This is a genomic window from Pseudoalteromonas 'SMAR', from assembly GCF_048515945.1.
Classification (GTDB): domain Bacteria; phylum Pseudomonadota; class Gammaproteobacteria; order Enterobacterales; family Alteromonadaceae; genus Pseudoalteromonas.
In genome coordinates, this window is sequence record NZ_JBLWMW010000016.1 from 1 (window position 1) to 57,671 (window position 57,671).

The window sequence follows — 57,671 nt, forward strand, 5'->3', positions numbered from 1 at the left end:
GGTACTTGGATATTTAGGCGTTATTATCTGACACAGAATTTTGAACGCCCTCGCACTCGCCCCAAGACTTAGGAATAGTCCATTACACTTGCTCTTTAATGGTAAAGCTGGAATATTTGTTTTCACAGCGCACCTCAAGGTTGTGCAGCTCCCCGTTTATTTCAGAAAGCGTGAATGCGTTACGGATCAACTGATGCGTCCAGCTGGCACGTTCATTTACTTTCGCATCAGTAACAAGTAGTCTTTCAGGATCGGCAACGACAGCTTCTATCTTTTCCACCGTCGGGGCGGTAGCGTCAATAAACTTTTGCTGTTCAGTCATTTGTTTAAGCGAGTCAAAATCGTTAAGGGCGCCCTTAAATTTTTGCAACTGTGCCTGAAGGACAATACTTTTTGCTAAGCTTTGAGCGTAAGCCTCATCACCAATCACTTCTTGGCCATGCCAAATGATCCCTTAAAGGGCTCTGAGCTGCTGCTCTGGCTGCTTTGTCAGTTGGTAATAACGAGACTGTAATAAGTTAAAATAGGTTTCCTCATATAAATTCAAACGCTTTCGCTCAATTAACTTATCAATTTTTTCTTTAGCTGCTTTCAGCTTGCCTTCATCTAAAAACTCAGAAGCCTTGCGATAGCTATAAATGAAAGGTTTTGATGCGCCTTGAGGAGAATCATCAAGCCGAAAGCTCATCATCACTGAATTTTTACATTGCTTTATCGCTTTACCATTACTTACGGCGGGTTCATAACGCCAGCGTTTAACGGTACGTAAAGATTCTCGCTCAAATGCCCGCTGGCCTGATGAGTCTTCAACAATGGGCGAGCTGACAGAGCCATCTTCATTGACAATATAACTCAGTTTAACCCAGCCTTCGCCACCTTTTAAAGCCGCAGTTTTTGGGTAACGCGGCTTTACCCGATCTATTGGTGTTGCTTTGGTAACAGTAGCTAAGTGCAACTCTTGTTTAGGAGCTGCAGCTGATGGCATAGATAACCCTATAGAGATAGCTACAGGTAGTATAAATGATTTGGTATTCAAACGATTTTCCTTGTTATTGTTATACTCAACTCATCCTATCAGTAGTCTTTTTCGGATTCAATGTACCTTACAAAGGACAAACAAAAAGTGCTGTTTTTACTTTATCTTTTAGCGTCACCTGCTACTTTTAAAATACTGATTACCGTAGATAATAAAGGAATGTATGATTGCCAGCAGTTGCAAGTGTAAGCAAGCCTTAGACTTTGATATTAAAATGGCTTTCCAACCTATTGTTGATGTGTCCAAACGCAGTATTTTCTCTTACGAAGCATTAGTCAGAGGCGCCAATGGCGAAAGCGCCTTTGAAATATTGAGCCAAGTCAATGAGGACAATCAATACAGCTTCGATCAGCGTTGTCGCATCACGGCTATTGAAACCTTCGCCGAGCTCAGCAAAGAAGATAACCTCAATATCAACTTTATGCCGCAAGCTATTTACGAGCCATTGGCTTGCTTGGCAGCCACCATTAAAAGCGCTAGACGCTGTGGTTTCCCAACGAAACAGATAATTTTTGAGGTGACGGAACAAGAGCAAGTGATCAGCCGCAGCTACCTTACCCATATTTTCAAAACCTATCGCGCAAACGGATTCAAAACCGCCATTGATGACTTTGGTGAGGGTTATGCCGGACTTAGCTTACTCAGTGGCTTTCAACCTGACTTAATTAAGCTGGATATGTCGCTTATTACCGATATCGACAAAGACCCTGCCAAGCAAGCTATCGTTAAGGGCATGCTGCTTACCTGTAGTGAACTGGGAGTGTCATTATTGGCTGAGGGAGTCGAAACCCAAGCTGAGTTTCGCTATTTGCAGTCATTGGGCGTCAGCTTATTCCAAGGCTATTACTTTGCACGGCCTGCACTAGAGGCACTTCCTACCATCGACTGGCACAAACTCGACGAACAGGGCTAGCTCACATTAGCCTTTTCGCCAAAGTGAAGATGGCTTTCTCACTTTTTTGCTTCGCTTCAAATTGACTTAAGTTACTTTGTTCAATCAATACGTTGGCAACTTTGTTAACCTCTTCACTTAACAACGCATCCAATTTAGCTGGACTCACCGAGCCTTCATTCAGTTCTTTAATGATCGCTTGCAGGTTTGCTCTGCGCCTTGATATGGCTGCCACTAATACAGGCCGAATGGGTGAGGCACTATTGAGAACTTGTTGACAACTGTGTTCAACCTGAGACTTGAATTCCATTTTCATTCCATTTCATCGGGCTATTTCTTTTAAACGACTCTTAAGGTGCGGTATTACTGCCAGTTCATCTAATACGTTTTTATATTGTTGTGCGCGGGTGGCGAAATCTTTTTGAACTGGCTCCTTTACTTTTGCTGCAGCCGGTTTTGTATGCTCTGTGGTTGCCATAATCAAACTCCTAGGCTAAATCCATGGCAGTAAGATTATGCAATATTCTACATTAATGACATTACAGCTCATTACAGCTCATTACAGCACTTTAGTCTTAAGCCTTTGGCTAATGTGAATTTTAGTAGTAAAATCGAGCCAAGCAATTAAATAGAGAACCCCGTGGAAACCATTACCATAACGCCTGTTGGCTACATTAAGTCTCCTTACAAACAAAAATTTGCCATTCCCAGACAACCAAGGTTGGTGCCAGAAGCCAAAGCGCGACTGGAGTTTTGCCCCGACTTTAACCGCGAAGAGTTTGTTCGTGGATTAGATGCTTTCAGCCATGTTTGGCTTTTGTTCCGCTTTCATGAAACTGCTGAAAAAGGCTATTCCGCGCTGGTGCGCCCGCCTCGCCTTGGTGGCAATGAGCGCAAAGGCGTATTTGCAACCCGCGCCACCTTTCGCCCCAATGGCATTGGCATGAGTGCGGTAAAGCTGGATGGTATTGAATATCATCAAGGGCAGCTGAGTTTATTGCTGTCTGGGGTCGATTTACTTGATGGTACCCCCATCATCGATATTAAACCCTATTTACCCTATTCCGATGGCCAACTAGACGCCACGGCAGGGTTTGCAGATAGTCGACCAGAAACCGCCATGACGGTGAGCTTTAGTGACACAGCATTGGATTTCATTACCCAGCAATCTCACTACCCCGAGCTGCAAGCGTTTATTACCAATGTGCTGAAACAAGACCCAAGGCCCGCTTATAAAAAGAAGCGTAGTGAACAACAAGAGTATGGCATGAGTTTGTATCACTATAATATTCGCTGGCGTGTGGAAGGTGACCATAATCATGTCTTCGACATCACAACAGAACAACAGTTCAGCGAGTCGGACAAATAGCCCGCTGAATTGTGTTGGATTAAAGCTTTGTAAGCGCCTCTGGCACTGCTAGAATATGCGCCATACGAGAACAATAAGTAACTTATACTGGAATTACGATGCGTACGAGTGAATATATCTTGGCGACGTTAAAAGAAACGCCGTCAGACGCTGAAATAGTCAGCCACCAACTTATGCTTAGAGCTGGCATGATCCGTAAATTAGCCTCTGGCCTTTATACTTGGCTACCTTCTGGCCTGAAAGTATTTCGTAAAGTAGAGCGGATCGTGCGTGAAGAAATGGACAAAGCCGGCGCCATTGAACTGTCAATGCCGGTTATTCAGCCTGCTGAGCTGTGGCAAGAATCTGGCCGCTGGGAGCAATTCGGCCCAGAGCTAATGCGTATTAACGACCGCCACGGCCGTCCTTTTGCGCTGGGTCCAACACACGAAGAGGTCATCACCGACCTCGTTCGTCGTGAAATTAATAGTTATAAGCAACTGCCGTTAACACTGTACCAAATCAGTACCAAGGTAAGAGACGAGGTTCGCCCTCGCTTTGGGGTAATGCGCTCACGTGAGTTCACCATGAAAGACGCTTACTCATTCCACCTAACGGATGAGTGTTTAGAAAATACCTACCATAAGATGTTTAAGGCCTATTGTAATATCTTTGACCGTCTTGGTGTGGATTATCGCCCAGTAATTGCAGACAGTGGCTCCATCGGTGGTAACTTATCTCACGAATTCCATGTTCTGGCTGAATCCGGTGAAGACGCCATTGCCTTTAGTGATAGCAGCGACTATGCCGCCAATATTGAAAAAGCTGAAGCGCTCGCACCCACAGAGCCAAGACCTGCTCCAAGCAAAGAGCTAAACCGTTTTGCCACGCCTGAAGCCTTTACTATTGCTGACTTAAAAGCTAAACACGGCGTGAAGCCACACCGTGGTGTGAAAACCTTAATTGTCTATGGTGCCGAAGATGATAACGGTGAACGAGGTTTAGTGGCGTTGGTTTTACGTGGCGATCATGAACTTAACGAGCTTAAAGCTGAGAAACATGAGCTGGTTCATGCGCCTTTAGAAATGGCCAGTGAAGAAGACATTGTTAACGCCATTGGTGCTAAGCCCGGTTCATTAGGCCCAGTTGGTCTTACTATGCCGATCATCGTTGATCGCAGCGCAAATGTGATGGCTGATTTTGTTGCCGGTGCCAATAAAGATGGTGAACACTACAGCGGCATCAATTGGGACCGTGACGTTACTGACTACACCGTTGCCGATATTCGTAATGTGGTGGAAGGCGATCCAAGTCCATGTGGCAACGGCAAGGTGCAAATAAAGCGCGGCATTGAAGTGGGCCACGTATTCCAGCTTGGTAGCAAATATTCCGAAGCCATGAAAGCCGGAGTGTTAGGAGAAGACGGTAAAAACCAAACGCTGACCATGGGGTGTTATGGTATTGGTGTTTCTCGTATTGTTGCCGCTGCCATTGAGCAAAATAACGATAAATATGGGATCAAATGGCCACTCGCCATAGCGCCATTCGAAGTTGCGATTGTGCCAATGAATATGCATAAATCGCATCGCATTCCTGAAATCGCGGAAAACTTTTATGCTCAGTTGCAAGCTGCGGGCATCGATGTGTTATTTGATGACCGTAAAGAGCGCCCTGGTGTGATGTTTAACGACATGGAACTCGTTGGTATTCCTTACACCCTTGTAATTGGCGAGCGTAACCTAGATAACAATCAGGTGGAATTGAAAAATCGCCACACTGGCGAGAAGCAAATGCTCGACATAGACACAGCTGTGGCCACCATCACAGCAGCAGTTAAGGGCTAATACCACCACTGAAAAGAGCATACTCAGGTATGCTCTTTGTCATGTTACCTTCTTATAACTGCCCCACCCCTGTCACATTCGCTTTTTAGCATGGTCATTATTACGCTAAAGGCCAGCGCTATGAACAAAACCTACTACCCCAGCATTTGGATCTCTGACGTACACTTAGGCTATAAAGATTGCAAAGCCGACTACTTACTCGACTTTCTAAATAAAACGGACTGTGATGTACTTTATTTGGTGGGAGACATTATCGACTTGTGGTCAATGAAACGGCAGTTTTATTGGCATCCTTCTCACTATCAAGTATTAGAGTGCATCCAACAAAAAGCAGCAAACGGCACTCGGGTGATTTATATTCCCGGTAATCATGACGAAACCTTTCGCAATTACTGTGGCCAACATTTATTTAAAGTCGAAGTACACCATACTTATATTCATACCACATCGGCTGGAAAACGGTTTTTACTGCTGCACGGTGATGACTTTGACAGCGCTACCCGCTATAACAAACTGATCAGCATCATTGGTGATGCCGCTTATGACTTCTTACTGTTTTTAAACCGCTGGACTAACCGCTTTAGAAGGTTATATGGCGGTCACTACTGGTCATTGGCTTCTTGGTTAAAACAACGCGTTCATAAAGCCAGAGCCGCCATCGCCGCGTTTGAACATGCCGCCATTCATGAAGCTAAAAAACAAGGGGTTGATGGCATCATTTGTGGCCATATCCACCAGCCGGAGATCCGCGTAGTTGATGGCATTGTTTACTGTAATGATGGTGATTGGATAGAGAACTGCACGGCCCTGGTGGAAAACGCCGAAGGCCGTATCGAATTATTACATTGGTCTGATGTTCAAGCGGTGTTGAATGTGGTGGAAATAGATAAAGTGAATGAAATAAAAGCTGCGTAAACGAGCTCGGCTCGAGTCCTTGTGACTGCGAGCCGCAAACATTATCGAAATAGTACACTCTCTTTATTAAACCATTTAACGCAACAGAACAGTAACAGGGCAGCCAGCGTCGCTGAGGCAGCAAAAATCATCGCCACATCAGCATAATTTACCGTGCCTTTAATGATCTCTTTAATCGCTAATGCCACGTTGGTCAGCGGAATAAGCGCCGTTTTACTGGTGAGCTCCATATTAGGCAATAGCGACACTGCAATGGGAATAAAAATCCCCATACCCAGTGGTCCCATGTAGTTTTGTGCTTCTTTAAAGCTACGAGCATAGATGGATATGGCTAAGGTCAATGCAGAAAGCATCACAGCCACAGGCAGTAACAACGCAAAGATCAATAAGAAGTCCAATAATGCTACTGAAGAAAAAGCGCTTTTAACGATATCTAATGCCACAAATTGACTTGCTATTGCTATCCATAATGCCATGCTCGACACCGTTACCATGGCGCAAAAAATCGAGCTGCTTAAGACCGTTAAAAACTTCCCTAAAACCAGCTCGGTTCGAGAAATAGGCGTTAACAGCAGCGTTTCAAGTGTGCCGCGCTCTTTTTCACCGGCACCTAAATCAATAGCTGGATAGCTTGCTCCCATCAACACTAGTGGTATCAGCATATAGGGAATAAAGGCACCGAGCTTCTCCCCCAAGTTTTCACGGGTGTCTGCGGTATCGACCTTATTAATACTGATGGGCTCTAGGATCGCTTGTTGTAGCGCTTTAGAGAGCCCTAATTGATCTAACTTTGCCGCTCTCAACTGATTTGAAAAGTCTTTTGCCAGTTCTGACAAGCGATTGAAAATAAAGTTAATGGATTGCGCGTCATTAAACACAATTTGCCATTCACTTTTGACCCCGTCATTTAGGTTCGCAACCGGATCTGAAGGAATAAAAATGCCAACATCGATAATGCCATCTTTCACGGCCTGACGAAGCTCAGCCACTGTATTCAGAGTCCTGTCACCTTGGTACAGTTGAAAACTTTTATGGTAAAACACTTTTTCGGCAAAAGGTTCGGCATACTGAGAATTGACCAAGTAATAAGTGTGCACTTCTTGCTTGGCCTCGAGTGCGGCCTGAGAAGCCAAAAACCCCATTAACGCCATAATTACCGGAAAGATCAACATGGGTAAGGCGATAACAAAAAACAAGGTTTTGCGGTCACGCAGCAGTTCACGCACTTCTTTTAAAAAAACCTCAAACATCTGTGCCTCCCGTTAATAGGTTTAAAAAGGCTTGATTTAGCTCTTGGCTTTGCCCTTGCTCTTTAAACTGCGATAATGAACCATCAAAGCAGGTTACCCCTTCATTAATTACTGATACCCGGTCACACAATAAAGCAATTTCGTCGAGATGATGGGTTGAAAAAATAACCGGAGTACCTTGCGACTTTAGGTCGCGTATAAATTCAATCACGGTTTGTGTGGTCATAATATCCAAGCCAGTGGTGGGCTCATCCAGTACCACCACCTCAGGGTTGTGAACCACAGCTCGGGCAATATTGGTTTTTTGCTTCATCCCTGTGGATAAGTGCTCGGCCCTTTTATCCAAAAAACTGGTCATTTCTAAGCGCTGAAACAGCTCGTCACAGCGTTGTTTTAGCGATTTGCCCCGCATGCCATGAAGTCGAGCAAAGTATTCGACGTTTTCTTTCGCGGTAAGACGACCATAAAGCCCGGTTGAGCCCGAAAGAAAGCCAATCGCCTTTCTTGCCAATATTGGTTTTTTTACTACGTCTTTGCCTGCAATGTTAATGCTCCCAGCATCTGGTTTGAGTGCCGTAGATAACATCCGTAACGTGGTGGTTTTACCTGCGCCATTGGGGCCAAGTAGACCTAATACTTCCCCTGCGCCACAAAATAAACTGACGTCTTCCACGCTATGAAAGTAACCATCGCGCTCTCTGGGGTCGGCGGTGCTTTTGTTCTTTTTATGCTCTTTGGTCAGTACAAAGCGCTTTTTTAGTCCTGATATAGCTATCATGCTACTTCCTTCTCTTAGGACGAAAATAATCCGTATTTTGGTAAAAGGTTAAGTCTTGAGCCTGCGTATGCCAAGTTGGGATCCCTAGCAGCGGCAGCGGCGACAATTGACTGTTATCGTCCAGCAAACCATCATTGATCCACGCCACCAATTGCTCATCTAAATACTGATACTGCTGCGCCAAGCTCAATGTGTTGAACTCAGGAGGAACGACAATACACAACAATTTAGCGGTTAAACCGATAAAGGGGTTGGTCATCATTTCATAATTGGCATGGCCAAATACAAAAGGCTGAATACGACTAAACCAGGCTGCTCTGTTATCGTAAAACACGCTTTGCCATTGGTGTGCTTGCAGCTTGGTGCGCCACTTTTCATCATCAATTGCTAATACCATGCCGCACTCATCGAATAAGGTCAGGGCATTGCGTTTTTTGCTGCGCTGTTTCAAACCAAATTGTTCTATCTCTGCAATGTGCAAGGCATTAAGTAACGCTTTGGTTTTCGGAAACAAACACCATATTAAGGCACCAAATAAGTCATGCCAATTGTTACTACGGGTGGGCACTTGATGGCTTTGATAAATAATTTCTTCGTAATATTTATCGCCGAAATCAAGCTCATGATCAGCGACAAACACCGTATCATAGTGCTGTTTGCTCACTCGGTTAACTTGTGCCGTCAGCCACTGTGGTGATGGCCAGTCTGGTTGTTGGTGTAATTGAAATAAGTCATTGAGATGACTAAAAGCCGGGTTGTTAAGGCACTTAACCTGCCAAGTTTCTGGTGCGGTAAATTTTTTCATTAATACAAGCGCGATATTAGAGCATTAACCAGCATTTTACTTGAGCCTCTGCACAGAGGCAAAACTCAATTGTAAATAAGCGTAAGCCACCAGCGGTTCTACCTACTTGCCTTATCTCGCTCGAATTTATCGCGCTTTTATGGTACTACTTAGGGGTTCCTAACAAGTAAAAGAAAGGCAATTATGAAACGTAAACTGACGCTCACGGCGCTGTCAATGGCAGTCCTTGCTGGTTGTATGACGACGGCTAACACCACTGATGATTTAGACACGGCATATAACAGCATTAACGATGCTCAGCTAAGAGCCCATATAAAAACTCTTGCTTCAGATGAATTTGGTGGCCGTGCCCCTTCAACTAAAGGCGAAGAACTCACGCTCGCTTATCTTACTAAACACTTCAAAGCGCTTGGTTATGAACCAGGCAACGGCAATAGCTTTTTACAAGAAGTGCCGTTGGTGTCATTAGAAGCCGATCCCAATATGAGCTTAGAAATTGGTGGTAAAAGCTACCAATACAAAAAAGACATGGTAATGGGCTCTGCTCGGATCAGCGAGTTAGAAGCAATTAACGATTCAGAGCTGGTGTTCGTTGGCTATGGTGTTAATGCTCCTGAGTACAACTGGAATGACTATGAAGGCCTAGATGTAGAAGGTAAAACCGTGGTGATGCTGGTTAACGACCCAGGTTTCGCCAACCCAGATTCTGGCTTATTCACCGGTGAAGCCATGACCTATTATGGTCGTTGGACTTACAAATACGAAGAAGCATCTCGTCAAGGCGCTGCGGGCGCTATCATTATTCATGAAACGGCTCCGGCTTCCTATCCATGGAGTGTTGTAGAGAACTCTTGGAGTGGTCCACAGTTTGGTTTTGATAAAGAAAATAACAACATGGACCGTGTCGCGGTGGAAGGCTGGATTACCGTGGATGTTGCCAAAGAGCTGTTTGAAAAAGCCGGCCTTGACTTTGAAACTGCGAAGCAAAAGGCTGCACAAGGTGCTTATCATGTCGACATGGGCGACTTAACAGCCTCTGTTACAGTTAAAAACACCATTAAAAAGTCCACCTCTTATAACTTTATTGCCACCTTGCCTGGTAGTGAAAAGCCTGATGAGCACATTATCTATTCTGCCCACTGGGATCACCTTGGCATTGACCCCAATCGTAAAGGCGATCAAATTTACAATGGTGCTCATGATAATGCCAGTGGCACAGGGGGCATGATTGAGGTGGCAGAGGCCTTTACTAAATTACCAAACCGCCCAGACCGCTCAATGACCTTCCTTGCAGTGACTGCTGAAGAGCAAGGTTTATTAGGGGCAAAATATTATGCCGCTAATCCCGTTATTCCAGCGGATAAAACAGTGGCCAACATTAATATGGACAGCCTAAACCTGTTAGGTAAAGTAAAAGACATTAGCGTTGTTGGTATTGGTAAATCTGAGCTCGATGGCATTTTAGCTGCGGCGGCCAAACAGCAAGACCGTGACGTTTCTGGCGATCCTCGTCCGGCAGCTGGTGGCTACTATCGCTCAGATCACTTTGCCTTTGCCAACATGGGCGTGCCAGCCATGTATGCTGGCGGCGGTACAGAGGCTCGTGACGAGGCCACGGCAACGTACCGTAAACGCATGGGCTTGGTACTTAGAGGCTGTTACCATCAACCTTGTGACCGTTACCGTGAAGAGTGGGACTTAAGCGGCGCGGTACAAGATCTACAGCTGTTTTTCAAAGTGGGCTACGACGTGTCACAACAAGAAGCCTGGCCAAAATGGAACAAAACGGCTGAGTTCCAAAGAAAACAGACTAATTGATATTGATTATCATTTAGATTAAAGCTAAAGTGCAACCTAGTTATCAATGCCGGTTGCACTTTATGTTTTCGTCCCTACTTCAACACTACCCTTATCATACAGCGGTTAATACGTTAGGAGCGCTATTGAATAAACGCTTGCTGTTACCTGCTTTAATTGCTCTGTTGCTGTTTATGGACAGTACCCGCAGTGTCGTTATTGGCGCTCTGAGCGATGCCTTTTATCAAGTTACTGTGTTTGTTGCAGCAACCTTGCTTATTTACTACTACCTTGTCGACAAACTACCGCAGCTAAACCTCAGCTACCTAAGTCAACAATCCGCCACCTTGGAAATTATCATGGCGTCCTTCATGGGAGCGTTGCCAGGCTGTGGTGGCGCAATTATTGTGGTTACCCAATTTACCAAAGGCCAAGCCAGCTTTGCGGCGGTGGTCGCTGTGCTTACCGCCACCATGGGCGATGCGGCTTTTTTATTAATGGCCAAAGCTCCTACCACCGCGCTGCAAATTATCTCTTTGGGTATTCTCGTTGGTTGCCTTAGTGGCTTCGTGGTTCGCCTTTTTCACGCGCCCAATTTCTGTGCCCCTGCGGGGGATGTTGAACATCAGGCACACACACAAGCTATTCCTAAAGCCGTAGTACTCAGCCGCTCGGTCTGGAAGTTGTTTTTAGCGCCAAGCGTGGTCATTGCCCTTGCCATTGCCTTTAATAGCGATTTTGGCCGCTTTCAAAACGCCATAACTTGGTCTGGCGCCGCACTGGGTTTGTTTGCCGTGTGTATTTGGGCACTTAGCTCAAAAGGGATGACGTATAAAGACATTACCTCAGAAGATGAGCAGCACAATGAGCCCGGAAAATTAACTCGCGTTTTGCAAGACACCCACTTTGTTACCGCTTGGGTGGTGGCCAGCTTTTTACTGTATGAACTAGCGACGGTGTTGTTTGGGTTAGATCTGGGGCTTTGGTTTAACCAGTTTGCCATTTACGCTCCCTTAGTGGCCATTACTATTGGCTTACTGCCCGGCTGTGGTCCACAAATTGTTGTAACAACGCTTTATTTGCAAGGCATAGTGCCGTTCAGCGCCTTAGCCGCGAACGCCGTTGCTAACGACGGTGATGCCCTATTTCCCGCCATTGCACTGGCGCCCAAAGCGGCTTTAGTGGCCACCTTGTACTCCGCCATTCCGGCCTTTATGGTCGGATACGGGCTTTATTTTTGGCACGGGTGATAGTGGCGAATTCCACTGTCATCCACCATCACATAACAGGGCTGATGGTCATGAAATGCGTGATAAAACACCTCATCAAACAACAGCTGTTCGCTTTTTTGCTCACCACTGGCTAATTGGTAACTTACCAACATATGGCTTTCATGGCATATTAGCGGGTTAATCATCCGCTTGTCGGCGGCTTTCACCACCGCCAATACCTCATATACCTTGCCATGTTCCTTATTGTTGAACCAGGTCATAGACTAATTTTGCTCCAATTAGATCACTCAAGGCGGTGCCAACCGATTTAAACAAGGTGATCTCTTGTTCAGTTTCTCGGCCCCCTTGATCCTTGGTCATTTCACTGAGCTCTGCAACCACATCCGTAGGCGAAAAGACCCCTTCTTTGATGGGCAGCAGTAACTCACCCGCTTCGTTTAATACATTAGCACGACTGTCGACAAAAACGCGACTTTTAACCACAGTGTCGCTATCGCATTCACGGCCTTCACGGTGGTGGTTGCCGATGCAATCAATATGCGTGCCTGGAGTGAGCCACGTACCTTTAAACAGCGGTTGCTGGCTGCCAGTAGCACAGCTAATGACGTCGGCATTGGCAATCATGTTTTCACTGGCTTGCATAGCAAAGTTGAATTCAATCTCAGGATACTCAGCGCCAAGCGATTCAACCAGCGCTAAGCCTGCGTCTTGGTTGCGGGCAATCACACTCACCTGTTGATATTCTCGCACCGCTAAGTGGGCATTTATCATATAACGAGATAGATTTCCTGAACCAAAGAACACCAAGTGACGTACGTTTTTCGGCGCTAAATAGTCAGCTGCTAACGCCGCAACCGCAGCCGTTCGCCATAGCGTTACTTCGGTACCATCCACTAATGCTAATGGCTCGCCATGTTGGCGTTCAAATAGCATGATTTTGGAGTGTAAAGTGGCTTTTTGTTGCTGCTTATTGTCTGGGAAGTAGGTAAACGCTTTAACCCCAATTACCGTTTCATTCCAGGCAGGTAACACCGCAAAGGCATCGTGATTGTCTGGCTGTTGATTAAGCTCATAGACATGGCGAGTTGGCATGCCTGCTTGCTGTGCAAATCCCTCGCGCAATGCCGTAATCAAGCGCGTAAAATTTAACTGACTGGCCACTTGCTGCGCCGATATGATCTTCATGTTTGCCTCCTAGCCTAGTTGAAATTGTTGTGGTGCATGAGTCAAGCGTTGATAGCCAGATTCGGTGATCAATACGTCTTCTTCCAGCCTGACACCGCCAAAATTAGGAATATAAATTCCCGGCTCAATGGTGATCACATTGCCCACTTGTAGCTGGTGATTGACTCCGGGTTTGATAAATGGGGTTTCGTGCAAAAATAATCCCAAGCCATGCCCCAGCCCCTCTCCTGCAAATTCACTAAATTCACTGTGGCTTAACACTTGGTGGGCGGCATCATTAAGCTGTTGGCAGTCGCAACCAGGTTTTAGCAATGCCAGAGCCTGTTGTTGTGCGCTCTGCACGGTATCGAATATGGCTTGTTGCCGCTTGCTTGGCGTACCTAACACATAACTTCTGGTCATATCGGAGCGGTAACCATTAACCACGGCACCAAAATCAAGCAAGATCATGTCACCTTCCTTCAGTTTGGTTTCTCCTGGGCTGCCATGTGGCAAAGAGCTGCGGGCGCCAAACAATAAGATTGTGGCAAATGACATGCCTTGTGAACCTAACCGCTGCATACGGTACTCCAGTTCCAGCGCGGCTTCTCGCTCTGTGATCCCAGCCTTTAGCAGTGGCAAGGTTTCTAGCAATGCTTGATCGGCAATGGCTGCGGCGCGCTTGATAGAGGCTATCTCATAGTCATCTTTTAGCTCTCTTAGCTGTTCCACCCAGTGTTGAGCCACTTGCAGCGACGTTGATGCTGGGCAGGCTTGGCATAACGCTAAATATTCATGGTGAGTGAGTTTATGTGCTTCAAAACAAATCTGCTTAGCTTCACCCAATAACCGAAACAAACACGCTGGTAGTGATTCTTTGTCGCGGTCTCGTAACACAACCTCAACGTCCTGTGTTTCCGCACAAGCACGTTCATAATAGCGATAGTCGGTGATAAGCACAGCTGCGCCATCCGTGTTAATCATTAAGGTCGCCGCATTACCACTAAAGCCAGTTAAATAGAGAATGTTTTCATAACCAAAAATCAGCATTGCCTGAAGATTATGTTGTTGTAACCGAGCGATTAGCTTTTGTTGTCTGGTTAAATAATCCACTTGCATTGAATGTTACTACTCCTATTGTTGGTAAATCGACAAGGTTAACCCTACTATTAAAATCAAGTTATCGTTGCAGACTTTTATCGACCTGTCAGAGAAATAAGCCGAGTCAAAGCTCGGCTTAGGGTACTTGCCTAGGGAAATTCCGTTGGCATGGTTTTATCACCGGGGGTTATAGTTCATAACATGAGTCTTGCTTTAAAAGGTAAAACGCGCGACTAATGACAGATACCTTTCTTTTTGGCGCATGCTGACCAGGCCATAATCTGGGTTTAGGATCAGACCATTATCACCATCTAATGAGCGTTGCTCACGAATATCGAGCGCTTTATCGGCATTCAAGAGGTTATAAACAGTGCCTTTAAGCAGTAAATCATGACCGGCGACGTCCACTTGATAGCTTAAGGATAAATCGATTGTGGTTGCCCAAGGTAAATTATCCACGCTGCCTCGAGGTGTTGGCTCACCATTCTCGTCATAGTGAGAAACGTGACCGTAATATTTACTGATACAGGCATCCCATGGACTGCCAGGAGCACAACTGTCTACTCCAACTGGGTGTTTCGAAAAGTAGTTGGTGGGACGACCTGCAACCGTCCGTGCAACCAAACCTAGGGTAAAGTTATCAGTGATGTCATAGGAGCCTGAGACCTTAAGCGAATGGCGGTGATCGTTAGGCAAATTTCCGTAACCATGATCCATTAAGTCGGCGTAATCATAAGAGGTGGTCCAACCGGGATCGGCTTGGTTGTTGTCGGTTTTAACTAACCCCTCAGTATTACCATAGCTATGGGACCAGGTATAAGAAGAATTAATTCGCAGTTTATCGGTAATATTGCCCTCTAAAGTGAACTCAAGGGCGAGATACTTTCTTACCGCTTGTTGTAGCGCTAATTCTTCAGCCGTGAGGGTAACGTCATCGACTTGGCCATCACCATCAAAGTCGTAGCTCATCGATATCGCTTCGCCTGGGTTGTTGAGCACGTAATACGACCCCTGCCCGACATTGTCGGCAATACCAAGCTCGGCGAGTTTTTTCGCCAGTACCGGGCCAACATCGGTGTCTTCAACACTGCGGCCTAAGTCACGATAAATGGCACGTACGCCAAACGCCATGTCATCAAATACCTCGGTTTGATAACCCAGCGTAAACTCGTCTGAATACATGGGGTTTAGTGAAGAAGAAGCAATCAGACCAGGCTCAGTGATCCCCCGTTGACGCCAGCGTCGGTCTCTGAGCATCGCCCCGCGACTAGGGGAGCCATCAGATAACAGCACTGGAAAGCCATTGGCATCCACTTGGTCGAGGTCAAAATATTCAAACCATTCAATTGAAGCACTGCCCTGAGTGATGTTCATATTGGCCGACACCGGCTGGAAATAACGACCATAAGTGAAAAAGACCTTAGACTCACCGTCGCCATTGAGGTCGTAAATCGCCTGCAGCCTTGGTGCTAGTTGATTGTCCATATCAACATAAGCACGACCATCGGTGACGGTGTTTTCAAACTGGCTGTATCTTAGCCCTAAATTCACAACCAGCTCATCCGTCACCTGCCAAGAGTCATTAACATAGAAGGCCAATGAGTTTACTTCAGAGTCGACCGTACGGGTTCGAACCCGGCGTTCAACATAATCTTCACCAATGGCAGCGCCAGATATGCTGTTTTCACCAGCCGTTTTAATGCTCCACCAACCTTCTGCAGCGCCAAGACCATTTTGGCCTTCAAAATAATCCACCGATACTTTGGTGTAATCAACACCAAATAAAATAGAGTGATAATCCAAGTCGATATTAAAATCGATACGGGCTTGGTCACGAATAAACTCCTTTTCACTAATGCCTGCTGCTGTATGACTTGATAGCGTTACAAAGCTGCTACGCTCATCCCAAACACCAGGAAGTGTTGAAGCCACGATGTTCTCAACGTTTTCAGTAACTCGACCAATGACCGCTGATACCGAGAAGAAGTCGGTAAAGTAGCCGTTATAGTCGATGCTGTAGACTTTACCGCCATCTTCACCTGGTGCAGCTACGCCTTGTTTCTCGCCAATCTCGTTGCTCTGCCAATCGTAGGTATAACTTTGTCTGCTCCATTGTCGTTTATTATTCATGGCAGAAAAGCCCAATGAATGGTCCTCATCAATAAACCAATCCACTTTGGCAAACCAGCGGTCTTCCTCTCTTTCACGGTCATTAAAGATCGTTTGCTCAGCCCAGCGGTTGACCTCCTTTCGCGGTGCAAATAAGCCATAATAAAACAAGCTGTCTTCTATTAACGCGCCACTGGCCCACAGTTGTAGCTCACGAAACGAGTCATAATCTTGTTGCGTGTTGATGTTGATGGTGCCGTTATCTTGGTAGTTGGAGTCATGGTAATCATGGCTAAATGACGGGTCTAAGCGGACTTCTGCACCGAATTTAAATTCGTTATCACCGGATTTAGACACGGCATTGACAATACCGCCAAGTGCCCCACCAAACTCTGGACTGATCCCACCGGTTTTCACTTGCGTTTGCGAAATGGCTTCCCAAGGCAAGCGAATAGAACCTAAGCCAGTTTGAATACTGGTGACATTTAAACCATTAAAGTAATAGCCATTTTCTGCTGCAGAGGAGCCGCCAAAACTCGACGCTCCTTTGAAATTGCTACCACCAGGCTGGGCTGTGCCAGGTGCTAATAGGGCAATACTTTCAAAGCCAGTATTGACTGGCATGACTTTTAAATCGCTGTCGGTAAAGGTGACTCCAGCTGTTGATGACGCCATATCGACACGACGAATTGCCGTACCAGTGACTGCGATCCTTTCAATATCTTGCCCTGCGCGCAGGAGCTGGGCATCGAGGATCATGGCTTGACCAATATTAAGGGCAATATCCTGCTCTATCACGGTTTCAAACCCCTGTTTGTTAATCGCCACCGAGTAGCGACCTACCGGCAGGTTTCGCAAAAGATACTCACCCTTACTATTGGTTTGCACAGTAAAAACCAGGCCTTTGCTTTTATGGGTAAAGACCAGCTGAGCATTATTAAGGTCCGCGCCTTGGCTGTTGACTATGTTGCCTTTAACCGTACTATTGCCATCTGCCGCAAACGCACTGCTGCTGCCAAGGGCAATCATCAAGGCCGAGGCGGTGAGTGTTTTGTTAAATAGTTGCGTGATTTTTTTGTTATTACGCATTGTTTTTCCTTTTGTTCCCATTGATGTGAGTGTGTGTTGGTAACGACTAAACAATACACAATTGATATATTGTATACAATATTTATTATCCACAAAATACAGATTTATTCTCAACTCGTTGTTTTAAATGAACTTAAAATTAAAGCGATATCTGTAGGATAGTGCTAATTGCGGATAAAAAGGCGTGGGTTCGCCAGCGTACAAGTTAAAATCGAGTCAAGCCGTAAACAATAACAGAGCACGGTGTCATTACACAGGTTGATCAAGGCCTGTTTTCACTGCTATAAAGGAATACAGACATATTAGGAACACAAACCAGCTTATGATAGCAAAAACCCCAGCACCCCCCTATTACGCGGTCATTTTTACCAATATTAAAAACAGTGACGATGAAGGGTATGCGCAAACCGCAGCAAGAATGGTAGAGCTGGCGCAATTGCAACCTGGTTTTTTAGGCATAGAATCAGCGCGAGAAGACGTTGGCATCACCGTATCTTATTGGCAAGACCTAGAATCAATTAAAGCATGGAAAGCCAATGCCGAGCACGTTGAAGCACAAAAGCACGGCCAGCAAAAGTGGTATACCAGTTACACCACACGCATTGCCAAAGTCGAGCGCGAGTATAGTGTCTAGTAGTATCATACGCCGGCATAAAACCCCGGTTTATTTTTTTGCCAACGCTGGCCATTGTCGTATTAAGCCCAGTCCGTAAAAGCATGCTAAAAGTAAACAGATTAATGAGCTCCAGAGCCAAAATGCTGGCGTGCGCCCCAAGGGTTGAAAAATAAAATAAAAACCAGCGACCGCTCGCAGCAGAAGTAAAAGCGTGATGCTCGACAATACCCAGCGCATAAAGGGAAGTTTGGCCAACAACCCGGCCCCAGCAGCAGCGTAAGCAGACCATATCAGCAGCACAAACGTGATGACACTAGTGATCAGTGTTGGATAATGACTACCCTGCTCAGCAAGTCGTGCCATGTGCTCGCCGGCACCAAAAAACCGATACCAAGAAGCGCCAAAATAAATACAACCGAGATGCAACAGCGCTGCAATCAAAGTCAATATCCCTGCTACGAGTAAATAAAGATTCACTTTCCTTACTTCCTTAAGATTAAATAAACACTGGCTTAATTATACCAATCCGCATTAATACCTGCTCAATTTGAGGGAGCTAATTCGACGCTAACTGCGTTAAAAATTTCTCATTTAGAACAACTAAATAGCAAAATTTTTGCCTTGCCTACACGGATGTAGGTACCTTGGCGGTAGCAGGACGCGAGAGCGGTGTTATCGACAGAATTTTCTTGCCTCAAATAGACCACTTAATTAAGCGAATTGGTATTAGTTTGCTCATTGTCTGCGCTAATAGTTAGCCACAAAAAAGGCCCCTTAAGGAGCCTTTTTAGCGTCAATTGATTGTTAAATCAATTACCAGCCTGCTTTCTCTTTTAGTGCAGAACCGATTTCTGCAAGAGAGCGTACTGTTTTAACGCCTGCTTCTTCAAGGGCTGCGAATTTCTCATCAGCTGTGCCTTTACCGCCTGCGATAATTGCACCAGCGTGACCCATACGCTTACCTGGAGGAGCTGTAACACCAGCAATGTAAGAAACCACTGGTTTAGTTACGTTGTGCTTGATGTATTCAGCCGCTTCTTCTTCAGCAGTACCGCCGATCTCACCGATCATCACGATTGCTTCAGTTTGGTCGTCTTTCTCGAACATTTCTAGCACGTCGATGAAGTTAGTACCTGGGATTGGGTCACCACCGATACCAACACACGTAGACTGACCAAAGCCTGCGTCAGTAGTTTGCTTAACCGCTTCGTAAGTAAGTGTACCAGAACGTGATACGATACCTACTTTACCTGGCTTGTGGATGTGGCCTGGCATGATACCAATCTTAGTTTCACCTGGAGTGATAACACCTGGGCAGTTAGGACCAATCATACGAACGCCCGTTTCATCCAACTTCACTTTAACATCAACCATGTCAAGTGTTGGGATACCTTCAGTGATACAAACGATTAGCTCGATGCCTGCGTCGATCGCTTCAAGGATAGCGTCTTTACAAAAAGCAGCTGGTACATAGATAACAGATGCCGTTGCACCTGTAGACTCTACCGCTTCGCGTACTGTGTTAAATACAGGTAGGCCTAGGTGAGTTGTGCCGCCTTTACCAGGAGAAACACCACCAACCATTTGTGTACCGTACTGGATAGCTTGCTCAGAGTGGAAAGTACCCTGACCACCAGTGAAACCTTGACAGATTACTTTAGTATCTTTGTTAATTAATACAGACATTATTTGCCCTCCGCAGCAGCAACTACTTTCTCAGCAGCGTCAGTTAGAGACTCAGCTGCAATGATGTCAAGGCCTGAGTTAGCTAGTACTTCACGACCAGCTTCCGCGTTAGTACCTTCAAGACGTACAACTACTGGTACGTTTACGCCAACTTCTTTAACCGCACCGATAATACCTTCTGCGATCATGTCACAACGTACGATACCACCGAAGATGTTAACTAGTACTGCTTTCACGTTGTCATCAGAAAGGATGATCTTGAATGCTTCTGATACACGCTCTTTGGTTGCGCCGCCACCAACGTCTAGGAAGTTAGCTGGCTTGCCACCATGTAGGTTTACGATGTCCATAGTACCCATCGCAAGGCCTGCACCGTTAACCATACAACCAACGTTACCGTCTAATGCAACGTAGTTAAGCTCAAAGCTTGCCGCGTGTGCTTCACGAGCATCTTCTTGCGAAGGATCGTGGAATTCACGGATTTTAGGCTGGCGGAATAACGCGTTGCCATCAACACCGATTTTGCCGTCTAGACAGTGAAGGTTGCCTTCATCAGTGATTACTAATGGGTTGATTTCAAGTAGCGCGAAGTCATGGTTAATGAACATTTGCGCAAGACCCATAAAGATCTTAGTGAACTGCTTAACTTGCGTTGGGTTCAAGCCAAGTTTGAACGCCAGCTCACGACCTTGATAAGCTTGAGGACCAACTAGTGGATCGATCTCAGCTTTGTGAATTAGTTCAGGCGTTTCTTCTGCAACTTGTTCGATTTCTACACCGCCTTCAGTCGATGCCATGAACACAACTTTACGTGTTCCACGGTCAACTACGGCACCTAGGTATAGTTCATTTGCAATATCAGTGCAGCTTTCTACTAAAATTTTAGCAACTGGCTGACCTTTCTCGTCTGTTTGGTAAGTAACTAGGTTTTTGCCTAACCAGTTTTCAGCGAATGCGCGGATTTCGTCTTTGCTGTCTGCCAGTTTAACACCGCCCGCTTTACCACGGCCGCCAGCGTGTACTTGACATTTAACAACCCACTTGTCTCCACCGATTTTACCTGCAGCTTCAACTGCTTCTTGAGGTGTATCACAAGCAAAGCCTTCTGATACAGGTAGACCATATTCGGCAAAAAGTTGTTTTGCCTGATACTCATGCAAATTCATGATGCTTTATCCAATTTTTTATACTAAAAAAGCTGAATATTTATGCAAATAATCAGCTATCCCAAATTGCGCTCATAGTATAGATCCCAAGGCTTGCTATGAAAACCCCACTTAGACCAAAGGCGCAAAAAAAAAGCTGTATGCGTGCATACAGCTTATTCTTTAAACAAACGTTATACGTCGAGTAGTAGACGCGTTGGATCTTCAAGCAACTCTTTGATTGTTACTAAGAAGCCAACCGACTCTTTACCATCAATTTGACGGTGATCGTACGACAGTGCCAAGTACATCATCGGTAAGATTTCAACCTTGCCGTTTACTGCCATTGGACGCTCTTGGATTTTGTGCATGCCCAAGATAGAAGACTGAGGTAGGTTGATGATAGGCGTTGAAATCAACGAGCCAAATACACCACCATTGGTGATTGTAAAGTTACCACCAGTCATGTCATCAACGGTAAGTTTGCCGTCACGACCTTTTAGTGCCAATTCACGAATACCTTTCTCAATTTCAGCAACCGATAGCTTATCACAGTCACGTAGTACTGGAGTCACAAGACCACGTGGCGTAGATACCGCGATGCTGATGTCGAAGTAGTTGTGATAAACGATATCATCACCGTCGATTGACGCATTCACTTCCGGGAAGCGCTTAAGTGCTTCAGTTACGGCTTTCACGTAGAAAGACATAAAGCCTAAGCGAATACCGTGACGCTCTTCAAATACGTCTTTGTATTGCTTACGAAGATCCATGATTGGCTTCATGTTTACTTCGTTGAATGTGGTCAACATTGCAGTTGAATTCTTCGCTTCAAGTAGGCGGTTAGCAATGGTCTTACGAAGACGCGTCATTGGAACGCGTTTTTGCGTACGCTCACCTACTGGTGCCGTAGTGGTGCTAGAAGCTGTTGGCTTTGATTCAGACTTAGCGCCTGACTTCAAGAAGTTGTCCACGTCTTCTTTGGTGATACGACCACCTTTACCTGAACCTTTGATCTTAGACGCATCTAGGCCTTTCTCAGCAATCATACGACGTACTGACGGCGTTAACACATCTGAGTTTTCGTCAGAGTCAGAAGACGTTGATTCTTGCTTCGCTTCTGCAGGCGCTGATGCCGGTGCAGAACCGCTGCCCGCTACCACTTTACCAATCACTTGATCAGCAAGAACGGTTTCACCTTCGCCATGGATTTGTTCGCCCATCACACCATCATCTGGTGCAACTACTTCAAGAACCACTTTGTCGGTTTCAATATCAACCAAGTTTTGGTCACGGCTAACAGATTCGCCTGGCTGTACGTGCCAAGTCGCAATGGTAGCGTCTGCTACTGATTCAGGAAGTACAGGTACTTTAATGTCCACTTCTTTACCTTCTGATGCTTGCGTCGGGTCTGACGCGGCTGATTCTTCTTTGTTTTGCTCTGGTTCTGATTTCGATGAGTCTGATGAGTCAGAAGCACCAGCAGCATCGGCCTCGCCCAGTTGCGCGATTACTTGATCTGAAAGAACCGTAGCTCCTTCAGTTTCGGAAATCTCAGTTATAACACCATCTTCTGGTGCTACAACTTCTAAAACCACTTTATCAGTTTCGATATCAACTAGATTTTGATCTCGAGTCACTTTATCGCCAACGCTTACATGCCAAGTGGCAACCGTTGCATCAGCAACAGACTCAGGAAGAACAGGCACCTTGATTTCGGTTGTCATCTCTTATTCCTTATTTCTTAATTGTTAAAGCGTCAGCAATTAACGCGTTTTGTTCTTTAGTATGGGTAGACATATAACCACAAGCAGGCGCTGCTGCCGCTTTACGACCAGCGTAAGATAAATTAGCACCTGATGGAATGGCTTCCCAGAAATGGTGTTGCGAGCAGTACCAAGCACCTTGGTTTTGCGGCTCTTCTTGACACCATACGAAATCTTTAACGTGTTGGTAGCGAGCCATGATCTCGTCCATCTCTTTATGAGGGAACGGATACAGTTGTTCAACACGGACAATAGCAACATTGTCTAGTTCTTGCTTACGACGCTCTTGCAGTAGTTCGTAGTACACCTTACCGCTACAGAATATAACACGTTCCACTTTCTCAGGGTTGATGTCATCAATTTCATCAATCATGTTGTGGAACACGCCATCGGCAAGCTCTTCAAGGCTAGATACAGCCAATGGATGACGTAGCAGTGATTTTGGTGTAAGTACAATCAGTGGACGACGTAATGGACGTACCGATTGACGGCGCAGCATAGCATATACTTGCGCTGGCGTCGTTGGCACACAGACTTGCATGTTGTGGTCTGCACACAATTGCAGATAACGCTCTAAGCGCGCTGAACTGTGTTCTGGACCTTGACCTTCATAGCCATGAGGTAACAACATGGTTAAGCCACATAAACGGCCCCACTTTTGCTCACCAGAGCTCAAGAATTGGTCAAATACAACCTGGGCACCATTGGCAAAGTCACCAAACTGCGCTTCCCATAATACCAATGACGTTGGTTCAGCCGTGGCGTAACCATACTCAAACGCCAGCACAGCTTCTTCAGATAACACTGAATCATAAACTTCAAACACACCTTGATTGTCACTGATGTGTTGCAGTGGCAAATAAGTTGATGCGTCTTCTTGGTTATGCACTACCGCATGACGGTGGAAGAAAGTACCACGACCTGAGTCTTGACCGGTAAGACGTATGTCTGTTCCCTCTTCTACTAAGGTTGCGTAGGCAAGAGTCTCAGCCATACCCCAGTCCAAAGGCTTATCGCCTTTAGCCATGGCCATACGGTCGTCATAAATTTTCTTAACCCGAGACTGAGCTTTATGACCTTCTGGGTAACTAGCAACCTTTTCACCAAGTTCTTTGAGTTTTGCAACATCAAGTTTTGGCTCGTAAGGCGTATCCCAATCATGGCCAACGTATTTAGACCAATCCGAAGAATGCTTAGTTTCTTTTTGGATTTCTTCTACAACGCACTGGCCTTTATCTAGACCATTACGGTAGTCATCGGAAATTTGTTTCGCTTCTGCTTCCGAAATCACCCCTTCTTTAATCAGCTGCTCAGAGTAAAGCTGACGCGGTACAGGGTGCTTCTTCACTTTTTGGTACATTAACGGTTGAGTAGCATTTGGCTCATCCGCTTCATTGTGACCATGACGACGGTAACAAACTAGGTCAATAACAACATCACGCTTAAATTTGTTACGGTAATCCAATGCCACTTGAGTAACAAAAGCAACGGCTTCTGGATCGTCAGAATTAACGTGGAAAATTGGCGCCTGAACCATTTTCGCAATGTCTGTACAGTACTCAGTTGAACGCGTGTCTTCACGTTTAGAAGTGGTGAAACCAACTTGGTTATTCACCACAATACGAACTGTACCACCAACGCCGTAAGCGCGGGTTTGCGATAAGTTAAATGTTTCTTGTACAACACCTTGACCAGCGATCGCTGAGTCACCATGGATCGTAATAGGTAATGCCTTGGAGCCGCTTTGGCAATTCAAACGGTCAAGACGAGCACGTACAGAACCCATGACCACTGGATTAACAATCTCTAAGTGAGACGGGTTAAAGGCCAAGGCCATATGAACGTTGCCGCCCTTAGTGCCAAAGTCAGAAGAATAACCCATGTGGTATTTCACGTCACCAGAACCGGCTTGTTCGCCGTATTTACCAGCAAACTCGTCAAATAGCTCCTGCGGGTTTTTACCTAAGACGTTAACTAACACGTTCAAACGACCACGGTGGGCCATGCCAATAACCGCTTCTTCTTGGCCGCTTTCACCAGCGCGGTGCATCAGCTCTTTCAGCATTGGCACTAGGGCATCACCACCCTCAAGTGAGAAACGCTTAGCACCTGGGAATTTCGCCCCTAGGTATTTCTCCAGACCGTCTGCTGCCGTCAGGCCTTTGTAAATTCGTAGTTTCATTTCTTTGTCAAACTGAGGCTTGGCGAAGGTGGACTCTAAACGTTGTTGGATCCAACGTTTTTCTTCCGTTGAGGTGATGTGCATGTACTCTGCGCCAATCGAACCACAATAGGTTTCTTTTAAGGCAGCATACAAATCTTTCAGTTTCATTGTCTCTTTGCCACAAGCAAAAGAGCCAACGTTAAATTCTTTATCTAGGTCTGCATCAGTTAAATCGTGAAAACTCGGGTCTAAATCACGAACGCGCTCTCTTTGCCAAATCCCAAGGGGATCGAGGTTTGCGTTTTGATGACCACGGAATCGAAATGCGTTAATTAACTGCAGAACTTTAACTTGTTTAGCGTCAGCAGCACCTTCTGCCGATACCACGACCTCTTTGTGTTTGTTTTTAGCAAGCTCAGCAAATTGCGCTCTTACTTCTGAATGTTTTGCATCAACATCCACCCCATCAACTTTTGGCAGTTGATCAAACACCTCTCGCCATTCTTCTGGCACTGAAGCTGCATCGTCTAGATACGCCTCATATAGATCTTCTACGTATGCGACGTTACCGCCGTACAAGTGCGAAGATTCTAGCCATGCCTTCATCACACCTTCGTGCATTTATTAGCCCTTTTATCTAGCGCAGAAACTTAAACGAAAACAAGATGGCAAGCTAATGCTTGCCATCTTAGCTAGTAGTATGTGTTATACCGAACGGTTTAACAACATTGATTTAATTTGTCCAATTGCCTTAGTCGGATTAAGGCCTTTAGGACATACGCTAACACAGTTCATGATACTGTGACAGCGGAAAACGCTGAATGCATCATCAAGGTCTGCAAGACGTTCTTCGGTTGCCGTATCACGGCTATCAGCCAAGAAACGGTAAGCGTGAAGTAGGCCAGCAGGACCGATGAACTTATCTGGGTTCCACCAGAAAGACGGACAAGACGTTGAACAACAAGCACAAAGAATACACTCGTACAGGCCGTCAAGCTTTTCACGGTCTTCAACTGACTGTAAACGCTCTTCACCACCGGTTGGCTTGTCATTAATTAGGTACGGCTTAACCTTCTCGTATTGCGTGTAGAATTGGCTCATGTCGATAACCAAGTCACGAATAACCGGAAGACCCGGTAATGGACGTACAACGATTTTGCCTTTGCCGCCTTTTTGCAATGCTGAAATAGGCGTAATGCAAGCAAGACCGTTTTTACCGTTCATGTTTACACCGTCAGAACCACACACACCTTCACGGCATGAGCGGCGGAATGATAAAGATGGATCTTGCTCTTTTAACTGCATCAGAGCATCTAGCACCATCATGTCACGACCTTCCTCTACCTCTAGAGTGTAGTCTTGCATGCGCGGTGCTGCATCTTCATCAGGATTATAACGATAAACAGATAATTCTAAAGTTGCCATCGCTTAGCTCCTAGTATGTACGTGCTTTAGGTGGGAACGCTTCGCGAGTCGTCGGCGCAAAGTTTACTTCGCGTTTACTCATCGCATCAGACTGCGGGTGATAAATTGAGTGGCATAGCCAGTTCTCATCATCACGCTCAGGGAAGTCAAAGCGCGAGTGCGCACCACGACTCTCAGTACGGAAGTTTGCAGCTACCGCAGTTGAGAAAGCCGTTTCCATCAGGTTATCTAGCTCTAAACACTCAATACGCTGAGTGTTGAACTCGCTTGACTTATCGTCCAAACGGGCATGCTTAAGACGCTCACGGATCTGTTTAAGATCTTTCAGGCCATCGGCCATAGCGTCGCCTTCACGGAATACCGAGAAGTTAAGTTGCATACACTCTTGCAAATCTTTCTTGATTTGCACCGGATCCTCGCCCTTACCTTTCTCAGAGCTTTCCCAGCGATTGAATCTCGCCAGTGCCTGGTCAACGTCGTCTGCCGTAGCATCGCCAGTTGACTCAAAGTCGCTTAGGTAAGTGCCTAAGAAGTTACCTGCAGCACGACCAAATACCACAAGGTCAAGCAGTGAGTTACCACCAAGACGGTTTGCACCGTGTACCGATACACAGGCAATTTCACCAACGGCGAACAGACCTTCAACAATACGCTCTTCGCCCGCTTCGTTGACATCCAGTACCTGACCATGAACGTTGGTCGGTACACCACCCATCATGTAGTGACATGTTGGGATAACTGGAATTGGCTCTTCTGCCGGATCTACGTGGGCAAACGTCTTAGATAAGTCACATACACCAGGTAGGCGTAAGTTCAGTGTTTCTGCACCTAGGTGATCTAACTTAAGTTTGATGTGCGTACCCCAAGGGCCTTCACAACCACGACCTTCACGGATTTCTGTCATCATAGCGCGGGCCACAACGTCACGACCTGCAAGGTCTTTAGCGTTAGGGGCATAACGCTCCATGAAGCGCTCACCGTCTTTGTTTAACAGGTAACCACCTTCACCACGACAGCCTTCAGTCACTAGTGTACCAGCGCCTGCGATACCGGTTGGGTGGAATTGCCACATTTCCATGTCTTGCATGCCAATGCCAGCGCGAACAGCCATACCAACACCGTCACCAGTGTTGATGTGCGCGTTGGTAGTAGATGCATAAATACGACCAGCACCGCCGGTTGCAAGTACTACCGCTTTTGATTTGAAGAAAACGACTTCACCGCTTTCAATATCAATCGCTGTAACACCAACCACATCGCCTTTGTCGTTTTTAACTAGGTCCAGTGCGTACCATTCAGAGAATACGTTTGTGTTATTTTTTACGTTCTGTTGGTACAAGCAGTGTAGCAATGCGTGACCAGTACGGTCCGCTGCAGCAGCAGTACGAGCGGCTTGTTCACCGCCAAAGTTTTTCGACTGACCACCGAAAGGACGTTGGTAAACACGACCATTTTCAAAACGCGAGAATGGTAACCCCATGTTCTCAAGCTCAGTGATTGCCTCTGGGCCAGTTTTAGTCATGTACTCGATAGCGTCTTGGTCACCGATGTAATCAGAACCTTTAACCGTATCGTACATGTGCCATTCCCAGTTATCCTCGTGCGAGTTACCTAACGCTACGGTGATACCACCCTGCGCCGATACCGTGTGCGAACGAGTTGGGAATACCTTAGAAATTAGTGCACAGGTTTTACCTGATTCTGAGATAGCTAGGGCCGCGCGCATACCAGCGCCACCAGCACCTACTACTACTGCGTCAAATTCGCGTACGTTATATTTCACTTAAACACCCCATAAAACAAAGAGACCAATAGCTACGTAAGCTAGTGCGATCAGGTTTAATACAAAGCTCAGTACTGAACGCATAGTGGCGCCTTTAACGTAGTCCGTTAGTACCTGCCACAAACCAATACGGGTATGAACCATAATGCACACCAAGGTGATCATGGTTGCTGCTTTCATAACTAGGTTAGAAAACAACCCGTTCCACGCTTCGTACGTTAGCTCAGGGGTAAGAAGAAGATAACCTACGATAAATACCGCATATGCAAGGATAATTAACGCAGTTGAGCGCAGTGAGACGTAGTCTTGTACGCCATCACGCTTAAGAGTCGCTTGATTTAAGACCATATCCACACTCCAGCTAGAATTGCTACGATAACCCAGATTGCCAATGCAATCTTAGCGCTGTTATTGCCCGATTCTAATTCTTCCCAGTGTCCCATATCCTGAATCATGTGACGGATACCACCGATAATGTGGTAAGACAATGCAGTTAGGGTACCCCACGCGATGAATTTCGCGATGAAGCCGGTCATCAGTTCGGTTACGAACGTGAAGCCTTCTGGTGAAGAGAGTGATTCAGCCCAAGCCCAAATCACAAAGGTCAAAGCGAAGAAGAATGCCACACCGGTGACACGGTGTAGAATCGACGCCTTAGCCGTTGGCGGCATAGATATAGTCGTAAGATCTAGATTTACAGGTCTTTGCTTTTTCACAGTTACTTGCCCATCTTTGCTCACAAAGGAGCTCATCTACTTGTTTTTATGAAACCCACCTACATAGTGCAATGTAGATGGCACACTCTAGATAAACCAATTAGGACACCAAAAAGTTCACTGGAGTGTAAAAAATTGATGTAAAAATAGGTTTACCCACAGACGATACGGTATAAAACCGTTGACAGTATATAAGGCTATCCGCCCTTTTACAATTCTTGTTTAGATTGAGAAGCTTGCGAATTAGCGAATGGTCTAATATTTAATCGCCATAGAATATTTATTATACATATATGCATAAATCTCAGAAAAATTGACTTCTTACCCGGTTTATAAGTTAGAATGATCTGAATTTGCTTAACATTAGTATCACAACATAACAATCAGAATGTTGTTATTAAATAGGAGACAAATAGATGGCAGATAAGAAAGCCACAGTCCACATTGATGGTCATGATCCGATTGAGTTACCAATTTACGAAGGTACTGCAGGTCAAGACGTAGTTGACGTTCGTTCGTTCGGTGCTCACGGCCTATTCACTTATGACCCAGGATTCATGTCGACTGCTTCTTGCGACTCGTCGATCACCTACATCGACGGTGCCAAGGGTGTGCTGCTTCATCGCGGTTATCCAATCGAACAACTAGCTGAAAACTCAAACTATATTGAGCTTTGTTACTTACTTCTAAACGGTGAGCTACCAAACAAAGAACAACTAGCCGAGTTCTCTGATGAAGTTACTCGCAATACCATGATGCACGAGAAAATCGCTGCCTTCTTCCAGGGCTTCCGTGTCGATGCTCACCCTATGGCTATGCTATGTGGTGTGGTTGGTGCATTGTCTTCGTTCTATCACTCAGATCTTGATATTTCGGATGAAGAACAGCGCATGCGTTGTGCAATTAAGTTGGTTGCTAAACTACCAACTATCGCGGCGATGGCATACAAGTACAACGTTGGCCAGCCTTTCGTATACCCTCGTAACGACTTAAGCTATGCAGAAAACTTCTTACACATGATGTTCTCTGTACCGGCTGAAGAATACCAAGTGAATCCTGTGCTAGCTAAAGCAATGGATAAAATCTTTATGCTTCACGCTGACCATGAACAAAATGCGTCAACGTCTACTGTTCGTTTAGCTGGCTCTTCAGGCGCTAACCCGTATGCGTGTATCTCTGCAGGTATCGCGTCACTGTGGGGCCCTGCACACGGCGGTGCTAACGAAGCATGTCTTAACATGTTGGAAGAAATCGGTTCTGTGGATCGCATTGACGAGTACATCGCTAAAGCGAAAGACAAGAACGACCCATTCCGCCTTATGGGCTTTGGCCACCGTGTTTACAAAAACTTCGACCCACGCGCCACGGTAATGCGTCAAACGTGTCACGAAGTACTTGAAGAGCTTAACATCCAAGATCCATTGCTAGACGTAGCGATGAAGCTTGAACAAATCGCTCTTGAAGACCCGTACTTCGTTGAGAAGAAGCTATATCCTAACGTTGATTTCTACTCAGGCATCATCCTGAAAGCTATCGGCATTCCTACTAGCATGTTCACGGTTATCTTCGCGATGTCTCGTACTGTTGGTTGGATCTCACACTGGAATGAAATGCTGTCGCAGCCTGGCCACAAAATTGGCCGTCCTCGTCAGCTTTACAAAGGCTACACAGCTCGCGACTACAAAGGTCAAGATCAGAGATAGTCTTAGTATCAAGATTAAAAAAGGCCGCTATTGCGGCCTTTTTTGTTTTATTCTCGCCTTGATTTCGCTAAAATCCCGCCGTCAAATCACCTCAGGTATGTTATGACTAGTATACAATCGCTGCGCCAAGACTTCGCTATTTTAGAGCAAAAGCTCGATGGCCAAAGGCTATGTTACTTCGACTCCGCCGCAACAACGCAAAAACCGGCTCAGGTTATCGATGTAATAAAAACTTTTTATGAGAATGAGAATTCAAATGTACATCGAGGTTTACATACCCTCAGTGAGCGTGCGACAACTAGGTACGAACATGCCCGCCAACTCACCGCCGATTTTTTTCATGTTGATGGCAAAGAAATCGTCTGGACCAGTGGTGCAACGGCTGCGATAAACTTGCTTGCCAGTGGCTTAAGTGCTGAATTTACTGAGCACAGCAAGGTGGTAATTAGCCCATTCGAACATCACGCTAATATAGTGCCATGGCAACAAGCCTGTGCCCGCAGCGGTGCTGAACTATTGGTGCTGCCCATGCTAGAGGAAGGCAAGTTGGACTTAGCGGGCTCGTTGGCATTACTGCAGCAACATCAGCCAGACGTTTTAGCTATCGGCCATGTGTCTAACGCCTTGGGCAATATTCAGCCCATAGACGCTCTAATACAATGCTGCCAACAATTAGGGATCACCACCGTGGTTGATGGTGCCCAATCGTTACTGCATTTGCGTCCTAATTTACGCGAGCTTGGTTGTGATTTTTATGTTTTCTCTGGCCACAAAGCGCTTGGCCCTACCGGTATTGGTGGGCTGTATGGTCGCTATGACAAACTCGATGCTTTACCGGTCTATCAAACTGGTGGGGAAATGATAGCAACGGTGACATTCGAGGAAACCACGTTCCGCTCGGCGCCCGCTAAATTTGAGCCGGGTACCCCAAACATCGCCGGTGTTATCGCGTTTGCTGCGGCACTTGAATACCTCAACCAGATAGATAGTGACGCGCTATTCCAATATGAGCAACAGCTGTATCGCAAGCTATTAGCAGAAATGGAACAAATTCCTGGCATCGCAATCTATGGTGATCGCCATCATAACGCCGGTGTGATTAGCTTTAATTACAAACACGAGCACCATTATGACATGGCGACCTTGCTTAATACCTATGGTGTTGCCGTACGCAGTGGCCATCACTGTACCCAGCCGTTGATGAAACAACTAAACCTCAACGGCACGGTAAGGGTAAGCCTGGCTTTTTATAATAACGAAGAGGATATTGCGCAATTTATTAGTGCGCTAAAATCAACAATAGAGCTGATAGATTAATCATGAACATCGCTACCATCACAGAAAAATTAACCGCCTGCAGCGGTTGGCAGGCAAAATATCGCGAAATTATGTTATTGGGCAAACAACTACCCGCCCTGCCGGATGAGTTGAAAGTGCCATCGGCATTAGTGTCTGGCTGTGATAGTAATGTCTGGTTGTATATTGAACTCGATGACAGCCAGCAGCAGATGGTGCTGATGGCCGATTCAGATACTCGTATAGTTCGGGGACTGTTAACCATCATTATTGCTGCTTTTGCTGGCAAATCTCCGCAACAAGCGGCTCAAGCCGATGTCTATGGCTTATTTCAATCGCTGGGTCTTATTGCTCACTTAAGCCCTTCTCGAGGTAATGGCATTAGGGCTATTGTCGAGCAGATACAATTGGCGGCTAAGCAGTACGATTAAACCCGCTACATATCAAGCCAGCAAGGTACATTACAGGCTTGTTGTAGACACTTATCACTGAAATAAAAACGGGCCCCAAACGTTGGTGCCCGTTTTTTATTACGCTCTAAATGTATTACTTAACGGATTTTATCAGGTATTTTTGGATAGCTCTGGCCGCTGCGTAAAAGCCAAAACTTCCCGTCACCATGGTGGCGGAGCCAAAACCTGTGGCACAGTCCATGTTCTTACCACCTTCGGCTTGCTGTTTCATTTTACACACAGTGCCATCGCTACTTGGGTACACCAACTGCTCGGTTGAATAGACACAGTCCACCGCAAACTTACGCTTAGGGTTTGTGGTAAAGTTATATTGCTTGCGTAACAGGTAACGTACTTTGGCCAACAAGGGATCGTGTGTGGTTTTGGCCACGTCACCGTATTGGATTTGACTGGGGTCGGTTTGGCCACCAGCGCCACCTGTGGTGATAATTGGTATTTTATTGCGTTTGCAATGTGCGATTAACGCCGCTTTTTCCTTCACCGCGTCAATGCAGTCAATAACATAATCAAAACCTTGGATATACTCCCTAATGTTGTCTAGCATTAAAAAGTCATCAATGAGAGTTACTTCACAATCAGGGTTTATGGCCAAACAACGGGCTTTCATGGCTTCAATTTTTTGTTGGCCAATGCTATGGCTGTCAGCATGGAGCTGGCGATTGACGTTAGTTACACAAATATCATCCATGTCGATTAAGGTGATTTTACCCACCCCAGTCCGAACTAGGGCCTCTGCCGCCCAACTTCCTACACCACCAATGCCAATAACGCAAAAGTGTGCTTGCTCTAGTGCTTGCAGTTCTTTGTTACCATATAAACGACCAATACCGCCAAATCGTAACGCTCTATTTGATTCAGTCATTTTACCACTCTAGCTTGTTTGGCTGCTGCCAACTGGAAAAAATTTCGTTTGCTGTTAATTGTGCAAAGTGTTCGCCTTTGTCTGGTAAGGCGTGATAACTGTGCTGCTGGCCTTGCCAAACAAACTCTAGGCAATAGGCGTGCAAATAAGTGCGATCGGCTTTATCGCCACCATAAGCAACATCACCTAATATTGGCGCGCCCAAACTTTTCATTGCTACCCTTATCTGGTGAGTTTTGCCGGAATATGGTTTGACAATGCAGGCTCTCAGATTTGGCGCAATGGCACAAGAATAAAACCGTGTTACCGCTGGGTTTAATTTGGTTTTAGTTAACTTATACGTACCACGGCGAGATTTGGCCATGTCGCCTTTTACCCAGCCCTGCTTCTTTTTCGGTTTAGCGGTGATCAAAGCCAGGTAGTATTTATCAATTTCTCGGGCACTGAACAATGCCGTAAACTGCCGAGCAGCGGCGCTGGATTTGGCCAACAAAATGAGCCCAGAGGTGACTTTATCCAGGCGGTGTACCGGAAATAACGGATAACCTAACTGTTCGGTCAGTAGCGCCACAAAACCACTTTGTTGCTCGCTGTGAAAGCTCACACCTGCCGGCTTATGGGCAACAACAAAATCACTGTGCTGGGCTATGATCGCAAACTCAGCCATGCCATATCTCTTGCACGCGTTGTAAATCTTCCGGTGTATCTACCCCGGCGTGGACTGGCTTTTGCGCTTTAGCCACTTTAATTTTATAGCCATGGTACAACACTCGCAGTTGCTCTAACGATTCTTGCTGCTCTAAAGGAGACGGAGAAAGATCTAAATAGGTTTTGATAAACCCTGCACGATAGGCATAAATGCCCACATGGCGCTGGAAATGAGCAACATTCAGCTGCGTTTTATCCTCTGTCATCATGCTGTCGCGCTGAAATGGGATGCTGGCACGGGAAAAATACAGCGCATTACCACCAATATCAGCCACTACTTTCACCGCATTGGGGTTCAGTACCTCTTCAACATCAGCAACGTCAACACTTAAGGTTGCCATCGGCGCCTCTGCATCATCAAGGAGTGCCGCCACCTGAGTAATGTTAGCGGGTTCCAGCAAAGGCTCGTCCCCTTGAACGTTCACCACTACCGTCTGTTCATCCAGAGCGAGTGTGTCGACCACCTCCGCTAATCGCTCTGTGCCTGACTGATGATCTTCACGTGTCATGATGACATCTTGAGTAAAGCCAAGGGCGGCTTGATAGACCGCATCATGATCGGTGGCGATGTAGACTTTTTTCGCGCCGCTTTGGCTTGCTTGCTCATAAACCCTTTGGATCATGGGTTTGCCCGCGATGTCGGCGAGCGGCTTACCAGGTAAACGACTTGAAGCAAAACGCGCAGGTATAACGACTACGAATTCCACTGCTCTACCTCATCGCTAGTCAGCTCTCTGGCTTCGTTTTCCAGTAACACCGGAATATCGTCTTTAATGGGGTAAGCCAGTTTTGCCGCCGTGCTGATTAGCTCTTGGTTTTCTTTGTCGTATCTTAATTTACCTTTACATACAGGACACGCGATAATTTCTAATAGTTTGCTGTCAAAGGCCATGTCTGATCTCTTTCTCTTTTAATAAGTTTACCACCGCATCATAAAGTGCCGGTGTGGGTTTGGCATCTACCTTTAGGTAATACCAGTTGTCTTTTGCAAATGATTTACACTTTACCGCATCTTTCTCGGTCATAAAAATGGCTTCTTGCCCCAGCGGCTCGAAGTCACCGGCTTGATAAGCATAGTGATCGGCAAAATGCAGCCTTTCAGTAAGGGTAATACCATTTTGCTCTAAGCTGCTCTCAAACCGAGCTGGGTTGCCAATGGCGCACACCGAGACTCCAGTCATTGCCACTTTGTCTGCAGGCTTGCCATCTTTGACGCGATAGAAACCTTGCCCTTCTAAACTATACGACAATGGCTCTGTGCCGCCATTATAAATGGCTAAATCAACCTGCTGTGTGCGTTTAATTGGCTCTCGCAGCGGTCCTGCTGGTAGCACCAGACCATTACCAAATTGTCGTTGATTATCGATGATACAAAATTCTATATCGCGGGCTAGCTGGTAATGCTGTAACCCATCATCACAAACAATGATATTGACGTCATGCTCTGCTAGCAGCTTTTTAATGCTGGCTTGACGGTCTGCGCCTATCATTACCGGGCAGCGCAAACGCTGCGCCAACAAACATGGTTCATCTCCCCCTTGTTCAGTGACGGTGTCAGCGGTCACTAGAAAAGGCGTAACAGGCGGGTTAGCACCATAGCCGCGACTGATCACAGCGACTTTAAATCCGAGCTGTTGCAACAATGGTACAAGCCACAATACGAAAGGTGTTTTGCCGTTACCACCAACACTGATGTTACCCACTACTAATACCGGCACGGGTGCTTGGTAGGCACGAAACACCTTAACACGATAAAGTTGCCTTCTCAGTGTACTGACCCCAAGAAACAGCAATGTCAGGGGCAATAACAGTAGGGTTAACAAATTCACCTTTTTAAACCAGTTTTGCTCCAGCCACTTTGCCATGTTATTGGCCACCATACTGCATTTTGCACAAAGCATGGTACATGCCCTGTTGGGCGAGCAGCTGCTGATGTTTGCCCTGCTCTATAATTTGGCCTTTATCCAAAACATAAATACAATCGCAATGCTCAATGGTAGATAAACGATGAGCAATCACAATGGTGGTTTTGTCACGCATTAACTCTTGCAATGCTTCTTGGATAAAACGCTCAGACTCAGTGTCTAGTGCTGAAGTTGCTTCATCTAGGATCAGGATTGGCGCGTCTTTCACGATTGCACGAGCAATGGCGATACGCTGACGTTGCCCGCCCGAGAGCATCATACCGTTTTCACCGATCATGGTGTTTAAGCCATCCGGTAAGTCTTTAACGAACTCCCAAACATGGGCTTGCTTAGCGACTTTCTCCAACGCTTCAGGGCTTAGCGGCTGCGTTAAGCCATACATAATGTTATTGGCAATCGTGTCGCTAAATAGCACCACTTGCTGCGAAACGATGGCAAATTGCGCACGTAAATCAGCTAAAGTGTAGTGCTGAATATCTACGCCATCTAACTCAATAACGCCGTGGTCAATATCGTAGTATCGCGGTAATAAATTCGACAGTGTCGACTTCCCCGAGCCACTGCGCCCGACGAGGGCAATACTTTGTCCTGCCGCGATATTTAGGCTCATATCTGCGATGACAGGCTCGTCTTTGCCTGGGTAGGTGAAAGTTAAGCCTTTGATGTCGATATTGCCCTTAGCGCGCTCGATGTTAAGCTCGCCTTGATCGTGCTCTTTGTCTAAGTCTAAAATACTGAACACACTGTTCGCAGCAGAAATCCCCCGTTGCAAATCACTGTTGACGTTGGCCAGTTGTTTTAATGGCCGTAACATCATCATCATCGAGGTTATTAAAGTCACAAAAGTGCCTGATGAAATTTTATCGATCATCGATGGCATGGCGACAATAGCTAAGATCACCGCCATGGCACTGGCGGCAATAATTTGGATCACAGAGACGCTTAATGCTTTGGTGGCATCCATTTTGACCCGTTGCTGGCGATTATGATTATTAACGCTGGCAAAATGGGCAATGGTTTTATCCTGACCGCCAAAGCCATGAATGACCTTATGCCCTGACATCATCTGCTCTGAGCCCTTGGTCACCTCGCCCATGGCATCTTGGATATTTTTTGAGATTTTTTTAAAGCGCTTTGAGACCACAGTCACAATTACCGCCACCACAGGCACAATCACCAAAAAGATCAAAGATAACTGCCAGCTGGCATAAAACATGGTGATCAACAAAAATAGTACAAAGGCCCCTTCTCGGATCAACACCTGCAGTGCACGGGTAACGGCCTGCTGAACTTGCTCAGTATCAAAGGTAATTTTTGAAATCAGTTCGCCATTCGAATGTTGATCGTGAAATGACACCGGTAAATACAGCATGTGTTCAAATAGTTGCTGACGAAGTGTTTTTACTACTTGTGAGCCAACATATGATAAACAGTAGGAGGCCATATAGTTGAATACACCCCGTCCTATCACCAACGCAATCACCACAAGTGGCGCAAGCTTCAAGACATCGCGATTGCCTGCGGTTAAGCCTTCGTCGATAAAGGGGTCCATCAAAGCAACAAAGGAGGCGTCCATCGCGGCATAGCCTATCATACCCACTACTGCAAAAATGGCTGCGAGCTTAAACTCTTTCACATAACTAAAAAGTCTAGCGTATATTTGTCTGTCGGTTGGTTGCATTGCCAGCCTCTGTTGTTCTGGTTAAGCGATATTGTAACTTTCAAATCAGCAAAACTGAATGAATTATCTGAGAAACCAGTGATTTTCCTTGTTTCTTGCTCGCTCTACCACCACTTTGTCGTTATAAATCGCCACACGGATATGGCCATGTTGGGCGGTATCATGAATTTTTATCTGCCTTTGCCTGTAGCGTTGCAATACTTCCTTTGCAGGTATCTCCCATGGCGAGTGAAAGGCGCTGGAAAAAATAACCTGAGTGGGAGAAACCGCATCAATAAAGGCAGCGGTTGACGAGCTTTTACTGCCATGATGTGGCGCTAGGAGAATATCCGCAGCTAACTTATGCTGTTGCCGCGCCACTAAATCTTGCTCAGCTGCGGCCTCGATGTCGCCTGGTAGTAACACAGTAAAGGTGCCGTCGCTAACCCGCAGCACACACGAATTGTTGTTGTCGTTGTTACTTTGCTGCGCTCGAAAGCTGCTAAGATGCAGAGTACCGAAGTGCAGCTGGGTTTGTTGACAAAGTGTTGGCTGTGGCTCATGACCATGAAAATAAGCGAGTGAGTTACCCTTATCGTACGCTTTGAGCTCTGTGATTCCACCGTTATGATCGCCGTCATCATGACTAATAATGGTGTGATGCAGTGCAATGTTATTGCGCACTAAATAGGGTTTAATGACAAACTCAAACATCGAATAAAAGCCAAAATATTTTGCGCCAATATCATACAAAATGCCATTTTGCTGCTGACTGATCAGTACTGCTGTGCCGTGACCGACATCAAAAAAATCAACCTGCCAACTTGGCTGGGGTCTCACCAGCGTAAAAATCATATAACAACTCAGTGGCAGCAAGGCGAAATAATGGCGAAACAGCCACAGCAACAGTAACGACAGATAACACAATGCCACCAATTGACCATCAATACCACGGCTCTCAAGCCAAGGATACGGAAACTCAGCTAAGCCGGTCAGCAACCAAGCAAGACCTTGGTCCAACCAACTAAGCGGCCAATGCAGTTGCAAGTAAAACCCCAGTATCAGCTGCAGTAACAGTGCCGGAAAGAGCAGCACAGAAACCAAAGGGATCACCAACAGGTTGGCAAACAGTGAAATCACGCTGAATCCAGCAAAATAAAAGAGGTTTAGCGGCATTAATAGAACAAATAGCATTGCTTGGCAAAGTAACAGCAAGCCCCACTTTTTGCCGCCATGTTGCCACATGGTTACCGTAGCCAGTAATACTGCAACCGCAATAAAGGAGTAATAGAGACCTGGGTTTAAGACAGCGAAAGGGTTAAAAAATAATACTGCAGTTAAGGCGTACAATAACACTTTCAGTGATGACATGGGCAAAGCAAAGGTGTAGATAACAACCCCACAAGCTGCCATAAATAACGCCCTTGTGGCTGAGACACTGTAACCACACACCACCACATAAGCTGCACTTAATAGTAACGCAAACAGTAAGCAAAACTGATGCAGGTTAACCCGCTGAGAAAGTACGGGTTGCACACAGTAGCTGACTAATTTAATGATGGAAAAAGCCAGCATAAAGACAATGCCAATGTGCAGCCCTGAAATGGCCAATAAGTGACTGAGCCCCAGCTCACGAAATTGCTGTTTGTCTTGGTAGTCAACTAAGGCAGTATCGCCGGTGAGTAATAAATAGTATAACCAGCCGTAGCGAAATGACGCCATGATATGGGCTACTTCGACACGATAGTCTTGTCGCCAGCTCCGGGTGTTAAGTACCCTAGTCACGCTAGTTATGCTGCCTTTAAATAACACCCTTTTGCGAAATGCATGTAATTCAGGATTAAAAAGTCCGATATTAATGCGACTGCGGAAGTGCCTTAATTTGGCTGTTACAGTGACGGTGTCACCCACATTAGCATTATGACGATGAGTTTGACTATAAAGCTTAGCCAGTGAGCTTCGCCACCAAGGCAGTGGCTTTTCAGCAATGGCGGCTACATCGACCAGCCATGTTTGTCCTGCTGGTGAGTTATCGACCTGAACTACAGTGCCGACCATTTCAGTGGTTGCTGAGTCTTCAATAGCCTTGAGATCTTGGTGATAAAAAATTACATAATGGGCCAATACCATCAAAATGCCTAAAATAAACCCTGCCAAAATGGTGTAAAAAAGCTTAGAATAACAGCCTAAGAGATATAGGCTTAGGCAGGCAAACGCTGTCCTCCAATTATCGAGGAAAAAAACGCCAAAACAGCACCCTAGGCATACCCCTAAGCAAATTAGAACTGACGTAGATGGCAGCTGCAAATGGCGAAAAAAACGATTCAACGCTTTTTACCCGATCACAACAAAATCAAGCAACAGAAATCACTAAAGATTTTTGGTAGTTTGTTGCACGATGCCAACTTGTGGCATTTAAATCGCCGCTCGGCACGTGGCGCTTTTTCGGTTGGGTTATTTTTTGCGTTCATCCCTGTCCCCTTTCAGATGGTATTAGCAGCGGCATTAGCGATTCCATTTCGCGTTAACCTACCGCTGTCGATTGCCTTAGTATGGATCACCAATCCACTGACCATGCCCCCGATATTTTATTGCTCTTACATTGTTGGTGTGTTTGCCCTAGGCCAAGAGCGCCAGCCGTTTCATTTTGAGGCCAGCTGGGAGTGGTTAGCGCAAAGCCTGTCCACCATTGGTCCGGCGTTTATTACTGGCTCCTTAATCTGTGCCAGCATTGCTGCCGTAATTGGCTTTTTTGGTATTGACTTGTTATGGCGTCGCTCGGTAAATAAAGCTTGGCAAGGCCGTGGTAAAAGTTAACCCTAATCCACTTTAGTAAGTGAACTATAAGCATAGTTCAGTATAACTAAAAACAAAAAAGCCCTGATGGGCTTTTTGTTTCTATCTCAACCGTGCTACTTGCGCCTGCGTCTTAACATAACCAATGGCAGAGCCAACAAGCTTAACCACGACCAACTCGCAGAATTACGCTCATAGGTTTCGGCCTCCGGTGGAGTACAGTCCTCTACTTCACCACTAATAGGGGTTAGAAGTACCGGTAAGGTGACCGATTCATATTCAATCTCACCATTACTGTCTTTTTCAACTTCACCTAAACTGTTACGTCTTTCCACGGTTTTGGTAGCTATTGCATACACTTTATTGTCATCGGTGATTTTAACCGCTTCTGCTATTGTGTATGGGAAGTCATCACTACGACAAGGTAATAGAGTATTCAGGTTAATGGCTGCTTCTGCACCGATCTCGTAAATAAAGGCTTCACGACGACGGTTGGAACCGCTTTTTTCAACTTCCGCCTGACCAATAACAAAGCCGTTGTTATTGATGTCGGTAATGTCGACTTCCGCTCCCTCAAAATAACTTGGGATGGTATTATACGTATCCGTTTGGGTATCGTAGTAAAAGCCTGTGGTATCGAAATTAGAAGTACGACCCTTACGGCCCACCACGCCAACTACAATGCCATTGTCATTTACATCAATAGCCTTACTATATTCACTGTAGTACTCAACTTCTTTAATTCTTTTATGCTCACCGTTTTGATAAATGACCGCTTGTTCATAAAGCAAAAGCTCATCATCACTTTGTCTGCGAGCACGCGAGTATCCAACCGCCATGCCACTATTATTAACTGCCATGGCTATACTGGAGTAGGCTCTTTCGTCATCATCATCTGGCGTAAAAGCTAAGCCTAAGTCCTGAGTGTCTATGATGGTAAAGTCACTGTCTAAAGTCCATTGGTAGGCCCGCTGATGGTATATGTTCCCGAGTAATTTGACACAAACTTCCATTGGCTCATCAACACCATCACAGTTATCCTCTATGGCTTCTTGGGAAGTTTGCGCTAATCCTATTGAACTTTGCCCCACAACCACATAACCACCGTCAGCTAATTGGCTAATATCTGTTGCTTTCGATGTTCCACCATATTGTGAAAACTCGGGTTCAAGTTCCACACGTTGATTTGATGGCGAGATCACCACACCACGCTCACGCCAGTCACGAACAAAGTAAGTTTCTTCCTCAGTTTCACCTTCTGGAGTGAAAGTGATTTTTTCATATGGCGCACTGCCCCAAGCACTAATCACACCATCTTCCGAAACGCTGGTAAGGTAATTCACAACCGAACGGGTTAAGCCTTCAAAGTCCGGCGACTGTTTATCAAATACCACAAACTCTTCAGCACTATTATTTGTAAAGCTTAGTGATACCGTTCTAATTACCTTTTGAAATTGTAAACTATTGCCTCTATTACTTAAATAGAGCAGCATAAATGTATGCGCCTGAGCATTTGTGTTTGCGGCATTATTGTTTTCAATATCATCAAGTGTAAAAGTAATCTCTTCGTCAATAGCCTCAAGCCTACTTTCATACGTGTCATACTCGCTTTGTATGGTACTGTCTTCAAAATCGATATACGACACATCAATTTTTACACCAAACAGGTTAGAAGCATGACCAATAATATCGCCGGCTTCGTTGGCGTCGGTTATATAACTGTATTTACTGTTATCGTGGCGAGGTAATTCAGTTAGCTGATACGTAGCAGCCGCTGCTTGTTGTGAAAGCGCAACAGCGACACTCGCGGCTAAAAGTTTAAATTTCATCTTAATCCTTACTGCTGATTTTGCAATGCTTCTAATTCTTCCCAGCGTTCAAACGCGGCTTCCAGCTTCGACTCGAGCTCTGCCAAATGGTTCAATGCACTGTGGGTAGTTTCTTGGTCTTGTTTAAAGAAGTCTGGATCGCTGACCAGTTCTTGTTGTTTGGTTACCGCCTCTTCAAGTTCCTCTACTTTACTTGGCAGAGACTCTAATTCAAGTTTTAATTTGTAACTGAGCTTATTAGAGCGCCCACTGGCAGGGCTTTTCTTGGCACTAACCGGTGTTTGTTTCTGCTGATGGACTTTTTCAGCTTCTTTGCGTTGCGCGTCACGTTTTTGTTGATAACGCTCAAAGTCACTGTACCCACCGATTATCTCTGTCACCTGACCATTGCCCTCAAACGCCCATACAGCGCCACAGGTATTATCAATAAACTCACGGTCGTGGCTGACAATCAATACGGTGCCCTGGTATTGGTTTAGGATCTCTTCTAATAGTTCCAAAGTTTCGATATCGAGATCATTGGTCGGCTCATCCAGTACAATAATATTGGAGGGCTTCAAAAACAGTTTTGCCAGCAGTAGACGGTTCTTTTCACCACCCGATAACGCTTTCACCGGAGTACGAGCTCGAGCAGGCGGAAATAAAAAGTCTTGCAAGTAGCCCAGAACATGACGCGAACGCCCGCCCATCATGACTTCTTGTTTGCCCTCAGCAACGTTGTCTTGTACCGTTGCCTCTTCATCCAACTTCTCACGGTACTGATCAAAATACGCCACTTCTAGATTAACGCCTTGCTTCACTTTGCCCGCATCGGCAGCAATATCGCCAAACATAAGCTTTAATAATGTGGTTTTGCCAGCCCCATTGGGCCCCACCAAACCAATTCTATCGCCGCGCATTACAATGGTCGAAAAATCTTTCACAATCTGCTTTTCGCCAAACGCTTTATTGAGCTGCTGCGCTTCAAACACTAACTTGCCAGAACGGTCGGCGGTTTCAATATTAAAATCGGTTTTACCTTGTTGTTCTATGCGCTGTTTGCGCTCGTTACGCAACGCTTTTAACGCCCTTACACGGCCCTCATTGCGCGTTCTCCGTGCTTTGATCCCTTGACGGATCCAAGCCTCTTCTTCGGCTAGCTTTTTATCGAACAAAGCATTTTGCTGCTCTTCCACTTTTAAGTCGTGGGCTTTTTGCTCAAGGTATTGGGCGTAGTTGCCTGGATAAGACACCAGTTTACCGCGGTCTAAGTCAAGAATACGCGTGGCCATGGCACGAATAAAGGCACGGTCGTGAGAAATAAACACGATGCCACCTTTAAATTCCTTAAGAAATTGCTCTAACCAAATAACACTTTGCATGTCCAAGTGGTTGGTGGGCTCATCAAGCAATAATAAATCCGGGTCGCTCACCAGTGCTTTGGCCAATGCCACCTTGCGCAGCCAGCCCCCAGAAAGCGATTCTAGGCGCATATTGGCTTCAAGCTGTAGTTGACTTAACACCTGTTTTATCCGCGACTCGAAGCGCCATGCGTCTTCCGCTTCAAGGCGTTGGGTTAAGCGCTCCAGTTGCGCCATTAGCTTATCCGACTGATTGTTTTGCAGCTGCTCACTAATATCATGAAATTCAATCAGTAATTCTGCCGCTTCTGGTAAACCATTGGCGACATAATCAAACACGGAGCCATGGGCTCCTTTTGGCGGGTCTTGTTCTAAGCGTGAGACTTTTAAGCTGCCAACTCGGTTGATTTCACCATCGTCCAACTGCACTTGACCATCTAATACTTTTAACAGGGTCGATTTGCCAGCACCATTGCGTCCGACAATACACACCCGCTCACCTGACTCAATCACAGCATCGGCGTTGTCCAAAATTGGATGGGAGCCAAATGCTAACTGAGCTTTCGCAATACGAATTAAGTCCATACTAATTTAAAAATTCTTGTAATTGTTGGGTTGAAAACGGCCATCCCAGCTCAGCATCATCGCGGCTTCTTTTTACTACTGGAATGCTAAATTGATATTTTTCCACATGCGCAGCGTCCTCAGTGATATCAATCAGTTCAATTTCTGCTTCTGGCAGTTGCTGAATAAGCATCGCAAGGGCTTCTTCGCACAAGTGACACCCTTCTGTGTGAAATAGCACGCATTTAGTCATGTTGTATCAACCAACTGTTGTGAATTTGTTTATTCCGTTTAAAGTCCGGCGAAAGGGTATGCTTGGAATATTCCTGTGCCTTAAGCCCTAACGCCGCTAAGCCCATTTCATCGATTTTAAAGCCACGCTTATTATTTGAAAACAGCAAGGTACCATTGGGCGCTAAAATTTTCTTCACCCAAGATAACAATTTTAAATGATCCCGCTGTACATCAAAGGCATCGGCCATGCGTTTTGAATTTGAAAACGTTGGTGGGTCGAGGAAAATAAGATCATACTGGCCATGGGCATGCTCTAACCATTTAAGACAGTCGGCTTGCTCAAAACGAAAACGTGGATTCTTAAGCTCATTCAAAGCAAAGTTTTCTTCTGCCCACTTTAGGTAGGTCTTTGACATATCCACCGTGGTGACGGATTTTGCACCACCAAGGGCAGCATGGACTGAAGCCGTACCAGTGTAGGCAAAAAGGTTTAAAACTCGCTTACCATTGGCGTGTTGCTGGATGTATTTGCGCGCTAGGCGGTGGTCTAAGAAAAGTCCTGTATCGAGGTAATCAAACAGGTTTACTTTGAACTTAGCACCATACTCTTCCACGATTTCGATGCGGTTCTGCTTGTCCAACGCTTTGTACTGCTCTTGTCCTTTTTGACGCTGACGAACCTTAACCGCAATATTCAGCGGATCAATGTCTAATTGCTCTGCGGTTAAGGTAATGACATCTTGCAGGCGCTTTTGCGCCACATCGTCGGCAATTTCTTTTGGTGCCTTGTATTCAAAAATTACCGCACTGTCGTTATAAACGTCTACCGCCACATTGTACTCTGGAATATCAGCATCATAGACTCGATAAGCGTTAAGGGCTTCTTTCTTAATCCATGATTTCAACGCTTGGTGATTCTTTTTCAAACGGTTCGCAAAGGCTTTTGACCCCTCGAAATTTAAGCCGTTATTTTGGGCGTTCTGCTGTACCTGCATTTCGTTCATTTCATACAAATTAAGCAAGACATCCAATGGCCCGTTTTTAAATTTGTATGACTTTTTGCGTGCCAGCTTAAGCACTTTCAGCAAGCTTTCCTCGCTGGCCAGAAGCGCCAAGTTCCAGTCTTTATAATGTTTTTTAAACGCTTGGCCAAGGTTGCGGTATAGGGTGATGATTTCGGCCATGCCACCTAAGCGCTCACCATAAGGTAAGTTACTCAGCACAGTACCTGGCCTTTTCGCTGCTGCAGTTAAGTTATTGGCATCGACGCTTTTAAACTTAATGTGTGAGCCCACTCCTGCACGCTCTGCATTGCGTTCGGCTATGCTGAGTACCTTGTCATCAATATCGCTGCCAATGAGCCAAAGATTTTTTTCGCAAATTTGGCTTTTCAGTTCCGCTTTTAGTTCGCTGAATTTACTGCTGCGGAAGCTTGGCAAGCGTTTAAAGGCAAAGTCTTTGTCTAAATTGGTCGGTAAGTTTTGCGCCATGCCCGCCGCTTCGATCAGTAAGGTGCCTGAACCACAGCATGGGTCATATAACGGCTTACTGGTGTCTTGCAACCAACCACTACGACTCACCAAAGCAGCCGCTAAATGCTCACGAATAGGTGCCTTGCCTTGCTTATCGCGATAACCACGGTCAGATAAACGCGGGCCAGAAAAGTCAATATAAAGGGCACAGCCTTGTTTCGTTAGTTTGGCAATAATGCGAATGTCCGGAGTTTGCTTATCAACATCTGGCCGTTGTTCGAATAAGTCATTGAAATAGTCAACAATGGCGTCTTTTATCACTAAGCCAGAGAATTGAGTATTTTTCAGTGCGTGGTTGGTGCCATTAAACTCCACAGCAAAGGTTTGCTTAGGACTAAACCAATCTTGCCAGGCTTGAAATCGCACAAACTTATATAATGAGTCTTTGTCGTTGACATCGGCTTGGTCATCAATTAACAGCATAACGCGAGTGGCAAAGCGCGTCATCATGCAAAACTTTTGTACTGCTAAGTTAGCCCCAGTAAACTTTACTGAACCGACTGTTTGTTTATTAATTTCAAAGCCATAGCTTTTTAGCTCATCAACCAGTAGCTGTTCAACGCCAATAGAAGTAAGTGCGATAAATTGCAATGTTAAAACCCTTAAATTTCAATTACCGGCAGTATAACACACAAGTTATACCAATTCGCTTAATTAAGTTGTCTATTTGAGCCAAGAAAACCCTATTGATAACCCCACAAAAACTTTCTATTTGTTTGTTCTATATAAGAAATTTTTTCGCAGTTAGCGTCAAACTTATTTCCTAAATTTGCACAAGCAGTTATGTCAATTGGCAGCTAGCTGGGATATTTACTGGAGTGATTAAAGCAACTTAGGTTGCTGAAGTTGCAGTAGCAAATGGTAAATTAAATCAAGGTAAAATGGTCTAGGCGCTTTGGTGCGCTTTTTGCGAAACCAATAGCGGCGCGAGACGATCGTTCAGTACTCTTATGGCTTGAAATTGCTCTATTGCAATGCCGTCATCAAGCATAAAACCATCATTCAAGTTTAAACACAGGCTGGCTTGATGATCGTGTTCAATTATCAGGAAATCGCCCTGACTGAGTTTAGACTGCAGGCTGATGACCGCTTCGGTAACGGCTTGTTCGCCTTGATAAGGACGGAAAAACCAACTTTTTGCTTGCATGGGTTGCAAATGAAACTTAGCCGCGGTGGCATTTAACGCGATTTGACAACAGCGCGGTTCACTCCATACACCAAAGCCACATAAATAGGTAAAGACGCTTTGATAGAACTCCGCTTCATTGAGGTTAAAGTTGGGATTAGCAGCAGAGTCTTCTGTTAGCTGGCGGACACGAAACGGCGTACAAAGCACAAGCTCTTCGCCTAAGTCAATCATTAACCTATTTCGTTCTTGGCAGCGTATCCATTGCCACTCTTTTGACGCCTGCAAAACTCACTCCCACTTACGTGTTATTGTTATTCCCATAAGTGAGAGTATAACGCGAAAAACGCAATGATAAAATTTTTTATAATAACGTTTTGCTTTTGATCATTTAGTTATATGAATGATCATTATAAGGCATCAACGATCTTTTTGATCAAACTCGGTCCTTCATAGATAAAGCCCGTATAGAGTTGAACCAGATCGGCACCAGCGCTGAACTTTTCTTGTGCCGTCGCGGCACTATCAATACCACCCACTCCAATAATAGGAAGTTTGCCAGCGGTAATGCGCTTTAATTCAGTCACCACATGAGTTGATTTTTCTCGCACCGGTCGGCCAGAAAGGCCCCCGGCCTCATCGCCGTACTGCATTCCCGCCACGGCATCTCGCGCCAGTGTTGTGTTTGTTGCAATAACGCCATCGATGCGATTATTCAGCAACGACTCCGCAATTTGATTTAATTGCACGCTGTCAACATCCGGGGCAATTTTAACCAACATGGGTACCGATTTATTGTGCTTTGCGATCAGATCCATTTGTTCATTTTTAAGGCTTTGTAAAAGATCATCTAAGGCTTCACCATATTGTAGATCTCTTAACCCTGGCGTGTTCGGTGACGAAATATTCACGGTAATGTACGAAGCATGCTCAAATACTTTTCTCATGCAGTGAATGTAATCATCTTTGCCCTGCTCGTTTGGCGTGTCTTTGTTTTTACCTATGTTGATCCCCAAAATACCATCGTATTTGGCTGCTTTTACATTGTTAACTAGGTTATCTACACCTTTATTGTTAAATCCCATGCGGTTAATAATGGCATGGGCTTCTGGCAAGCGGAATATTCGTGGTTTGTCATTACCCGCTTGTGGTCTCGGTGTCACCGTCCCTACTTCGATAAAACCAAAGCCCATTTGAGCAAAGGCATCAATACATTCGGCGTTTTTATCTAGGCCTGCGGCTAAGCCAACTGGGTTTTTTAATTCAAGGCCAAGAAAATTAACTGGTTTATCAGCCACTGATTGCGACCATGCTAAGCTCAACGGAGTATTGGCAAAGCGGCGAAGATTGCCAAGGGCAAAATCGTGGGCCCACTCTGCATCTTTATTAAACATATAACGACGCGCAAGATCGTAAAACATGGAAGCTCCTCAGTATTGGTATTCATCGACTTAGCTAAAGCCACTGGATAATAAATTTAGCTAAATGGACTAACATAGTACTCGTGTTGTCTGGCACTGTCAGACAAAAAAATACCCCAGGCAAAGCTGGGGTATTGTAGCGATTTATAAATTATTTGGAAGTGTCACAGTTATGACTCAACAACATTAACTCACGCAGTGCCACCGAGAACTTAGCAAAGTCGTGACTCTGCGATGTCTTAAACTCGGTAAGCATTTGCTGCCAACGGTGTAACAAGCCAGCTTGCTTGTCCATCCATTGCTCAATTTGCTCATCAATATCACTGTCGTCACCATCAAAGCTATGCAATACCACTTCCGATAGCGAGCGCTGTTGCCAATCGAGCTCTTCTCGGTAAGACGCACGTGCTAGTGCTTGCCAATGGTTAGCCACTGGTTGCGCTGTGATTTGATCTAAGAACCAATGTAAGCCCATGTTCGAACCAAGTTTAAAGTAGGTATTAGACACCACTGAAATCTTACGGCCCGAGCTATGCGCTACTTCTGCCAAATCCATCACTGAGAACAAGCTTGATAACGACACAATGCGCAGCGCTAATTCAGCCGGCACGCCCTGGTTTTCAAGGTCGCGTGCTTTATCAATGATTTGTTCGCTTTCTTCAGCAACCATATAGTTGTGCAAGTTAGTGCTCAAGTCTTTGAATGTTGGCGCGAAAAAGTCAATGGTTTGCTCAATGCTGAGTGACTTATCACGGTGGCGCAAGAACCAGCGCGTAGCACGGCGAACTGTACGACGAAGCTGATACAACATTTCCGTTTGTACCGCTGCTGGGATCTTATTATCAAGGGCCGAAATGGCTCCCCAAGTTTCCTTCATGTCAAAAATCGCGCTGGCAATGCTGTAGCTGATGGCGATTTCTGCATCACTTGCACCGGTTTCTTCGTGCATACGGATCATAAAGTTTAGACCCATATCATTGACGATGTTGTTGGCCAACTTGGTTGCAATGATCTCTTTACGCAGTGGATGGTTATCCATCGCGGCATTAAAGCGTTCACGCAGTGGCACTGGGAAAGATTTCACTAATAGCTGACGGTAGTATGGGTTCTCAGTGATCTCATCCACCACTAGGGTTTCTTTTAGCACCATTTTTGAGTAAGAAACCAGTACCGAAAGCTCTGGACGAGTTAAATCTTCACCTGCGGCTGCACGCTCTGATAATTCTTCGTCAGAAGGTAAGAACTCAATATTACGGTCCAGTTTACCTTCTTTTTCAAGTGCATGAATAAAGCGCACTTTTTCTTTCAGTGTGGCTGCACCTTTGGACTTGGTTACCGATAAAGTGTGGGTTTGACGATAACAATCTTTCAGCACTAGTTCAGAGACTTCGTCGGTCATGGAATAGAGCAACTCATCACGTTGCTTCTTAGTCAGATCGCCTTCAGCAACTAGGCCGTTAAGTAAGATCTTAATATTGACTTCGTTATCCGAACAGGCAACGCCACCAACGTTATCAATAAAGTCGGTGTTTATACGGCCACCTTTAGAGGCGAATTCAATACGACCAAGCTGAGTCGCACCTAGGTTACCCCCTTCGCCAAAGATTTTCGCGCCCATTTCGCCGCCGTTAATACGCAATGCATCATTAGCGCGGTCGCCCACTTCGGCATCGGTTTCACTGGCTGATTTAATGTAGGTACCAATACCGCCATTCCATAATAGGTCCACCGGCATTTTCAGTAGTGCGCGGATCAGCTCATTAGGCGTCATGCTGGATTTTTTAGTGCCGAGCATTTTCTTAATTTCGGCAGTTAGGGTAATGGCTTTAGCAGCACGAGAGAATACCCCGCCCCCTTGCGAAATAAGCTCTTTGTTATAATCTTCCCAACTTGAGCGCGGTAGATTAAATAAGCGTTCACGCTCGGCATACGAAGAAGCCGCATCTGGGTTTGGATCGATAAAGATGTGCATATGGTTAAATGCCGCTTGTAGTCGAATATGCTTAGACAACAACATACCGTTACCAAATACATCACCACCCATGTCACCAATACCAACAGCGGTAAAGTCAGTGCTCTGACAGTCGATGTCCATCTCACGGAAATGACGTTTAACCGATTCCCATGCCCCTTTCGCCGTGATCCCCATTTTCTTGTGGTCATAACCAATCGAACCACCTGATGCAAAGGCATCACCAAGCCAGAAATTGTAAGAATCGGCAATGCCGTTAGCAATATCTGAGAACGTCGCCGTGCCTTTATCCGCCGCGACAACCAAATATGGGTCATCTTCATCGTGACGAACAACATCGGTTGGCGGTACGATTTCGCCATGGATAATGTTATCAGTAATGTCTAACAGACCACGGATAAAGATTTTGTAGCATTCTTGGCCTTCTTTAAAGAAAGCTTCGCGCTCACTTGGCAGCTGTTTACAAACAAAGCCACCTTTCGAGCCTACCGGCACAATCACGGTGTTTTTCACTTGTTGTGCTTTTACCAGACCTAGCACCTCGGTACGGAAGTCTTCACGGCGGTCAGACCAACGTAAACCACCACGTGCAACTTTACCACCACGTAGGTGAACACCTTCGATACGAGGTGAGTAAACGAAGATTTCAAATGCCGGCAGCGGCAATGGCATATCTGGAACCGCACTCGGTTGAATCTTAAACGAGGTATAGGTTTTATTGCTGCCATCTTGTTCTTTCTGGAAGAAGTTGGTGCGCAGCGTGGCGTTGATCATATCAACGTAAAGACGGATGATACGGTCATCATCTAGGTTAGCGACATTTTCTAATTCATGATGAATGGCGTCGACTAATTTGGTTAAGGTTTTCTCGCTGGCAACTTTATTTGGCTTGAACTTTTTGACAAACAACTCAACGATCATCGCCGCAATGTGCGGGTAACGATCAAACGTGTTTTCAATATACGATTGCGAGAAAGTAACACCAATTTGGCGCATGTATTTCGCGTAAGCTCGCAATATCGACGCTTCACGGCCAGTCAGGCCACCTAAAAGCACTAAACGGTTAAAGCCGTCATTTTCTAGGCGATTATTCCACACATTGGTCAGTGCTGCGCGGAAGCGTGCTGAGATTTTATCAAAATCCGTTGCCCCTTTGCTGTCGATCAGCATAGAGAAGTCCATGATCCAGTTCACTTGGCCATCGGTGGTTTTCACTTCATACGGCGTTTCACCAATTACGCGCAGACCAAAGTTTTCAAGCATTGGCATCACGTCTGATAAGTGAATAGGCTCATCTTTATGGAACAAGCTTAAGCGTACTTGCTGCGAGCTGGCTTCTTCTTGCGGACGATAAAATAGCATTTCCAGCTTGTTTTCATCGTTTAACAGTTCCAACTTCTCAATATCGACTACCGCAGCGCTAGGTAGTACTTGATCGCGATACGCGTGCTGGAAAGCATTGGCATATTTACGATTGAGCTCGTTGCCACGTGACTCGCCATTTTTCTCAAGTAGTGCGGCTTGTAGTTTGTCGCCCCAAGTACGGGCAGCTTCTACCAAATTATTTTCAATATCTTTCACGTTATAATCTATATTGTTGTCATCAACACGGACAATGTAATGGGTACGTGCCAGCGTTGATTCTGAGAAGAAGGTGGTGAACTCCACTTTTTCATTGGAGTTAAATGCACGTGCTAACAGCTGTTGTGTCTCGCGACGAAGTGCGGTGTTGTAGCGCTCTCTTGGTACATACACCATGCAAGAGAAAAAGCGACCATAGACATCTTTACGCACAAATAAGCGACACATATCGCGCTCTTGGGTTTGTAGAACGCCCATTGCCACTTCTAGCAGCTCGCCTTCACGGGCTTGCACTAATTCATCACGTGGATAGGTTTCCAGAATATTCAATACCGCTTTATAAGCGTGAGTGCCTTGAGCAAAATCGCATTGCTCCATAATGCGGTTGATTTTGCTTTTCAGAACCGGCACATCGGCTGCGCTGTTGTTGTAGAAGCTAGAGGAGAACAAACCAATGAAACGGTCTTCACCCACTACGTTGCCTTTATCGTCAAAACGCTTAATGCCGACATAATCAATATAGGCAGGACGATGAACGCGGGATAAAGAATTGGTTTTGGTTAGGATCAATAAATTATTACTGCGGGCTTCTTTGCGCGCCACTTCTGGCAGCTCAGACAGTAAGCGAATATGATCATCGCCTGAGTTTTTCATTAACCCTAGGCTAGTACCTTCAACTGGCTTTAATTCGTAGTCGCCTTTTACCGGGTTGAGATCATATTGGCGATAGCCCATAAAGGTAAAGTTATCGCTGACCAGCCAGTCTAAAAACTCAACCGCCTCGTCCACTTCTGCTTTCGAACAGCTGTAGTGGCGCTTAGGGAGTTCTTTGCTGACACTGACTAAACGGTCACGAATTGGTTTCCAGTCGGCCACGGCCACAGATACGTCATTTAATACTGACTCGAGCTCGGCTTTGAACTCGGCAATCGCCTTGTTATCCGTTTGTCTGTCGATTTCAATGAAGAAAACGGTTTTTGTTGACGTCGATTGCTGCTCTGCTTTTAGGTTTGATAACGCCGTGATGTGACCGTCATCGTTTCGTTTTAATTTTAGCGGAGAGTGCAATAATAGGTGAGAGACTATGTTTTTGCGATTCATCGCCATGCGCACGGAATCGACCAAAAACGGCATATCTTTAGCTATGATCTCGACGATTGTATGCGATGATTGCCATCCATCTTTTGCCACCTCTGGATTAAATACACGAATGACTGCATCATCCGAGGTGTTTTTTTCCAGCGAGTTCCAAAGGCTCAATGCTGCGCCATATAGGTCACTGTCGTTACGGAGTGCCAAATCCTCTTTAGACATGTTGCTGTACAAGGTTTTGGCAAACGTTTCGACTAGTGACACTTTGTCAGCATGGACTTTTTTGTGGATGAGCTTGCAGACGTTATCTAGGATAACTGAAGCTGTGCCTTCATTTTGTGTCATTATGTGTTCCTTAATCTATACCACCTTTGAACGGTAGATTATTTGTACAGCTGTGTATTAGCGTGGAGTCAGGTAAATTCTAACCTTTCTGACGCTAATAAACAGCCTTTTTGGCGAAAACATTTCAAGCTTTTCAGCTGTTTGCTGTTCTATTCACAAAAAATAGATATTAATCGCCAATACCAAATAAAAAGGAGCACATTTATTCACATTATTTTTTCTGGTCAGACCAGATCAGCGTTCCAATTGCTGGTAAAAGCAACACAGCACCCAGCATATTGACCAAGAACATGAAGGTTAATAGTATCCCCATATCAACCTGGAACTTCAGCGCAGAGAAAATCCACGTGCTCACACCAATTGCTAAGGTGATCCCCGTAAACAGTACCGCGCTTCCTCGTTCAGCCAATGCATTTCTGTATGCAACTGACAGCGGCATACCTTGTTTTAGCTGTCCCATCATAGAGGATAGAATATAAATGCCATAATCGACACCTATACCCACACCTAACGCAATAACGGGTAAGGTGGATACCGTTAAGCCAATCTCTAGCTGCACCATTAATGCTTGTGCCAGTGTTGATACAATATACAGCGGCAGCACCACAGCAATGGTTGCTTTTACGCTTCTGAAGCTGATTAAGCACAGCAAGATGACCGCTCCATAGACATAGATCATCATCGGAACTTGTGCCGCCGACACCGACTCGTTTGTTGCAGCCATCACACCAATGGGGCCAGAGGCAAGACGGAATGCCACTTTATCGTTGCCTTCTTCCTCAGCAAAGGTTTTGATTTTCGACACCACTAAATCAATGGATTCCGCTTTATGGTCTTCCATAAAGATCACGATGGGCATCACGGAGCAGTCGCCATTTAACAGCCCAGTGCTGGTTTCCACCCGCGAAGTCGCCTGCACTAAAGAAGCGCTGTTTCTTGGTAGCGTTTGCCATTTTAAGTTGCCTTCGTTATATCCAGCATTCACCGACTGTGCCACCGAGCTTAACGACACCGCTGACTGCACACTAGGTAAATTCTCTACTCGCCATTGGAAGCGGCTGATCCTATCCATGGTATCGTGATCAGTACAGGCGGCTGGAAATGCCTCAACAATCACTTTGAGAATGTCTGAAGAGATGGCATAGCGGTCAGATATTAAAAAGGTATCTTGGTTGTATCGGGCATCTTGATGCAGAGCCGGCGCTCCGGCATGAAGGTCACCAATGCGCATCTTATCGGCTTGCCAGTACCCAAGCGCAAATAACACCACGCTGACCAGCAGAATAACCCGAGCAACTTTTTTATCAGTGGTTTTAACTAATGCCTCACGCACGCTTTCAAACACGCTGTGACTGGTGTTTTTACCATCCCCTATGCGTCGCATTTTTGCGGAGTCAAAGAAGGAAGCTAAAACAGGGAGTAGCACTAGGTTGGTGAAAATGATCACCGCCACCCCTAAACTTGCCGTAATGGCCAGCTCACGAATGATGCCAATATCAATAGCAAGTAAGGTTAAAAAGCCCACAGTGTCGGACAGTAGCGCGATGCCGCCAGGGATTAATAACGCCTTAAAGCTGGCTTCAGCGGCCACCTTACAGCTCACGCCTTCAGCCACCTTTTTGCCAATGGCATTAATCATCTGTACGCCATGGCTAACACCAATGGCAAAGACTAAGAAAGGCACCAAAATCGACATCGGGTCAACACCAAAGCCTAGGGTGCTAAGCAAACCCATCTGCCAAATAACAGCAATAAAGGAACAAGCAATAGGCAACAGAGTTAGCTTAAAGCTTTTACAGAACATCCACACCATGACGAACGTGAAGGCGATGGCTAGGGCAAAAAATAGCACCACACCTTTGGCGCCATCGGCAATATCACCTGCCATTTTGGCAAAACCAATAATATGAATGCTGACTTTGTCTGTGCTTAATGGTTCGCGAATTTGGCTTTCTAGTTTTTCTGCAAACGCCAAGGTATCCAGTTTTTCTTGGGTTTGCGGATCGATCTCCATTAACTGGGCACTGACCATGGCGCAGGAATAGTCACTGGCCACCATACGGCCAACGATTTTTGCTTTTTCAATGTTTTGTTTTACAACAGCAAGCCCTTGCTCGGTTGGCTCAAAGTTTGCCGGTATAATTGGCCCGCCGGCAAAACCATCTTCAACCACTTCGACAAAACGCGCGCTGGGGGCAAAGATTGAATTAACCAATGGGCGGTTAACCCCTGGAATAAAATAAAGTTGATCGTGTACCGCTTTTAACTGAGTGAAGAAGGCTTCATTAAAAATATCGCCATCGCGGTCACATACTGATATTAAAATGCTGTTGGCGCCGCCAAACTGCTCTTCGTGCTTGGTATACACTTTCATGTATTCGTGATTAAGCGGAATATTTTTATTGAACGAAGCGTCGAGCTGAATTTGAGTGGCTTTAAAGCCTAAAAACACAGTGGCCAACGCAAAGAAGGTCACTACGGTAATACGATGCCGAAAAATGGCATAAACGAGTTGATTTAAAAACGCTTGCATTATGGCTTAACCTCTACTTCCGCAATCCCCTGCTCAGTGGCCAGTATTAACTGCTCACCGTGTAATACCCCAGCCATGATGGACTGCCCATTTTTCATTTGAGTGGCACTTAGTTGGCCATTTTCTAGGCGGTAAATAACGCCACTATTGGCAAATAGGAAAGTACGCTCTGGCGCATTGAGAATGCTGTTTACCGTTGCCGAGTACGATGTCTCTAAGTGCTGCATCTCACCATCTTGCTGAACATAAATATTGCCTCTTAGTCCTGCGACCAAGAGTTCGTCGGCATTGCTTTTGGCAACAGCAAAGAATGAGCCACGATAAAACTGTGGAAGTCGTTGCCATGACTGGCCTTGGTCCTTACTGACAGCAACTAACCCCATTTCACCAACCAAATAGGTATTCTCTGCGGCGAACAAAATACGGTTAAAGTGCGGCAAGATATAGGCGGTTTCTATTTCATAAGCTTCTGGGTCTTGCTCTTTTAAATCATTTAAATAGTCAACGTCATCGGGGTGGACAAATTCATTGATAAAGCGTTTTTGCCATGTTTGCCCGCCGTCCTTCGTTTCATAGAACATGCCATAGGCACCAATGGCGTAACCTCGCTGCTTGTCAATAAACTCTATATCTAAGCAAGGGCGCTCTAACTGTGGTAAATATTGTTGTAACTGCCAGCTTTTACCACCGTCGGTTGTTTTTATAATACTGGCATCATGGCCACACGCCCAGCCAAGCTCAGGGCTTTTAAATGTTACCGCGGTCAACAAGGATTGCACTGGTACCTCAGCTTGTTGCCATTGAGCTTGTTGTTTAGGTCGATAAATAATAGTGCCATGTTTACCTACTGCCACAATGGCATCGCCATTATCGGTAATATCAGTAAATAATGTTTGCTGTGGGTTTGCCACCATCAATGCTGGTTGCGGCGCATTTGCGTTATCGGCGTTCGCCATCGCAACCGGTGCCATGCAAATCATCGAGGCTGCTACTAACTTCTTCATCATGAGAAAACACTCGAGTTCTGAGAGGAATGGAGAAATGGGCTGGAGCCTAGGATGGCCCCAGCCTAAGATAGTCTATTAACGACGTCCCTCACGACGCAATGCGCCTTGGGTAAATTCGTTGTCGTTAAACGACTGGCTAAAGTCGTACATGTCTTCTTCGTTATCTAAACCAATGGCTAGGTAACGACGCGAGTTAAGATCGTAATACACGTCTAACGTACTCCAGTGCGTTGGCACTTCGTAGTAGTTAAGACCATGAGCCATGGCGACACGGTACATTTGGTCGCGGTTATCGTAAATATCAGCAACGTGGATCTGCCAGCTGTCCTCATCAATGTAGAATACACGTTTCTTATAGATATGACGTGTGCCCTCTTTCAGGTTCGCTTCCACTACCCAAACACGGTGCTTTTCATAACGCACTAGATCAGGGTTGATGTGACCGGCATGAAGAATGTCGTCATAACTTATTTTATCGCTGTGCAGCTTGTAGCTGTTGTACGGGATGTACATCTCTTTCTTGCCCACTAGCTTCCAGTCGTAACGGTTAGGTGAGCCATTAAACATATCGAAGTCATCGGTTGTACGTAAGCTGTCTGACGCGGTTCCTGGTGCATCATACGCGACGTTTGGTGCACGTCTTACGCGACGTTGGCCAGTATTGTAAGTCCATGCTTGGCGTGGCGTTAGAATTTGGTCCATGGTTTCATGAACCAGTAACGCAGTACCCGCTAGACGAGCAGGTTCAGTGACCTTCTGCTTAAACTTGAACAGAATATTTGATTCTTGCAGTGCCTCTGGTGTGGCGTCTTTGGCCGAGTACTTAACCAATAACTTTTCATCGAAGCCAATGACGTTATAAGCACCCGACTCAGTTGGCATCGCTTGACCGCCGTAACGGGCAATTGAAAGCCCACGGAAACGCAGCAAGTGGTTCCAAATCGCTTCTAGACCATTTTCTGGCACTGGAAACGGAATACCGATGGCCGTATTTTTAATCCCGTTACCACC

At 45.6% G+C, this 57,671-nt stretch carries 48 protein-coding genes (1 of these 48 running past the window's edge); 11 read left to right on the top strand and 37 right to left on the bottom strand.

Annotated features, from left to right (window positions below):
• Window positions 1-82: 82 nt before the first annotated feature.
• Entirely contained in the window at window positions 83-430 is a 348-nt protein-coding gene (locus tag ACNKW2_RS08580) for a hypothetical protein (protein ID WP_419148185.1), read from the bottom strand.
• Window positions 431-454: 24 nt separating this feature from the next.
• Window positions 455-985 carry an energy transducer TonB gene (locus tag ACNKW2_RS08585; protein WP_419148186.1) on the bottom strand — a complete coding sequence of 177 codons (531 nt, stop codon included), beginning with the start codon at window positions 983-985 and terminating at the stop codon, window positions 455-457.
• A gap of 214 nt (window positions 986-1,199) precedes the next feature.
• Here ACNKW2_RS08585 and ACNKW2_RS08590 point away from each other — a divergent pair, with 214 nt between their 5' ends.
• Window positions 1,200-1,949 carry an EAL domain-containing protein gene (locus tag ACNKW2_RS08590; RefSeq protein ID WP_419148187.1) on the top strand — a complete coding sequence of 250 codons (750 nt, stop codon included), beginning with the start codon at window positions 1,200-1,202 and terminating at the stop codon, window positions 1,947-1,949.
• Window position 1,950: 1 nt separating this feature from the next.
• Here ACNKW2_RS08590 and ACNKW2_RS08595 read toward each other — a convergent pair whose 3' ends face one another.
• Window positions 1,951-2,238 carry a hypothetical protein gene (locus tag ACNKW2_RS08595; RefSeq protein ID WP_419148188.1) on the bottom strand — a complete coding sequence of 96 codons (288 nt, stop codon included), beginning with the start codon at window positions 2,236-2,238 and terminating at the stop codon, window positions 1,951-1,953.
• Window positions 2,239-2,250: 12 nt separating this feature from the next.
• Window positions 2,251-2,406 carry a hypothetical protein gene (locus tag ACNKW2_RS08600; protein WP_419148189.1) on the bottom strand — a complete coding sequence of 52 codons (156 nt, stop codon included), beginning with the start codon at window positions 2,404-2,406 and terminating at the stop codon, window positions 2,251-2,253.
• Between the two features lie 162 nt (window positions 2,407-2,568).
• On the opposite strand from ACNKW2_RS08600, the gene tsaA reads away from it, so the two are divergent.
• From tsaA to ACNKW2_RS08615, 3 genes are all read left to right on the top strand, one after another.
• Window positions 2,569-3,297: a tRNA (N6-threonylcarbamoyladenosine(37)-N6)-methyltransferase TrmO gene (gene tsaA, locus ACNKW2_RS08605; protein WP_419148190.1), complete on the top strand. Its 729-nt coding sequence runs from the start codon at window positions 2,569-2,571 to the stop codon at window positions 3,295-3,297.
• Window positions 3,298-3,395: 98 nt separating this feature from the next.
• Entirely contained in the window at window positions 3,396-5,120 is a 1,725-nt protein-coding gene (locus ACNKW2_RS08610) for a proline--tRNA ligase (RefSeq protein ID WP_419148191.1), read from the top strand.
• A 120-nt stretch (window positions 5,121-5,240) separates the two neighbouring features.
• Window positions 5,241-6,035, top strand: coding sequence for a UDP-2,3-diacylglucosamine diphosphatase (locus ACNKW2_RS08615; RefSeq protein ID WP_419148192.1), 795 nt, complete (start codon window positions 5,241-5,243; stop codon window positions 6,033-6,035).
• A gap of 41 nt (window positions 6,036-6,076) precedes the next feature.
• Here the strand turns inward: ACNKW2_RS08615 and ACNKW2_RS08620 are convergent, their stop codons facing one another.
• From ACNKW2_RS08620 to ACNKW2_RS08630, 3 genes are read right to left on the bottom strand one after another with little or no spacing between them, the layout of a single operon-like run.
• Complete coding sequence (locus ACNKW2_RS08620) at window positions 6,077-7,285, bottom strand: ABC transporter permease (RefSeq protein ID WP_419148193.1); 1,209 nt, start codon at window positions 7,283-7,285, stop codon at window positions 6,077-6,079.
• Window positions 7,278-8,063 carry an ABC transporter ATP-binding protein gene (locus tag ACNKW2_RS08625; RefSeq protein WP_419148194.1) on the bottom strand — a complete coding sequence of 262 codons (786 nt, stop codon included), beginning with the start codon at window positions 8,061-8,063 and terminating at the stop codon, window positions 7,278-7,280. Before ACNKW2_RS08625 ends, ACNKW2_RS08620 begins: the two co-directional genes overlap by 8 nt.
• Window position 8,064: 1 nt before the next feature.
• Window positions 8,065-8,868, bottom strand: a complete 804-nt coding sequence (locus ACNKW2_RS08630) for a DUF3025 domain-containing protein (protein WP_419148195.1) — start codon at window positions 8,866-8,868, stop codon at window positions 8,065-8,067.
• 183 nt (window positions 8,869-9,051) lie between these two features.
• Here ACNKW2_RS08630 and ACNKW2_RS08635 point away from each other — a divergent pair, with 183 nt between their 5' ends.
• Window positions 9,052-10,686, top strand: coding sequence for a M28 family metallopeptidase (locus ACNKW2_RS08635; protein WP_419148196.1), 1,635 nt, complete (start codon window positions 9,052-9,054; stop codon window positions 10,684-10,686).
• Window positions 10,687-10,748: 62 nt separating this feature from the next.
• On the top strand, window positions 10,749-11,915 hold the full coding sequence (locus ACNKW2_RS08640; RefSeq protein ID WP_419148197.1) for a putative manganese transporter: 1,167 nt from the start codon (window positions 10,749-10,751) through the stop codon (window positions 11,913-11,915).
• Here the strand turns inward: ACNKW2_RS08640 and ACNKW2_RS08645 are convergent.
• The 4 genes from ACNKW2_RS08645 to ACNKW2_RS08660 all read right to left on the bottom strand — a co-directional run bounded on the left by ACNKW2_RS08645 (window position 11,897) and on the right by ACNKW2_RS08660 (window position 17,360).
• Complete coding sequence (locus ACNKW2_RS08645) at window positions 11,897-12,157, bottom strand: hypothetical protein (RefSeq protein ID WP_419148198.1); 261 nt, start codon at window positions 12,155-12,157, stop codon at window positions 11,897-11,899. The genes ACNKW2_RS08640 and ACNKW2_RS08645 overlap by 19 nt on opposite strands.
• Complete coding sequence (gene lhpI, locus ACNKW2_RS08650) at window positions 12,138-13,082, bottom strand: bifunctional Delta(1)-pyrroline-2-carboxylate/Delta(1)-piperideine-2-carboxylate reductase (RefSeq protein WP_419148199.1); 945 nt, start codon at window positions 13,080-13,082, stop codon at window positions 12,138-12,140. Before lhpI ends, ACNKW2_RS08645 begins: the two co-directional genes overlap by 20 nt.
• Window positions 13,083-13,091: 9 nt before the next feature.
• On the bottom strand, window positions 13,092-14,180 hold the full coding sequence (locus ACNKW2_RS08655; RefSeq protein ID WP_419148200.1) for a M24 family metallopeptidase: 1,089 nt from the start codon (window positions 14,178-14,180) through the stop codon (window positions 13,092-13,094).
• Window positions 14,181-14,375: 195 nt separating this feature from the next.
• Window positions 14,376-17,360, bottom strand: a complete 2,985-nt coding sequence (locus ACNKW2_RS08660) for a TonB-dependent receptor (RefSeq protein WP_419148201.1) — start codon at window positions 17,358-17,360, stop codon at window positions 14,376-14,378.
• Window positions 17,361-17,682: 322 nt separating this feature from the next.
• Between ACNKW2_RS08660 and ACNKW2_RS08665 the strand changes: the two genes are divergently transcribed.
• Entirely contained in the window at window positions 17,683-17,994 is a 312-nt protein-coding gene (locus tag ACNKW2_RS08665) for an antibiotic biosynthesis monooxygenase family protein (protein ID WP_419148202.1), read from the top strand.
• Between the two features lie 30 nt (window positions 17,995-18,024).
• On the opposite strand, the gene ACNKW2_RS08670 is transcribed toward ACNKW2_RS08665, so the two are convergent.
• From ACNKW2_RS08670 to sdhC, 9 genes are all read right to left on the bottom strand, one after another.
• The gene (locus ACNKW2_RS08670; RefSeq protein WP_419148203.1) at window positions 18,025-18,453 is read right to left on the bottom strand and encodes a hypothetical protein; all 429 of its coding nucleotides are present in this window, start codon (window positions 18,451-18,453) and stop codon (window positions 18,025-18,027) included.
• Window positions 18,454-18,789: 336 nt separating this feature from the next.
• Complete coding sequence (gene sucD / locus ACNKW2_RS08675; RefSeq protein WP_336566225.1) at window positions 18,790-19,662, bottom strand: succinate--CoA ligase subunit alpha; 873 nt, start codon at window positions 19,660-19,662, stop codon at window positions 18,790-18,792.
• Window positions 19,662-20,828 (bottom strand): ADP-forming succinate--CoA ligase subunit beta, encoded by a 1,167-nt coding sequence (sucC, locus tag ACNKW2_RS08680; protein ID WP_419148204.1) that lies wholly within the window; start codon window positions 20,826-20,828, stop codon window positions 19,662-19,664. The genes sucD and sucC overlap by 1 nt, the downstream gene beginning before the upstream one ends.
• 173 nt (window positions 20,829-21,001) lie before the next feature.
• Window positions 21,002-22,534 (bottom strand): 2-oxoglutarate dehydrogenase complex dihydrolipoyllysine-residue succinyltransferase, encoded by a 1,533-nt coding sequence (gene odhB, locus ACNKW2_RS08685; RefSeq protein ID WP_419148205.1) that lies wholly within the window; start codon window positions 22,532-22,534, stop codon window positions 21,002-21,004.
• A gap of 10 nt (window positions 22,535-22,544) precedes the next feature.
• Entirely contained in the window at window positions 22,545-25,358 is a 2,814-nt protein-coding gene (locus tag ACNKW2_RS08690; RefSeq protein WP_419148206.1) for a 2-oxoglutarate dehydrogenase E1 component, read from the bottom strand.
• A gap of 84 nt (window positions 25,359-25,442) precedes the next feature.
• Window positions 25,443-26,162 (bottom strand): succinate dehydrogenase iron-sulfur subunit, encoded by a 720-nt coding sequence (locus ACNKW2_RS08695; RefSeq protein ID WP_336566219.1) that lies wholly within the window; start codon window positions 26,160-26,162, stop codon window positions 25,443-25,445.
• A gap of 10 nt (window positions 26,163-26,172) precedes the next feature.
• Complete coding sequence (gene sdhA, locus ACNKW2_RS08700) at window positions 26,173-27,945, bottom strand: succinate dehydrogenase flavoprotein subunit (RefSeq protein ID WP_419148207.1); 1,773 nt, start codon at window positions 27,943-27,945, stop codon at window positions 26,173-26,175.
• A complete protein-coding gene (sdhD, locus tag ACNKW2_RS08705; RefSeq protein WP_419148208.1) occupies window positions 27,946-28,293 on the bottom strand; it encodes a succinate dehydrogenase, hydrophobic membrane anchor protein in 348 nt (115 codons plus the stop codon).
• Window positions 28,284-28,661 carry a succinate dehydrogenase, cytochrome b556 subunit gene (gene sdhC, locus ACNKW2_RS08710; RefSeq protein ID WP_336569249.1) on the bottom strand — a complete coding sequence of 126 codons (378 nt, stop codon included), beginning with the start codon at window positions 28,659-28,661 and terminating at the stop codon, window positions 28,284-28,286. Before sdhC ends, sdhD begins: the two co-directional genes overlap by 10 nt.
• Window positions 28,662-29,077: 416 nt before the next feature.
• Here sdhC and ACNKW2_RS08715 point away from each other — a divergent pair, with 416 nt between their 5' ends.
• The 3 genes from ACNKW2_RS08715 to ACNKW2_RS08725 all read left to right on the top strand — a co-directional run bounded on the left by ACNKW2_RS08715 (window position 29,078) and on the right by ACNKW2_RS08725 (window position 32,091).
• On the top strand, window positions 29,078-30,364 hold the full coding sequence (locus ACNKW2_RS08715) for a citrate synthase (RefSeq protein ID WP_419148209.1): 1,287 nt from the start codon (window positions 29,078-29,080) through the stop codon (window positions 30,362-30,364).
• Between the two features lie 102 nt (window positions 30,365-30,466).
• The gene (locus ACNKW2_RS08720) at window positions 30,467-31,681 is read left to right on the top strand and encodes an aminotransferase class V-fold PLP-dependent enzyme (RefSeq protein WP_419148210.1); all 1,215 of its coding nucleotides are present in this window, start codon (window positions 30,467-30,469) and stop codon (window positions 31,679-31,681) included.
• A gap of 2 nt (window positions 31,682-31,683) precedes the next feature.
• Complete coding sequence (locus ACNKW2_RS08725; protein ID WP_419148211.1) at window positions 31,684-32,091, top strand: SufE family protein; 408 nt, start codon at window positions 31,684-31,686, stop codon at window positions 32,089-32,091.
• A gap of 115 nt (window positions 32,092-32,206) precedes the next feature.
• Here ACNKW2_RS08725 and tcdA read toward each other — a convergent pair whose 3' ends face one another.
• The 7 genes from tcdA to ACNKW2_RS08760 all read right to left on the bottom strand — a co-directional run bounded on the left by tcdA (window position 32,207) and on the right by ACNKW2_RS08760 (window position 39,616).
• Window positions 32,207-32,995, bottom strand: a complete 789-nt coding sequence (gene tcdA / locus ACNKW2_RS08730; protein ID WP_419148212.1) for a tRNA cyclic N6-threonylcarbamoyladenosine(37) synthase TcdA — start codon at window positions 32,993-32,995, stop codon at window positions 32,207-32,209.
• Between the two features lies 1 nt (window position 32,996).
• Complete coding sequence (locus tag ACNKW2_RS08735) at window positions 32,997-33,662, bottom strand: TIGR01621 family pseudouridine synthase (protein ID WP_336566210.1); 666 nt, start codon at window positions 33,660-33,662, stop codon at window positions 32,997-32,999.
• A complete protein-coding gene (kdsB, locus tag ACNKW2_RS08740) occupies window positions 33,655-34,410 on the bottom strand; it encodes a 3-deoxy-manno-octulosonate cytidylyltransferase (protein ID WP_419148213.1) in 756 nt (251 codons plus the stop codon). The genes ACNKW2_RS08735 and kdsB overlap by 8 nt, the downstream gene beginning before the upstream one ends.
• Window positions 34,398-34,595, bottom strand: a complete 198-nt coding sequence (locus ACNKW2_RS08745; protein WP_419148214.1) for a Trm112 family protein — start codon at window positions 34,593-34,595, stop codon at window positions 34,398-34,400. The genes kdsB and ACNKW2_RS08745 overlap by 13 nt, the downstream gene beginning before the upstream one ends.
• A complete protein-coding gene (gene lpxK, locus ACNKW2_RS08750; protein ID WP_419148215.1) occupies window positions 34,585-35,568 on the bottom strand; it encodes a tetraacyldisaccharide 4'-kinase in 984 nt (327 codons plus the stop codon). Before lpxK ends, ACNKW2_RS08745 begins: the two co-directional genes overlap by 11 nt.
• A gap of 1 nt (window position 35,569) precedes the next feature.
• Window positions 35,570-37,309: a lipid A export permease/ATP-binding protein MsbA gene (gene msbA / locus ACNKW2_RS08755; protein WP_419148216.1), complete on the bottom strand. Its 1,740-nt coding sequence runs from the start codon at window positions 37,307-37,309 to the stop codon at window positions 35,570-35,572.
• A gap of 63 nt (window positions 37,310-37,372) precedes the next feature.
• Window positions 37,373-39,616, bottom strand: a complete 2,244-nt coding sequence (locus tag ACNKW2_RS08760) for a DNA internalization-related competence protein ComEC/Rec2 (protein ID WP_419148217.1) — start codon at window positions 39,614-39,616, stop codon at window positions 37,373-37,375.
• Here ACNKW2_RS08760 and ACNKW2_RS08765 point away from each other — a divergent pair.
• The gene (locus tag ACNKW2_RS08765) at window positions 39,596-40,105 is read left to right on the top strand and encodes a DUF2062 domain-containing protein (protein WP_419148218.1); all 510 of its coding nucleotides are present in this window, start codon (window positions 39,596-39,598) and stop codon (window positions 40,103-40,105) included. The two genes, ACNKW2_RS08760 and ACNKW2_RS08765, sit on opposite strands and share 21 nt — an antisense overlap.
• 95 nt (window positions 40,106-40,200) lie before the next feature.
• Here ACNKW2_RS08765 and ACNKW2_RS08770 read toward each other — a convergent pair whose 3' ends face one another.
• From ACNKW2_RS08770 to ACNKW2_RS08815, 10 genes are all read right to left on the bottom strand, one after another.
• The gene (locus ACNKW2_RS08770) at window positions 40,201-41,913 is read right to left on the bottom strand and encodes a DUF3466 family protein (protein ID WP_419148219.1); all 1,713 of its coding nucleotides are present in this window, start codon (window positions 41,911-41,913) and stop codon (window positions 40,201-40,203) included.
• Window positions 41,914-41,921: 8 nt separating this feature from the next.
• Window positions 41,922-43,838, bottom strand: a complete 1,917-nt coding sequence (uup, locus tag ACNKW2_RS08775; protein WP_419148220.1) for an ATP-binding cassette ATPase Uup — start codon at window positions 43,836-43,838, stop codon at window positions 41,922-41,924.
• A 1-nt stretch (window position 43,839) separates the two neighbouring features.
• Entirely contained in the window at window positions 43,840-44,070 is a 231-nt protein-coding gene (locus tag ACNKW2_RS08780; protein WP_336566200.1) for a glutaredoxin family protein, read from the bottom strand.
• Window positions 44,063-46,174 (bottom strand): bifunctional 23S rRNA (guanine(2069)-N(7))-methyltransferase RlmK/23S rRNA (guanine(2445)-N(2))-methyltransferase RlmL, encoded by a 2,112-nt coding sequence (gene rlmKL, locus ACNKW2_RS08785; protein ID WP_419148221.1) that lies wholly within the window; start codon window positions 46,172-46,174, stop codon window positions 44,063-44,065. The genes ACNKW2_RS08780 and rlmKL overlap by 8 nt, the downstream gene beginning before the upstream one ends.
• A 295-nt stretch (window positions 46,175-46,469) precedes the next feature.
• Complete coding sequence (locus tag ACNKW2_RS08790) at window positions 46,470-46,997, bottom strand: cell division protein ZapC domain-containing protein (RefSeq protein ID WP_419148222.1); 528 nt, start codon at window positions 46,995-46,997, stop codon at window positions 46,470-46,472.
• A gap of 122 nt (window positions 46,998-47,119) precedes the next feature.
• The gene (gene pyrD / locus ACNKW2_RS08795) at window positions 47,120-48,130 is read right to left on the bottom strand and encodes a quinone-dependent dihydroorotate dehydrogenase (protein WP_419148223.1); all 1,011 of its coding nucleotides are present in this window, start codon (window positions 48,128-48,130) and stop codon (window positions 47,120-47,122) included.
• Between the two features lie 151 nt (window positions 48,131-48,281).
• Window positions 48,282-53,120: an NAD-glutamate dehydrogenase gene (locus ACNKW2_RS08800; protein ID WP_419148224.1), complete on the bottom strand. Its 4,839-nt coding sequence runs from the start codon at window positions 53,118-53,120 to the stop codon at window positions 48,282-48,284.
• A gap of 211 nt (window positions 53,121-53,331) precedes the next feature.
• Window positions 53,332-55,653, bottom strand: a complete 2,322-nt coding sequence (locus ACNKW2_RS08805; protein WP_419148225.1) for an efflux RND transporter permease subunit — start codon at window positions 55,651-55,653, stop codon at window positions 53,332-53,334.
• Window positions 55,653-56,657 carry a WD40/YVTN/BNR-like repeat-containing protein gene (locus ACNKW2_RS08810; protein WP_419148244.1) on the bottom strand — a complete coding sequence of 335 codons (1,005 nt, stop codon included), beginning with the start codon at window positions 56,655-56,657 and terminating at the stop codon, window positions 55,653-55,655. Before ACNKW2_RS08810 ends, ACNKW2_RS08805 begins: the two co-directional genes overlap by 1 nt.
• A 78-nt stretch (window positions 56,658-56,735) precedes the next feature.
• Window positions 56,736-57,671, bottom strand: partial view of a DUF1329 domain-containing protein gene (locus ACNKW2_RS08815; protein ID WP_419148226.1) — the 3' portion only. Its footprint extends 432 nt past the window's final position; only the last 936 of its 1,368 coding nucleotides appear in the window; its start codon lies off the right edge, out of view; its stop codon occupies window positions 56,736-56,738.

Coding starts and splice junctions, on each gene's coding strand:
- ACNKW2_RS08585 (WP_419148186.1), bottom strand. CDS start 985: ATGCCATCAGCTGCAGCTCCTAAACAAGAGTTGCACTTAGCTACTGTT.
- ACNKW2_RS08590 (WP_419148187.1), top strand. CDS start 1,200: ATGATTGCCAGCAGTTGCAAGTGTAAGCAAGCCTTAGACTTTGATATT.
- ACNKW2_RS08595 (WP_419148188.1), bottom strand. CDS start 2,238: ATGGAATTCAAGTCTCAGGTTGAACACAGTTGTCAACAAGTTCTCAAT.
- ACNKW2_RS08600 (WP_419148189.1), bottom strand. CDS start 2,406: ATGGCAACCACAGAGCATACAAAACCGGCTGCAGCAAAAGTAAAGGAG.
- ACNKW2_RS08610 (WP_419148191.1), top strand. CDS start 3,396: ATGCGTACGAGTGAATATATCTTGGCGACGTTAAAAGAAACGCCGTCA.
- ACNKW2_RS08615 (WP_419148192.1), top strand. CDS start 5,241: ATGAACAAAACCTACTACCCCAGCATTTGGATCTCTGACGTACACTTA.
- ACNKW2_RS08620 (WP_419148193.1), bottom strand. CDS start 7,285: ATGTTTGAGGTTTTTTTAAAAGAAGTGCGTGAACTGCTGCGTGACCGC.
- ACNKW2_RS08625 (WP_419148194.1), bottom strand. CDS start 8,063: ATGATAGCTATATCAGGACTAAAAAAGCGCTTTGTACTGACCAAAGAG.
- ACNKW2_RS08630 (WP_419148195.1), bottom strand. CDS start 8,868: ATGAAAAAATTTACCGCACCAGAAACTTGGCAGGTTAAGTGCCTTAAC.
- ACNKW2_RS08635 (WP_419148196.1), top strand. CDS start 9,052: ATGAAACGTAAACTGACGCTCACGGCGCTGTCAATGGCAGTCCTTGCT.
- ACNKW2_RS08640 (WP_419148197.1), top strand. CDS start 10,749: ATGTTTTCGTCCCTACTTCAACACTACCCTTATCATACAGCGGTTAAT.
- ACNKW2_RS08645 (WP_419148198.1), bottom strand. CDS start 12,157: ATGACCTGGTTCAACAATAAGGAACATGGCAAGGTATATGAGGTATTG.
- lhpI (WP_419148199.1), bottom strand. CDS start 13,082: ATGAAGATCATATCGGCGCAGCAAGTGGCCAGTCAGTTAAATTTTACG.
- ACNKW2_RS08655 (WP_419148200.1), bottom strand. CDS start 14,180: ATGCAAGTGGATTATTTAACCAGACAACAAAAGCTAATCGCTCGGTTA.
- ACNKW2_RS08660 (WP_419148201.1), bottom strand. CDS start 17,360: ATGCGTAATAACAAAAAAATCACGCAACTATTTAACAAAACACTCACC.
- ACNKW2_RS08665 (WP_419148202.1), top strand. CDS start 17,683: ATGATAGCAAAAACCCCAGCACCCCCCTATTACGCGGTCATTTTTACC.
- sucD (WP_336566225.1), bottom strand. CDS start 19,662: ATGTCTGTATTAATTAACAAAGATACTAAAGTAATCTGTCAAGGTTTC.
- sucC (WP_419148204.1), bottom strand. CDS start 20,828: ATGAATTTGCATGAGTATCAGGCAAAACAACTTTTTGCCGAATATGGT.
- odhB (WP_419148205.1), bottom strand. CDS start 22,534: ATGACAACCGAAATCAAGGTGCCTGTTCTTCCTGAGTCTGTTGCTGAT.
- ACNKW2_RS08690 (WP_419148206.1), bottom strand. CDS start 25,358: ATGCACGAAGGTGTGATGAAGGCATGGCTAGAATCTTCGCACTTGTAC.
- ACNKW2_RS08695 (WP_336566219.1), bottom strand. CDS start 26,162: ATGGCAACTTTAGAATTATCTGTTTATCGTTATAATCCTGATGAAGAT.
- sdhD (WP_419148208.1), bottom strand. CDS start 28,293: ATGGTCTTAAATCAAGCGACTCTTAAGCGTGATGGCGTACAAGACTAC.
- ACNKW2_RS08715 (WP_419148209.1), top strand. CDS start 29,078: ATGGCAGATAAGAAAGCCACAGTCCACATTGATGGTCATGATCCGATT.
- ACNKW2_RS08720 (WP_419148210.1), top strand. CDS start 30,467: ATGACTAGTATACAATCGCTGCGCCAAGACTTCGCTATTTTAGAGCAA.
- ACNKW2_RS08725 (WP_419148211.1), top strand. CDS start 31,684: ATGAACATCGCTACCATCACAGAAAAATTAACCGCCTGCAGCGGTTGG.
- tcdA (WP_419148212.1), bottom strand. CDS start 32,995: ATGACTGAATCAAATAGAGCGTTACGATTTGGCGGTATTGGTCGTTTA.
- ACNKW2_RS08735 (WP_336566210.1), bottom strand. CDS start 33,662: ATGGCTGAGTTTGCGATCATAGCCCAGCACAGTGATTTTGTTGTTGCC.
- ACNKW2_RS08745 (WP_419148214.1), bottom strand. CDS start 34,595: ATGGCCTTTGACAGCAAACTATTAGAAATTATCGCGTGTCCTGTATGT.
- lpxK (WP_419148215.1), bottom strand. CDS start 35,568: ATGGCAAAGTGGCTGGAGCAAAACTGGTTTAAAAAGGTGAATTTGTTA.
- msbA (WP_419148216.1), bottom strand. CDS start 37,309: ATGCAACCAACCGACAGACAAATATACGCTAGACTTTTTAGTTATGTG.
- ACNKW2_RS08765 (WP_419148218.1), top strand. CDS start 39,596: ATGGCGAAAAAAACGATTCAACGCTTTTTACCCGATCACAACAAAATC.
- ACNKW2_RS08770 (WP_419148219.1), bottom strand. CDS start 41,913: ATGAAATTTAAACTTTTAGCCGCGAGTGTCGCTGTTGCGCTTTCACAA.
- uup (WP_419148220.1), bottom strand. CDS start 43,838: ATGGACTTAATTCGTATTGCGAAAGCTCAGTTAGCATTTGGCTCCCAT.
- ACNKW2_RS08780 (WP_336566200.1), bottom strand. CDS start 44,070: ATGACTAAATGCGTGCTATTTCACACAGAAGGGTGTCACTTGTGCGAA.
- pyrD (WP_419148223.1), bottom strand. CDS start 48,130: ATGTTTTACGATCTTGCGCGTCGTTATATGTTTAATAAAGATGCAGAG.
- ACNKW2_RS08800 (WP_419148224.1), bottom strand. CDS start 53,120: ATGACACAAAATGAAGGCACAGCTTCAGTTATCCTAGATAACGTCTGC.
- ACNKW2_RS08805 (WP_419148225.1), bottom strand. CDS start 55,653: ATGCAAGCGTTTTTAAATCAACTCGTTTATGCCATTTTTCGGCATCGT.
- ACNKW2_RS08810 (WP_419148244.1), bottom strand. CDS start 56,657: ATGAAGAAGTTAGTAGCAGCCTCGATGATTTGCATGGCACCGGTTGCG.